Source organism: Microcoleus sp. PH2017_09_SFU_O_A (assembly GCF_020738625.1).
Lineage (GTDB): Bacteria > Cyanobacteriota > Cyanobacteriia > Cyanobacteriales > Microcoleaceae > Microcoleus.
Genome location: NZ_JAEQCF010000024.1, coordinates 1 through 51,473 on the forward strand (window position 1 = coordinate 1; position 51,473 = coordinate 51,473).

A 51,473-nucleotide genomic window follows, 5' to 3' on the forward strand; every position below is an offset into this window, starting at 1 on the left:
GACATCCAGGTAAGTGTCTTTTAAACCAGTAATTGCTGGTGCGGCGTAGGGGTCGATGATTTCTAAGTCTTGAATTGTCGGCTCTGCGTTGTAGAGCATGGCATTCAGGAAGCTAATCAAAACTTCTTTGTGCTGGGGCGATGCAAAGATTTTTTTGAAGCCAAAATCTGTTTTGGGATTGATGAAGTTCATAATTGGTAACGGGTAATTGGGAATTTGTAAACGGTGCTTAATTGTGGAATATTCATTATAATATTCCTTCCATTTCTAAGTCTTCAATAATCTGCAAACCTCGCGGATCGCCGACTCGCAACAGCGAAGATTTAGCATCGTCGCGCACGCCCATGTCTTCATCTTCTTCTAATGATTCAATTAAAGCGTCGATCGCCCCAGCGTACACTACATTATTCGGTAACTCGCGCGCCAGTTGCCCGATCGCCCAAGCGGAATTACTGCGAACGGCAGATACAGAGTCTCTTCGCAATGCTTGAATCAACGGTGGAATCCCCGCAATCACCACATAGTAACCAACTTTTGCCATTTGACCCAGAGAACTCGCCGCCCACAAACGTACCGCCGAAATATCAGTTCTCAGAGCATCAATTAAGGGCGATAAAGCGCGGTGATCTCTGCAATTTCCCAAGGCCCAAACTACCCCTTTGCGAACGTAACCGTTCCAATCGCGGTTGAGTTGCTCGATCAGCGGTTCCACAGCATCGGGACTTGGATTTCGCCCCAAAGCATAGGCCGCACTCACCCGCACCAAGGGACAACCGTCTCTTAACAAATTAATTAAATGCGAAATCGCGCGATCGTCCTGGAGTTCGCAAAAAGCCCGCGCCGCCATCATCCGGTGCTGAGGTTCCGGCGATTCCAGCAAAGGCAGCATTTCCTCTGGATCTGGTAGCGGGGGTTCGGATTCATCAAAATGATCCAAAGGGCTTTCCAGTTCCGTATCAAGATCGAGGGCGTTGGTGTAGTCGTTATTGTTCATAAAAAAACTTTACCGCAGAGAGGATGCTACGGGCGCAACTGATTCAGCGGTCAATATAAATTAGCATTTCCGGCAATAAAAGCATTCCGATTCAACTCTCAAGTCCTCCTATTGTTCGCAGTCAGGAAGAAGAGCTGGTGCATCTGGTTTTTGAAGAGGGCGAAGCATGACCGCATATAAGTTATTAGTTATAATTTTATATTGACTGCGGTCATGCTTCGCCCCTACAAACATATTTGCCTTGCACAAGCCGCTGCACCCCTGACTGCAAACAAATACCTCTGGTTTTTCAAAGAGATTTGATCATCCAGACAGAATGACTCTCATAGCCTAATTTTTGATAGAGATTCATCGCAGGCTGATTGCTCAGAAAAACTTGCAAACCAATTTGCCGATCGCCTCTTGAACGCGCCCAATTTTCTGCCTGAATAACTAAAGCTGCACCTAGTCCCTGACGGCGGTGTTCCGGTGCTATGTAGAGCAGAAAAATGTGACCGTGGCGTTCTCCAGTGGTTTGGTCGATCGCATTTCCCAACCACAAACATCCGACAACTGATGTGGGATTTGCCGGCTGCGAGGGGATCCCGGAAAAACTTTCTCCCTCGAACGGGCTGTTTTTCAGGCACTCTACCCACCAAAGCGGCGTCTGTTTAGAAAAATACTGCTCGACAGTTTGAGCCAAATGTCCCAATTCGCGATCGGGGTAAAGCTCTCGGTAAGTATGGTGCAGGAACTTTAGCAGTTTTGCGCGATCGAGTCCAGAACCCGATCGCAGCCTGTAGCCCGGTATCAACTGAGCAGACATCAGCGAATTTGGACAGGGAGAGAGGAATAATTGAGCCCCAAGAAAATAGGATTCAGAGATACCGCTTGATGGAGCGGGATCGGTTCCTCAATCGGTGCCGGGGCAGCCATGTCAGCCGGCAAAAAGATGCGAGCGCTGACTGCTACCAGAGCCACGAAAAATACTAATATTGCGATCAATGGAGCAATGTATTGACGAATGATAGTCATAACCGCAAAAAATGATTCTTGAGTAGATATTATCAAGTGTACCATACAAATCTTGTCAGTTATAATGGCTGACAGTGGAAAATTAGCTCAAAACCAGAGCGATCGCAAATACCAACAAACACCAAATAAAATATTATGAGTGCCTCGCCTGCTGTTTATGAAGCTCTGGCTAAGTCAATTGTTTTTTTGAATCAAAAGCCGAACGCGCAAAATCAAGTTTCGCGCTTCCTGGACACTAACGGCTACTATATCGATCGCATATTGGACGACAAAGAAACCGGATTTTACGCGATCGGCTTCGGTTCCTCTGACCCCACCAAACCGCCAGTCCTCGTATTTCGAGGTACCGACTTCATCGACGGCGACGCTATGTTTTCTGCCTCCCGCGACATAGGCTTACCAGAATTTGAAAAAAACAAAGATAGTATCAAAAACTGGCTCGCAGAAATCGGTCAAGATACTGCCAAAAACCCCAGCAAATTATTGCCCGATGTCGTCGGGCACAGTTGGGGCGGAGCGATCGCTCAAATTGTAGCCAGCGAATACACATCTCTGAGCGGCGATATCTTGACTTTCAACTCTCCCGGAGTCTCAGCGAGTATCGCCAGCAATTTTCGGAAAAATCTCAGTAGGGCAGGCAACAAAAATGTCAGTCACTACATTGTCAGCGGAGATATTGTCAGTTTGTTTGGCGAAGCATTTATCCAGGGAAAAGTATTTCTCCAAACTTTCACAGACCCGACTATTAATCCCTTAAGTGTTTTAGCCAAACATCGCAGAGAAAATTTGTTAACTGCTCCACCCGCAGATTTTTTCCAGAGGCAATTTTCCCTCGAAAACTTAAACAGTCCCGAATTTACTTATAGTAACAACGACTCAGATTTTAACGAGTTTATTGCTGCACTAAATTTTCCCCTAGCAAATGTGTCAGTGGCAATCAGAAACCGAGCCGGTGCAGAGAGTTTGAGAACAGCCTCAGAATTTTCGTTTGTGGACTTAATCAGACAAATGCAATTCGGTTTAGCTCCCCTGCAAGCAAATTATTTATTAGGCGACGCTCGCAACAATACTGCTAGCGGTGGCCCTGGAGAGGATACAATTATCGGCAACGCCGGTAACGACACTCTCAGAGGCAATCGAGATAATGACAGCCTCAGTGGCGACAGTGGTGACGACTTCTTGTACGGTGGCAGAAACAACGATTTTTTGGATGGTGGCGACGGAAACGACCTCATTTCCGGCGAATTTGGCAACGATTTTTTAATTGGCGGTGCAGGGCGCGATCGCTTTGTATTAGAATCAGGTGGCGGAGCAGATGTGATTGTCGATTTTAAAAAGGGTGAAGATTTAATTGGCCTATCACGGGGTCTAACTTACCCTCAAATTATTGTTACCCCAAGTGCTGACGGAGCTGTAATTACTATCCCGATTACTGGGGAAATTATTGCTACCGTCAGAGGCGTGTCCGCTAACGACCTCACGCGACCGGATTTCGTGCAGATTTAATGGATCAAAATAGTAGTTTGGGTAGCGCAACAACTGCAAGTTATTGCGCGTAAATCTTTTTTTGTGTGTTTTTTGCTATTGCGAAATCCGCTGCCACAAGCCGACTATTGGGTGATTTAGGAACGCGCAATAGGAGAAACAAATATTGTTTATTAACCTAATTTACTGTAAAATGAGTTGACTAGCTTAAAAAGCCAATCCCAATCAAACGACAGGAAATAACAAAAATATGCCATCCTCCCCCGCCGCTTACGAAACTATAGCCAAGCAGCTTGTTTACATAGATAACAACCCCCAGTTACAAACTGTAGTTCAAGCTGGTTTGACGGCTGTCGGCTACCGAATCGATCGCACTTTTGACGATCCCCTAACGGGATTTCACGCGATCGGCTTAATCTCCACCACCCCAGACAAACCGCCAGTTCTAGTATTTCGCGGCACCGACTCCCTCGTAGACGATCTTGCCAACGCAGACAAGCGAAGCGTCGGCTTCAACCAATTTGAAGCCAACAAACAAGCCTTAGGAACTTGGCTGACACAAATCGGTCAAGACACAACAAAAAACCCCCGCCGCTTGCCACCAGACCTTCTCGGGCACAGCTTGGGCGGCGCCATAACGCAACTAGCCGCCACAGAATTCACATCTGCGATCGGAGATATTGTTACCTTTAATTCTCCCGGAATTGCTCAAAGTATAGTCAATACATTTAAGCAGAAAGCGAGTGCAGGCAAAAATGTAACTCACTATATAGTTAGTGGCGATTTTGTTAGTTTGGGAGGAGAAGCTTTTCTTCCCGGAAAAGTAGTTCTTGAAACATTTACTAACCCGATTATTAACCCGCTACTTGTCTTGGACAAGCACACCCAAAGTGGTTTGTTAAGCTCTCCTCCTCCCGGTTTGACCAAGACAGAGATATCTGTAGACCAGTTGAACCGCCCGGATTTCAATTTTACAGATTCAGATTATTTAGAGCTGTTAGCAGGCTTAAACTTTGCGCTGCCACCCTTAGGAAAAGCCCTGGCTTCCCGCAGCAGTTTAGAGCAATTGAGAACCACTCCGGGAACCTCTTTTCTCGGAAACGTTCTTGCAATGAAAACTGCTCTCGACCTCTCCCAAATTAATAATTTAGTAGGCGACGATGCCAACAATACAACCTCAGGTTTGGCCGGGGACGATATTATAACTGGTAATGGGGGAAACGATACTCTCAGCGGCAATAAAGGTAACGATATTATCAGCGGTGGCCTCGGCAATGACCAACTATTCGGGGGCAAAGGAGATGACAATTTGAGCGGGGGAGACGGGGACGATACCCTCGTTGGCGGAGTGGGTGCGGATCTGTTAATTAGTGGTGCTGGACGGGACGTATTTGTGTTAGGAGCAGGGGCCGGTACAGATACACTTCTAGACTTTCAACAGGGTCAAGATTCAATTGGTTTGACCAGAGGTTTGAGCTTCAACCAACTGAGAATTACTCAAGCCGATATTTCAACAACCATCGAAATTGCCAGCAGTGGTGAAGTTCTTGCCAGTTTCTTCGGCGTACTAAGCAGTCCGCTAACAGCCAGGGATTTTATTTCGATTTAGTTGGCGACTATAGCAATCCTAAAGGTACGTAGTTGCGCTTCAGCGCTCTTAGCTTATATTATGAAGAGCGCACTTTGCCCAACTAAGTACCTAATTTTAGGATTGCTATATGGGGTAGGGATACAACATTGTTGTGTCCTATATTTTGTGGAGTAAATTATAGTATTCCTAAAATATTCATGAAGATTTGTAGGGGTAGTGTCCCGTGCCTACCCCTTATCTATCGGGGCAATCCAGGGTGGAGCAATTGTCAGGATAGGAGATATAAAACTATCAAAAGTATCGATCAAAGGTTGCGTTGCCTCCCTCTAAGGTACGTAGTTGCGCTTCAGCGCTCTTAGCTTATATTCACCAAGAGCGCGCTTTCATCGCAACTACGTACCTAATTACAGATACAATTTAATTAATCTGGATCGTCCAGTCCAGGCCGGGGCATAGATTCTAATTTTTTCTCATCTTCTAGTGGCAAAAAGAAAATCGTCAGCATACCGGGAATCACAGCCAGTGAACTAAACAAGAAATAATTTTGATAGCCCAATGCAGTCTGTAAATAACCGCTAAAAACGCCCGGAATCAGCACTCCTGCGGCCATGAAAGCCGTGGTAATCGCGTAGTGGGATGCTTCGTAATCAGGGCGGACAGTCCGCATTAAGAACACTGTATAGGCAGCTACACCAAGTCCGTAAGTAAATTGCTCGATCGAATTTACAGCATAGGCCCACTCAATCCCCGGTTGATTGATTGCCAACATCCAATACAGCAAGTTAGTTGAATTTTGCATAATCGCCGTCGGCCACATCCATTTTTTCAGTCCTTGTTTCGCAATCAAATAACCGCCCAGCAACCCTCCGATTAACAGAAAAATTATCCCGACAGTACCTGATAGCAAACCCATATCTGACGTAGAAACTGCTAATCCTCCCTTCTCAACTTTATCCATTAAAAATGGAGGAGCCATTTTAAAAGTCAGGGCATCTCCCAATCGAAAAATCAAGACATAAGTCACAATCCAACCAATTTTATCTTGCTGGAAATAGGTTTTAAATGACTCAAAAAAGCTAATTTTTTGTTGGGGTGCGCCTGTTTCCGCAGCAGAATTTCTAGGATAGGGAAGATACCACCGCTGAAACAGATAAATCAGCACAAAAATCAGCGCGCAAATGCCAAAGGCTGTCGCCCATCCGTAGTTAATCGGAGACACATTATAAGACGAACCGAAAAGTGACAGCGGAATCTCCTGATATGTTTTAGTATCGCCTGCATTTACCGGGATTAAATGCTGTTCTGCTAGTTTACCGGCCAAGAAAACCAAGACACCGCTACCGACAATCACGGCACCTCTATAAGCCGTGTTGCGAACACCGACAAATAGTGCTTGTTTGTCTTTATTGAGAGTGTTTAAATAAAATCCGTCAATGGCGATGTCGTGAGTAGCTGAAACAAAGGCGATCGCTGTAAAGACAACCAGCGATATAATAATAGCCAGGGGCGTCAACACACCAAAAGCTAGGAAAGCAAACAGAAAAGCACAAATGATTTCCGTTCTTAAAATCCACTTGCGTTTAGTGGAATACATATCAACAACGGGCCCCCACAAACCTTTTAATACCCAAGGAAAAGATAACAGACTTGTCAATCCGATTAGTTCGTTGCTGGTTCCCATCCCTTTCAAAAAAATCACCGACATTAAATTAACGACGGTGTACGGGAGACCCTGAGCGAAGTATAATACTGATACCCACAATCCATCGATCGGTTTTTTTTCCATTGCAGACATATTTTGCCTAACTACTGATTTGGTTTACTGAGTGCGATCGACAATTTCCGGTCAATTCAACCGCTGACATCACAGTATATGTTGTGCTGATGCCAGCACCAGCCATACAAACAGCGTATTTTAGCATCATTCTGGCTCACAAATATTTTCATCTTTTGAATAAGCCTGCAACAGATGTTGTCCGTTAAAATGAATCAGGTGAGTAGGCTCTTCTGCTACCCAAACATCAGTTTCCCAAGCAATATCAGATAAATATTCCGCCATTGCCTTTCGACTGAGGAAAGCTGTCACCATGACCAGAGGTATTGTGGAAGATTTGAAAAGATTCTCAAGTTCAGTTTTACGTTTTGGATTAATGGGCCCATGAGAAGTAACAGCTTCAATCAACACCAACCAGTTTTTTTCAGTGAAGTGAACAATTACATCTGGCATTTTACCATGAGCATCAATTGTAACTCCTAATGCAGTTAGCGATGCTTCGTTGAAATGAGCAAACTTTTCATCTGTATCTCCGACATAAAGCAGCGTACCAGCAGGAGTAAAGCGAGAAGCAAACTCACTCACAATCTTTGATATTAAGACGTTTTTGGGATTATTCACCGGACGTTATGTATGGTAAGGATTCACAACACTAAAACCTGCGCGACCAACTGATGATTTAACTCTTATTTAGAAAAATCAATGGAAACTTCCAGCATGAATTATATTTTCATGCGAGCATTGCCCATTTCGGTAAAATTCCATTCACTTATTTTAAAATTTATATCTATATTCACAAATTCCAGCGCTTCTTTTAATGAATTCGTCATTGTTTCATAAGCCGGACGATCGGCATATTCATAACTCATGAAGCAAACAGGGACATTTGGATAACCAACAATTGTAATATTTGATGGCACAGGTCTTCGCAAACCATCTTCAGCATTGCCTTGATGAATTAAAACTTTACCAGTTAGTTGATGTTTGGTACTTGGTTGTATGCTGGCAAGAAGACACGCTTGGAGACTGCGGAATTCGTCAAGCATCTCGAAGAAAGTCGAAAAAGCGGCAGATTGACCGAGTTCCTCTTCCATGAAATCCCAAGGCAGGCTGTTTGGCTTGCCAAAAAGTCGATACGTTATCCAGTGAATAAAGTGGGAATAGGGAGGCGTTCCTTCGTCAAGTTTAATTCCCTTATAAAAACAAGCAAAATGGTAGCCAGTCACAAGCGCCATTAGTGCAGTCAGGGTTTCTCCATTATTGCCTAAATACATTTTGGGTCGGGTACGCACGAGGTCAAATAAATCATAATAAGTTTTAATTACTGGTTGTTCGATCGCCGTCATATCAATACGCTATCTGTTGTTTTACTTATTATAGCTAAATGATAGCAAAGTTTCGCCCCTTCTGTCTTTTTTCGCCCAAATAGGCACTAATACGCTATCATATTAGCAGTTTACTGTCTTCCAATCACAGCAAAGGGGAGCCATGAGTCAAGAAAATTTTACCTTTCTACTTGATAGCGAAAAAAAAGAGGCGCTGAGGGCGATCGCCAATGTCACCGATCGCGATTTAACATATATTTTGAATGAAGCGATCGCTTCTTACCTGGAAATCTATCAATGGCTGCTTGATGAAATTAACAAAGGCGTTGCCGAGGCGGAAGCTGGAGACTTTGCCAGCGATGATGAAGTCCAAGCAATTTTTGCCAAGTTGACAAATGAAAATTAAGTGGCTGCGACAAGCTTTGCGAAATCTAGAACAAGCTCACGCATATATTGTCAAAGACGATCCAGAGGCAGCAAGGCAATTAATTTTAAGGATTCAGAGTGCTGTTGGTCAACTGGTAGAGTTTCCTTTTATGGGCAGAGTTGGTCGCGTAGAAGCTACTAGAGAACTTGTGATTTCCAATACATCTTATCTCATCATCTATCGAGTAAAAGAAGAAAGCGTAGAAATTCTCCGTATCCTTCACAGTTCAAGAAAGTATCCAGAAAATTAGGTGATGCGGCCGATCGCAAGTTCAGTCTATTTTCGTCCAAACTTTCACCGATGTGCCAAAATGTCAAGCGGACGCTCACACCAAAAGTCCGTAAAGGACAGTTAAACGCTCTCTCACACATTCCTCATGCGAAATACTAAAACACTCTTTTTGTCAAGCCTGTTCGCGATCGGCTTAACAATCAGTTTTCTGCTGACTCCCGGTTGGTTATCCAACTTGTTCCCGAATCGCGCAATCGCCATTATGCCTCCACTAACCCCAACCAGCGAATTTCGCGCCTTCTGGGTGGACGCATTCAACCCCGGTTTCAAAACGCCTCAAGAAGTAACCAAGTTGATTGCTGACGCACAGAGGGCTAATGCCAACGCGATCGTCGCCCAAGTCCGCCGCCGTGGCGATGCCTTTTACACGAGTGCGATCGAACCCCGCACCACCGATCCGAATGTTCCAGCAGGTTTCGATCCCCTCCAAGATTTGATTGACAAAGCCCACGCCGCAGGTATAGAAGTACACGCTTGGATGGTGACGCTACCAGTAGTTTCCGGTGGTAAACTTCCTGCAAATCATGTTTGGCAACAACATGGGCCCAATGCCCCAGGAAAGGACAATTGGGCGATGCTGATTTCGAGTGGCGAAGCGAAAGGTTTCCTCGATCCCGGTAATCCAGACGCCCTAGATTATACTGTTTCTGTCTATTTGGACTTGTTGAAGCGCTACGATGTGGACGGCGTACAGCTAGATTACGTGCGCTACGGCGGGCCGAATTGGGGCTACAATCCTACTTCGATCGCCCGTTTCAACCAACAAAACGGTCGATCGGGCAAACCGGCAGCCAGCGATCCTCTGTGGATGCAGTGGCGGCGCGATCAGGTGACAAATTTAGTGCGGAAGCTTTATGTAGAAGCCATGGCGATTAAACCGCGCGTTAAAATTACCGCAGCGACGATCGCCTGGGGAGACGGCCCAGCTAACGATGCAGGCTGGTATAAAACGCAGCCCTACAGAGAAGTATTGCAGGATTGGCGCGCTTGGCTGGAAGAAGGTATTCTCGACATGGCGATGCCGATGACTTACCAGCGCGAGTACAAGCCACAGCAAAAGATGGGTTACGACCACTGGATCGAGTACGCTAAAGACCACCAGTACAACCGCCAAATCGCGATCGGGCCTGGCAACTATCTCAACTACATCGAAGACACTCTAGGGCAGATTCGCCGCGCCGAAGCGCCTTCTGCGAAAGGAAATCGCGTTGCTGGTACGGTGCTTTATTCCTACGCTAGCACCAATATTTACAGTAACGTTGAATTGCGATCGGGCGGTAGTGGTGATTTGCCCCGTCAGCCTTGGAAATTCCTGTCGCAGAGTAATGATTGGTTTTATAATGCGCTGTCGCAGCCTAGTCAATACGTTGATGGTGCAACGGGTAAAACTGTTCAAACTCAGCCTGTGTGGGCCACTCCGGCGGGGATTCCTGATATGCCTTGGAAGTCGCGGCCGACTGCTGGGGCGATCGCCGGAAATTTGCAACAGTGCCAAGGAAGCTGCGACGGCGCGGGCTTGACATTGCAGGCAGTTAATGCTGGTGGCAAGGTGCGCCAACTGCGGGCGGATGGTAAAGGATGGTTTGGTGCGATCGAGCTTTCACCCGGTTCTTATCAGTTGAAAGTTGATGCAAGTCAAATTCAACAAACAGTTAATGTTGTCGCAGGTGAAGTCACAAAAGTGAATTTCGCCGCCTCTTAATCAGTCTGTAGGGTGCACAATGTGCACCTTACTTCGCTAGTTTGTAGCCACTTTTTAGGGTGTGCACTGCACACCTTACTAATTCATGAATTATCTATTTGTAACGATTAATTTATGTAATATAGCCTTTCTCAGAAAGATGAGGTATGACTGACAGCTTATATAACCGCTTAAATCAAGAGGGCCTTCTTCCCAACAACGTCCGCGAATCTTTGTGAGAAAGGCTATAAATTTAATAATTGCAGTCGGTTTTAACCGACTTAAGCTATGAGGCAGGGGTTTAAACCCCTGCCGGACTGGGAGAAAGCGCATTAAGCTGACCGCAGGAAAACAAGTTAAGCTGAAACCCGTGCACCTTACCCAAGCTACAATCAAAACTCGCTCCAAACTAACAGCAGTGCGATCGATCGACACAAAACTAGCTGATTCTGAATTGCGTTGTATCGTTGATATTTAGGTTACTGGGTGCATCTTGAACGATCGCAATCAACTCAAGGGGCTGTAAAAATCCTTTCTTGAAAACTCCCATATCTTGAGCGACACTCCCTCCTCGCAGGGAATTGGTGATGGGTTTGAGCTCATAGCTATTGCGAGGCCCGGACAGTTGAATCAGATCGTCACCGATTCTGAAGTCTATGATGCGAGCAAAATCTCCCGTGCCATCAATGCCATTGAAAAAGTTGAGCGCATCACCATCTGCAATGATGTTGCCATCATTATAGAAATTGTCCAGCACAAAAGTATCTCGACCTGCGCCGCCGATGAGCACATCGATCTCACCCCGTCCCAGATTGCCACTCTCGGCACCTTTAATTAAATCGTTCCCGTTACCCCCAACAATAACGTCATTTCCTCGATCGCCCGATAGCGAGTCGTTGCCGTTACCGCCGTTCAAAACATCATTACCGTTACCACCACTAGAATCGATGTTTGGCGATACACTGGAGTTCGCATTCAGGCGATCGTTGCCATCCCCCCCCGTGAATTGGATAAATCCGACACCGCTTGCCACGCCTAGATTGCTGACAGTCAAAACATCATCGCCACCTAAACCGTTAATTGCATTAAAACTTTCTATGCCTGTGGTTGTTAAGGTTACGGGGACGAGATTGGTGCGCTGCAATACAATGTTCGATCCCGATTGGGTGAGGTTAATATTATCCCCTTGCGCGATCGAACCGTTGAATAACAAATTATCGCTACCGCTGCCGCCTTGAATCAGATCGCTGCCGTCGCCATCCACCCATTGAAAGTTGTCATCGCCACTGCCGCCGATCATCGTATCGTTACCCTTGTCGCCAGCGAGGAAATCTGCCCCATCTCCACCGTCTAGCAAATCCGTATCGTTGCCACCTCGCAGGTTATCGTTGCCTAATTCTCCCCTTAAAGTATCGAATCCGTCTCCACCAATTAGGCGATCGTCCCCTGCCCGGCCCGAGATGTCGTCATTGCTAAAACTACCATCGATCAGATTGTTAAAAGCGTTGCCAGTCAAGACATCTTGATTGTTACCACCAATTAAGTTTTCAATACCGATGAAAGTTCCGCTACCTCCAAAAAAAGTTGCTTTGTTAGTCTCTAAAGACGCAATTATATTATTACCAAATCCTAGATAGGTCGCTGTATCATTTCCGTTTCCACCATCCAGAAGATCGTCCCCAAAGAAACCGCCAAACAGATTATCGTTTCCGTCCAATCCCCGCAGGGTATCGCTAGCAGCAGTACCGTTCAGATTGTCGTTGCCGTTGGTTCCATTAATTAAAGCCATGTTGGTTGCTCCTAGATATTAAGTGAATTATTGAGGCAAATCAAAACTGTTTGCTTTGGTTTGCTATGTCACAATCTTAGGAAATAAACTCGGTTCAACACATCTGAAAAACGTCTCGATCTGACATCAACGAAATGGATATTCTCGATCGCCCGCTTATCTGCCAAAAGTCGCGATCGCCCATTACTGCCGAGTGCGATGTTCGCGCTGCCTCTCCCGATCGGCTATAACTTTAGTCATAGTTCCCAGGGGTAGCATCAGCGAAAGTTAGAAAATTGCCGAGTTTTATAGACATTCAGTCTGACTTGCAGTATTTTTTGGGAATACTGAGAGCCACAACTACTGGAGGCCCCTGCCATGACTGCGATCGCATCCCTACTAAAAACCCAACCTCAACCATTTCGCTTTCTGCTGTACACCGAATGGATCATGTTAGGCAGTTGTGGAGTGATGGCTGCGATCGAAGCGTGGCAGCGTCAAAGCATTCCCGTACAGCACATTCTAATCCTGGTATCCCTGGGCTTGATGGGATGGCTCTTACCCTCTGGCAAAACTTCGTTTCGCTATGTCTATACGGCGATCGAAATGGGTCTGATCTTCTACGGAACAACCTTGGGATACCTGCATATCCTACCGACGCTGTATTTGATCGTGTTAATTCGCAGTTGTTTTTTATTTGAATCTCCCGGTCGGTGGATAGTGGCAGGTCTTTCGCTGGTAATGTATATGTTTCATCAAGTTCAGTATCTTCAAAGAGTGATACCCCTGATGTTGCCTAATGTCGAGCAACAACAAATTTGGATGCACCAGACGGCAGAATTGTTGATGTTTGGATTGGGGCTATTTTTCGTGTCGCAGTTGGTCAGTACCTTACTAGCAGAACGTAGAACTCAGGAACAACTATCGCAAGCCCACGCGCAGCTACGAGAATATGCCCTGCAAATAGAAGATTTAGCAGCGGTTCAGGAACGCAATCGCATTGCTAGAGAGATTCACGATTCGCTGGGTCACGCCTTGACTTCGCTCAACATTCAACTGCAAACCGCCATGAAACTCTGGCAGCATGACCCAACAGAGGCACAACCGTTTTTGGAACAAGCACACCGACTCGGTAAGGTGGCGATGAAAGAAGTTCGACAATCGGTAAATGCGCTGAGGGCTGACGCAGAAGCAGAAGAAACCTTGGAACAGGGGATTTCCTCGCTGATGGAAGACTTTCGCCAGAGTATGGGCATTACTGTTACCAGCAGCATTTGCGTGGAAGTTGTATTACCACCTCAAGTTGTCAAAACGCTGTATCGCATCGTGCAAGAAGCATTGACCAACATTTGCAAATACGCCCAAGCTACCGAGGTTCATCTGCAATTGCACACAACGGGCGATCGAGTGCACCTGACTGTTGAGGATAACGGGCGGGGGTTCAAATTAGAAAGTGGTACTGGCGGGTTTGGATTGCGAGGAATGCAAGAGCGAATTGCTTCTCTCAACGGAGAGTTTCACCTGGAAACATCACCCGCAGCGGGATGTAGAATCGATGTTAGCCTGCCGTTAAGTAGGTAGGCGAAAATAAATTACTTCATGTAACAAAATGTAAAATTAACGTAACCTCTTTTGGCGTTTTTTCTTTGTCTGTGCAATTAAGAACTATTATGGGATAAGAGATTTAGGAATTTCCCCATGATTCGTCTATTGCTAGTTGACGATCAGCAGCTTATCTGCCAAGGGCTCAAGGCTATGTTAAGCCTAGAATCAGATTTAGAAGTGATTGGAATTGCCCACAACGGTAAAGCTGCTCTAGAGCAAGTCGAAGCTCTCCAACCCGATGTTGTATTAATGGATTTAAAAATGCCCGTGATGGATGGTAGAGAAGCAACTCGCCTGATCTGCCAGTCATTTCCAAATACGAGTGTCTTGGTATTAACTACCTTTGATGACGATGGATACATTGTTGATGCGATGCGGGCCGGGGCCAAGGGCTATTTGTTGAAAGATATGCCATCGGAAGAGTTAGCACAGGCAATTCGTTTGGTGCAATCGGGTTATACTCAACTGGCTCCTGGCTTAATGGATAAGCTAATAACAGGATTTTGTGCAGCACCTACTAATTCAGAACCTACTAATCCAGCACCTACCGCTCAACCCTCGAAACTCGCTGCACTGACACAATTAACCCCGCGCGAACAAGAGGTATTGCAGTTGATTGGTAAAGGTTTAACTAACCGAGATATTGCCCAGCAGTTGTTTATTTCTGAGGGAACGGTGAAAACTCATGTTACTCATCTACTGAATCGGTTGAATTTACGAAATCGATCGCAATTGGCAATTTACGCCAATTCGGCGATCGAAACCTGAATCATTTGAATCATTTTATTGTTTTTTTATTAACCGCAGAGGGCGCAGAGGGCGCAGAGAGAGGGAATAGAGAGGCTGCACAATCCCGCTCGGATTACCGCTGCATACTTTACCTAATAAGCTACAATAAAATTATCCTGGATGGAATTGCGATATTTTTGGTGAAGCTATGCTAATAACAGAAGCCCCTTTTACGCTCCGCAAATGGACAGTTAAAGAATATCAGAAGCTGGGAGAGATGGGATTTTTTCACCCAGAGGAACGAGTCGAATTAGTTTCAGGAAATATTATCAGAATGAGTGCAAAAGGAACTGCTCACACCTCCGCTTTAGGGCGTACAGATAGATTGCTGCAAAACCTTTTTGGAAATCTGGCTTGGGTACGAATGCAAGATCCGATCGCCCTCGATGACAATTCCGAACCCGAACCGGATATCGCTGTAGTTAGAATCGATCCCTTTGACTACGCCACTCACCATCCGACGCCATCAGAAGTATATCTAATTATCGAAGTGGCAGACAGCAGCTTAGCTTACGATCGCGAAATTAAAGCCAAAATTTACGCGCGATCGGGAATTGTGGATTATTGGGTATTAAATGTGAATGACAGACAACTGCACGTTTTTCGAGAACCCGCTGATGATGGGTATCAAAGCGAAGTCATTCTTGAGGAAACTGCCAGTATTTCACCGCTGCAATTTCCCGCTTTTAATATTGCAATTGGGGAAATGCTGCCACCTATTATATCAAATTGACAACCGCTATCAAACTAATACAATAATTGCAGTCGGTTTTGATCCAATACGGTTCAGATAAAACGGCGGTTGAAATAACGGAAGACTCAGAATATCGCGTAATTTTAACCGCCTACTCTTCAACCCACGGAGGTGGGTTTTGTCTGTGTAGACGCGGTTTCAACCGCCGTCTTATTTTGAAATAACGGAAGACTCCGAAGATCGCGTAATTTTAACTGCCCACTCTTCAACCCACGGAGGTGGGTTTTGTCTGTGTAGACGCGGTTTCAACCGCCGTCTTAACCGCCGTCTTAACCGCCGTCTTATCTTATTAACCTAATCGCTTTCGAGAATGCTAGCCAGCAAAGCTTGCTGAGCGTGCATCCGATTTTCCGCTTGATCCCAAACGCGCGATCGCGAACCTTCAATCACCGCATCGGTAATCTCTTCATCCCGGTGTGCCGGCAAACAGTGCAGTACGATGGCATTGCGATCGGCCATCCCTACCAGTCGTTCATTTACCTGATAAGGTTCAAACAAAGGAATTCTGAGTTTAGCCTCCTCTTCCTGTCCCATACTTGCCCAAACATCAGTGTAAATCACTTGAGTATTCTTAGCAGCAGCTTCCGCATCAGCCGTCACAGTAACTTCGGTTTTGCCATTAGCAATCGCCTCAGCTTTTGCTACTATTTCAGGATTTGGCAGGAAATCTTTAGGACAAGCAATTCTGACATTCATCCCCATCATTGCACAGCCCAACATCAGCGAATTAGCCATGTTGTTGCCGTCACCAAAATAAGTCAGCGTCAGTCCTTCCAGCTTGCCAAAACACTCTTTGACTGTCATTAAATCCGCCAGCACTTGACATGGATGTTCGTCATCTGTTAGCGCATTAATTACAGGAATTTTGGCATAATTGGCAAAGGTTACTAAATCCTTTTGCTCGAAAGTCCGAATTGCCAAAATATCTAAATATCTGTCTAAAACTCTGGCGGTATCTACCAACGGTTCGCCACGGCTGACTTGTGTTACATTGGGATTGAGGTCGATTACTTGCCCTCCCAATTTATACATTGCCACCGTAAAACTCACCCGCGTTCGTGTCGAAGCTTTGGAAAATAACAAGCCGAGAACTTTGTTGCGTTTCAGCTTGACCATTCCCGATTTTAAACTGGTTGCGAGATCCAGTAAATAATTTAATTCGTCAATGCTTAAATCGGCCAGACTTAATAAATCTCGCCCTTTTAATGAGTCCATGCTTTCCCCTACACACAAATTTTCAACTGTTAATAAAAACGGTTCGTAGTGAGGACTTTAGTCCTCTGAATTAGAGGACTAAAGTCCTCACTACGAACCTTACTTTTTGCCAGCGATTGGACTCGCAACAGCGGGCTTTTGGCGAGTCCCTCTCCCAGGGTTTTAAACTGCTGGCAATTGCTCGATCGCGCGATCGATCGATTCGCAACCTTGCTCAACCGTTTCTACCACAGCCAACACACCCCGCAATTCCGCAGCACCGGGGAAGCCCTTAGCATACCAGGTTAAGTGCTTGCGCGCTTGAGAGACACCGCTTTCACCTTTGTATTCCCACAAAGCCCGCAGATGTTCCTTAGCACATTCGAGAAGTTCAATTGGTGTCGGAGGTATCTTTTCCACACCTGTTTTCAAGAAATAATCGACTTCTCCCACCAAGAATGGATAGCCCAAAGTTCCCCGCGAACACATCACTCCGTCGGCGCCAGTTTCTTCGAGACACCGCACCGCTGCTTCCACTGAAAAAATGTCTCCGTTACCAATGACGGGAATCGATAAAACTTCCTTAACACGGCGAATCCACTCCCATTTTGCCGGGCCGGTGTAACCTTGCGATCGCGTGCGGCCGTGCACGGTAATCATTTTTGCTCCCGCATCCTCCATCCGCTTGGCAAATTCCACAATATTAATTTCTTTGTCAGTCCAACCGATGCGAGTTTTCACTGTCACAGGAACATCTACAGCATCCACAACCGCCCGCACAATTGCCTCTGCTGTTTCGGGATCTCGCAGCAGCGAAGAACCGCCGCCGTTTTTAGTAATTTTGTTAACCGGACAGCCCATATTAATATCAACAGTATCAGCTCCTTCTGCCACAGCTTTCTGCGCCGCTTCTGCCAAGAAATTCGGCCGGCAGTCAAACAATTGAATGCTAATCGGGCGCTCGTTTGGATCGATTTCCATAATTCGCGGCAGTTGCTTCACGTAGTGCAAACCCGTAGCATTGACCATTTCGGTGTACATCATCGAATCCGGGGCATAGCGGCGCACCAGGCGGCGAAATACCAAATCGGTTACGCCGGATAAGGGCGATTGCAGAACACGACTTTTGACTTCAAAGTCGCCGATTTTTAGCGGAGTTGCTAATCTTTCTTTTAATTCTGGAGATAGAGTAAGCATAGTCGATCGCACTTTAATTATAATATCTGTATATTCCAATACGTTTCTGTTCGCGCTGTTTATTGCCCGGAGATCCCCCTCGCATCCCTTGATAGTCGGGGGACTTTGAAAATACTCTTGTCTCCCCCTGATAGTCGGGGGGCTAGGGGGAGCATTCTTAAGTGAAGCACTATTGCTGTATATTATACTACAATTTTGGTATTTGACAGTTGTTCATTATATTTTTAGCCGATGATTGAGTGACCGCAAAAAGTATATTTAACCAGACTGCAATGCCTATTTTAAAGGGACTTGCCAAAATTTAACTGTTGTCAAACTAAAATCCCAAGCCGAACCCTGACAACATTTAAATCTATCTGTCGCTTTCACTTTACTTTTGATGTATCTATGGGGCCTTGCCACTAATGGGCGTTCTACCTACTCAGACTGTTGGGCTAGTCACATTTTTATTCTCTAATTCTGCCAGACTCTTCTGCCTGTCGGAGGGTTTCGCCTTCAGACGACTAATGCTTAAATTTATTGGGATTCTGCAAAAGCCATACATAACATCGTTTTAAACTACAATTGGTTGATTCCCGACTAGCCCGATCGAACATTATAAGAATCGTAGAGAATTATATGGACGCCGCAGCACTCTGGCAACGCTATCAAGACTGGCTTTACTATCACTCTGGATTGGGACTTTATCTCGATATCAGCCGGATGGGATTCGACGACGATGCGGTAGCAGCACTCAAGCCCAAATTTGACAAAGCTTTCAAAGATATGACAGCTTTGGAAGCAGGCGCGATCGCCAATCCCGACGAAAACCGCATGGTGGGCCACTACTGGCTGCGAAACCCCGATTTAGCTCCCACTCCAGAATTAAAACAAGAAATAGTCGAAGGCATATCACAAGTCGAAGAATTTGTCAAGAAAGTTCAAAGTCGCGATATTAAACCGCCATTTGCTCCGCAATTTACCGATATAATCTCGATCGGCATTGGCGGTTCTGCCCTCGGGCCTCAATTCGTCGCCGAAGCCCTATCCCCAGACATTCCACCCCTAGCAATTCATTTTATTGACAACACAGATCCGGCTGGGATCGATCGCATCCTCAACAAAATCAAAGACAAACTCAGCAGCACCTTAGTAATTACTATCTCCAAATCCGGCGGCACCCCCGAACCCCGCAACGGCATGATCGAAGTTCAAAAAGCCTTCGCAGCCCAAAAACTCGACTTCGCCAAACAGGCAATTGCCATCACCGGCACAGACAGCCAACTCGACAAATTAGCCAAATCACAAGGCTGGATTGCCAGCTTCCCCATGTCAGACTGGGTGGGAGGACGCACTTCGGAACTCTCAGCCGTAGGACTTTTACCAGCAGCTTTGCAAGGCATCGACATTCGGGCGATGCTCGATGGCGCTAAAGTCATGGACGAAGCTACCAGAATTCCCGACATTAAAAACAATCCCGCAGCCCTTTTAGCCCTGTCCTGGTATTTTGCCTGCAACGGACGCGGCGAGAAAGACATGGTAGTTTTGCCATACAAAGATTCCCTGCTATTGTTCAGCCGCTATTTGCAGCAATTAGTCATGGAATCGATCGGCAAAGAAAAAGATTTAGACGGCAACACAGTTTATCAAGGAATCTCAGTCTACGGCAACAAAGGCAGCACCGACCAACACGCCTACGTCCAGCAACTCCGAGAAGGCGTGCCGAATTTCTTCCTAACATTTATCGAAGTTTTGGAAGACAGGCAAGGAATTTCTCCAGAAGTAGAACCGGGCGTCACCTCGGGAGATTATTTATCTGGTTTGTTGCAGGGAACTCGACAAGCTTTGTACGAAAATCATCGAGATTCAATCACCGTCACAATTACAAAAGTCAACCCTCGGACAGTAGGAGCATTAATCGCCCTCTACGAAAGAGCCGTAGGTTTTTACGGTTCCTTGGTGAATGTCAATGCCTATCACCAGCCAGGGGTTGAAGCCGGTAAAAAAGCGGCCGCTGCTGTGTTAGATTTGCAGCAACTGGTGCTGCAAGTTATCAAAGACGCTCCAACACCTCTATCTGTATCAGAAATAGCAAAAAAAGCAGGAAGGCCAGAGCAAATCGAGACAATTTACAAAACTCTGCGGCATTTGGCAGCCAACGGGCGCGGCGTAGCTTTGCAGGGAACATTAGCGCAACCTGGTACTTTAACTGCAACTTATCAGAGAGATGGGTCTAAAACCCCTTCTTGAGTGGCCGGCTTTTCGCCATTGTTCAGTAAAATAACAAATCCATCTTCACAAATGAATATGGTAAAATAAACACATCAGACAAGATTAAAAAACCAACCCCCTGCCGGTGGGAAAGTCTACGCCCAAAACATTTTGAGGAGACATGACTACGCACTTAAGCGTGTAAACGTAGTCAGCGAAAGGAACCTTAACAAAAGGGATATTTTGACAGAAATGTCTTAAGAATCCCGGTACCTTGATATTCGGGGAGTGTCAACAACAGAATTAAACAGTAGAATTAAAAATTAAAAGTGAAATTAATCACTTTTAATTTTTAATGTTTAATTTTTAATGTCCGCCCATGCCCTTGACGATTCTGGTTGCTGACGACGATTTCGCGACGCGCTTGTCGATTACCGATTATCTGGAAATTACGGGATACTCTGTAATCGCTGCTGAGAACGGCAAAGATGCTTTAGGCTTGGTAGAGGAATTTCAGCCACATTTGATTGTTACCGACATTACAATGCCCGAGATGGATGGCTACGAATTCGTGCGTCGAGTTCGGACTCGTCCCGCCTTCCGATTGCTACCGGTGATTTTTTTGACGGAACGCACGAGCACGCAGGAACGGATTCGCGGCTATCAGATGGGGTGCGACAATTTTCTGGCTAAGCCTTTTGAACTCCCGGAATTGGGCGCGGTAATTCGCTCTTTGCTCGATCGCTACGCTCTAATTGCTCAGGCACCGTCTCGTTCCCCCGAACCCGAACAGATGCCAACAGCGACAGGTATCATCGCCAATGACCAGCCTCAAACTGATTTTTTAACTCAAAAACCAGAAACGCGCGATTCTTTACGGGATAGCTCGTTCGCGCGGGTATATGGCAGTGGCGATGCTCCGAATTTGACGCAACGAGAGCAGGAAGTGCTAGATTTGCTGACAGAAGGTCTTTCTAATATTCAAATCGGCGATCGGCTCCACCTCAGTCCTCGCACCATCGAAAAGCACGTCAGCAGCTTGTTCAGAAAAACTGAAAGCAACAACCGGGCAGAACTGGTTCGCTTTGCGATGGAACACCATTTGGTCGGTAATTGGTAATTGTTCAGTTGACAGTTGACAGTTGACAATTGACAGCGACCTCTACCTAGAAGGAAGAGGATTTGAGTAATGAATAGTCTGATTTTAATTTCTCCCGAAAAAGCTTGGGGCTTTCAACCAATTCTTTCTGGTATGGCGGTTCTCAAGCGTAGTGAGGTATGCCTGCGTGCCCACGGAGCCCAGTGCGTACCTCATAGGGGAGATCGAAATGCTATAATTGGTAATTGTTAATTGGTAATTGGTAATTGGTAATTGTTAATTGTTAATTGTTAATTGTTCCTGACTGATAACGTATTCCAACAAACCCTCCGAAGCGTCCAGCAGTAAATCAATTACCCGATCGAATCCCTCCGGCCCACCGTAGTAAGGATCGGGAACTTCCTTCAAGTCGTGCGATCGGCAAAAATCGCACATCAAGCGCACTTTATCTTTATATTTTCCCGCAGTATCAACAGCAAGAATATTGCGATAATTGTCGCGATCCATCGCCAAAATCAAATCAAAATTTTCAAAATCTTTCCTGTTAAATTGGCGGGCTTCGCCTAACAATTCAATCTTGCGCTTCCTCGCCGCCAACGCCATGCGGTTGTCAGGGGGGCTGCCAATGTGATACCCGCCAGTTCCGGCTGAATCGCAGGTGATGCGATCGCTCAAACCAGCTTGTTTAATTAAGTGATTCATAATATTTTCTGCTGAGGGCGATCGGCAGATATTTCCGAGGCAGACAAACAATAATTTAGTCATTAGTTATTAGTCATTAGTTATTAGTTATTAGTTATTAGTCATTAGTCATTAGCGCTGTCCCCGCTCGCGAACGTTATTAGTCATTAGTCATTTGTTGCTCGCTTGGGGCTGCTAATAACCAATAACCAATAACATTAGTCAACAGTCAACTAATGACTAATGACTGATGACTAATGACTGATGACTAATGACTAGCCGAACCCAGGGAGATTCAGTCCGCCGGTCAGTTCTTCCATTTTCTCCCGCATCGTTGCCGTAGACTTAGTGTAGGCATCCTGCATCGCCACCGTGACGAGTTCAGAAACCACATCAGCACCTTCACCGATCGCATCCGGTGAGATTTCGACGCGGCGGGGTTCTTGGTTGCCGCTGAGAAAAACCTTAACCAAGCCGCCGCCGGCAGTTCCCTCAATTTCCATTACATCCAACTCTTCTTGGAGCTTTTTAGCTCCTTCTTGAACCTGCTGAGCTTTTTTGAAAGCTTCAGTCAGTTCTTTCATTTTGCCCAGGCCGAAGCCAAATCCTTGTCCTGATTTTGTCATAACTACTTTGTGATGATGTGTGCGCTGGCAGTCTGCCGTTTCCGTATTACTTCAATCATGCCTTAGAAGGGGAACTCTCCCAGTATTCTAACTTCTGGCTCCAACAACAGCGACCACCGCTGCTCGACTTGCTGTTGAACGTGGCGGATCACTTGAAAAATATCATTGGCCGTTGCTGACCCGCAGTTAAGAATAAAATTAGCATGGCGCTGAGCTACTTGCGCGCCACCGATCTGGTATCCCTTCAGTCCCGCTTGTTCGATTAACCAGCCTGCTGCCTTGGGGCTGGGGTTGCGGAAAACAGAGCCGCAGCTAGGCAGGTGGTAGGGTTGACTCGTCCGCCGCTGGCTGAAATTGTTATTAGTTTCTGCCATGACTTGCGATCGATCGAATCCCGGCTGCAACTGGAAAGTCGCTTCTGTTACCAGTCGATCGCCCCCTTGCAACACTGAAGTCCGGTAACGATAGCCCAAAGCTTCTGGTGTGAGAATTTCCACCTTACCATTAGGGGATAGCAGGCGAGCGTTGACTAGAATATCAGCAGCACAGCCCCTGTGAGCGCCTGCATTCATCACCACAGCGCCTCCCACAGTGCCCGGTATGCCAACTGCCCATTCCAGGCCTTTCCAGCCCCGCTTAGCCGCCAACCAAGCGAGGCGGGGGATTGACTCCCCCGCCCCGGCTGTAACTTGACCTGTTTCTGCATTAAAGTTTACCTGTTTCAGGTAGCGAGTGGCGACGACCAAACCGGACAAACCCCGATCGCTCACCAACAAATTAGAACCCGCGCCTAGGAGAGTCACCGGTATCCCTTCATCGTGCGCCCAGGCAAAACTCGCTTGCAAAGCCTCCAGACTGCGGGGAGCGACGTACCACTCAGCCGGGCCGCCGACTCGGAAAGAAGTCAGACCCGCCAAAGAAACTTGAGAATTAATTTTACAGTCAGTTCCCCGCAAAGAAATAGGAGAATACACTCGCCGATTTTCCTTCACACAGGAGTCATTCGATATAGTCACCATCTTGAAAATCCTTAAAAATACATTCGCTTGAAGAGGTGGTAGCAAATTCTGTTTGCGTAACTTATGCGACTGTTTTGAGAGAGTCGCCAGACAGCAGTGTCGGTACAACCTGCACCGCCATCATGTCGATCGACTTGGGGCGGGCGAGAGCTAATCCGGGCGATCGGCTTGTTGATAAAAAGCCATCACCTCTGGAATAATCTGATTCAGATTGCCAGCACCCAAAAACAGAGCCAAATCCCCCGGTTGCAGATTTTCGGTTAAAAACTTACTTACCGACTCCAGAGAAGATTGAAACTCAACCTCTCGGCCTTCTTTAGCAATCAAATCAGCAACCTGCTGCCCGCTAATCTCTCCTAAATTCGGTTCCCCAGCACTATAAATATCGCAAGCGACAACCAAATCTGCATCCCCAAAAGATTGAGCAAATTCTGGCAAAAATGTCAGAGTTCGGCTGTAACGGTGCGGTTGAAAAATAGCAACTACTCTTCGGGATTTGGAATTCTTTTCGTTACCTTCGATGCGTAAGCGAGCAGCGGCCAAGGTAACGCGAATTTCGCTGGGATGGTGGGCGTAGTCGTCCACAAACAGGATGTCATTGTGAAAACCCCGCACTTCAAAACGGCGGCGAGCGCCTTCAAAGCCAGCAATCGATGAAGCGATCGCCGAAAACTCCAACCCCAACAATCGACCAACTGCTACGGCTGCTAGTGAATTGCTAAGATTGTGTTTGCCCAACAACTTCAACTCCATTTCCCCCAGGAAAGCTCCTCGCTCCCAAATGCCAGCCTTGGTGCTGGCGGCGCCGTATTCCACATCGGAAACCGTGTAGTCAGCACCGCTGTCCGGATTCAAGCTGTAGCTGACATTCGGTGCAAGGCAGTCTTTGACGATTTCGTCGTCAATGCAGCCCACCAACGTTTGACAGTTTTTGGCAAACACTTTAAATGTGTCTATTACCTGTTCGAGGGTATCGTAATGGTCTGGATGATCCAGTTCCACATTCGTCACTATGCCAATTTTGGCTGCGAGCTTGACGAGGGAACCGTCGGATTCATCAGCCTCGGCGACCAAGTAGGGGCCTTCCCCTAAACGGGCATTCCCTTCCCAAGCATTTACCTCGCCTCCTACTACGATCGTCGGATCCAGACCCGCAGCCATCAGCATAAAGCCGATTAAGCTGCTAGTGGTAGTTTTGCCGTGAGTCCCTGCTACGGCTATGCTTTGGTAATCTTGAATTAACGCTGCCAACACATCCGATCGATGAAAAATCGGACATTCCAAATCTAGGGCAGCTCGATATTCGGCATTTGCCGGGTGAATTGCCGTCGAACATACTACTTGAGGCAATCCCACAATTGCTTGGGGGCCAGAACCCTTGCCGTTCAATTTGAGAGATTCGGCTGTCGCCACGGAAGTCCCTACCGTGCCAGCGACTGCCGAGGATACGGCCTTTTCGGCTGCCCCGCGATCGGGACTGCTACCGTTGAGGGCCGTTTGAAATATTTCAAAATTGCTGGCGTCTTGACGCCAAAAAATGTGAGCTCCCATTTCTTGCAAGCGCTCGGTTATGTGACTCGATTTAATATCGGAGCCGTACACAGGCAACTTGCGTTTCGCTAGAATGTAGGCAAGGGCTGACATCCCAATTCCACCAATGCCGATGAAATGAAATGGTCTCCCGCTGAAATCAACAGAACTCGGCATCTTCGCTCCTCACACACCACACCACGCCAATAACACGCGATATCATATCAAGAATTGTTTTTTCAGGATACAGTTCGCTAGAGATTTTGTACAAAATTCTCTGCGCGTCCCTAGAATTGTGGGACTTGTAGAGATGTTTGTCTTGTATCCTATATGACTTAGTACCGAGTAGTTTTCCGGAACAGTCACAGCTCGAAAATTGCAGGTCAGAGAGAATGGGGTCTGGGGTCGGGGCTAACTGACTAATTGTGGGCGGTTGCATATCTCCTGCATTCTTTCTCTTTCTACCCGCCTGCTGTGCTGGGATACGGCAGCAAAAGCCCCACAACCTTTGTACGAAGATTGAGGGTAAAACCCATCAGGATTTACAAACACTACCACGTATCACAAAAGTTCGCTCATTTTCTAGTTATTTATCTGCGGGTACGGTCATTTTTTCCTGAAAATCAGAGATTGACTCGATCGCCACCACAGTAGTTTCTCACATATCTGTATACATTTCCTCACTTAATAAAGGTACGTTGTTGGGCTTCAGCCCTCTTACGCTCTTTTATACATTACATCAAGGTACAGCCCAACAATTTAAATCACAGTCATACCTCACCTATTTGAGAATAAGTTATATACAAAATATACATTCGATCGCAACCGTCAAACAGTGACTGAGCTTAGTGGTAAAAGCGCACAAACATGAAATTTGGGCGATGTCTGTCTGTATTAATCCTAATTAATCCTAATTTTTGGGAATTATGGGGAAAATAGCGATTTTTGGGGGTACTTTTGACCCGGTGCACTGGGGTCACTTGTTGGTAGCCCAGGCGGCTGCGAGTCAATTTAATCTCGATCGAGTGATTTGGGTACCCGATCGCGCTCCTCCTCACAAGTGGCGATCGGATTTGGCAAGTTTTGAGCGGCGGCGCTCCATGCTCGCTCTGGCGCTCGGCGATCGCCCAGACTTCCTACTAGCTCCGTTGGAGGCAAATCCCTCGGGCAGTTCTTTTGCGATCGACACTTTGCTGTATTTGCAAAAAATGTATCCAGGCGATCGGCTGCACTGGATTATTGGCAGCGATGCTTTCAGAACTCTTCCCAAATGGCACCGATCGGCCGAAATCGGGCGGTTGTGCCACTGGTTGGTGGGCCCGCGTCCGAGTCAGGTAGATCCGCAGACAGCAGAAAGCGGGGACATAGGGGCAGCATCTGAGTGGGGCGATAGTTTGAGCGATGTGTCCATTGATGCTGACGACAGGATGCAGGTTGAGACAAATGCTGTTTGCTGCAAAGTTGCCGAACAGATGGCTCTGCTAGATGTGGAAATTTGTTGGGAGGTGCTGTCCATGCGCGCGATCGAGATTTCGTCGAGCCACATCCGCCGCTGCTGGGCCCAAAATCGCGAGCTGGGCGACTTAGTACCGGAAGTTGTCGGGAGTTATATTGCGGCCCATCAGCTTTACCAGCAACCAGCAGCCGAAAGCTGAATGCCTTGAGCCTTCCGATTTCTGCCTTCTCAAAAATTTCAGATTTTTTCGATACAGACGAAAAGTTAGAAAGGATCAGCCTTTGCGATATGATCTGGTGTCAGAAGTCAATTATTAAATTTTTCCAAAAATTCAGCCTGAGTTAAGGGCTGCCATCATTAGGAGGTACTAGGTGATTAGAGTCGCGATCAATGGTTTTGGACGTATTGGGCGCAGTTTTACGCGCTGCTTGCTGGGCCGAGAAAATAGCCAGCTTGAGCTGGTAGCAATTAATGACACTTCCGATCCGAAAACTAATGCTCACTTGCTGAGATACGATTCCATGATGGGAACGTTGAAGGGTGTGGACATCAGTACGGATGAAAATTCGATTATTCTCAATGGCAAGACAGTTAAATGCGTGAGCGATCGCAATCCGCTCAACCTGCCTTGGAAAGATTGGGGTATTGATCTGATTATTGAAGCAACCGGCGTCTTCGTTGACCAAGCTGGTGCCTCGAAGCATATCACTGCCGGCGCTAAAAAAGTGCTAATTACTGCTCCCGGTAAGGGGCCAGAAGTTGGCACCTATGTGATGGGAGTCAACCACCACAACTACAAGCACAGTGACTACACTGTCATCAGCAATGCTAGCTGTACTACTAACTGTCTAGCTCCCGTACTGAAAGTGCTTCACGAAAATTTTGGCATCGTCAAAGGCATGATGACCACTACCCACAGCTATACTGGCGACCAGCGCTTGCTGGATGCCAGCCACCGGGATTTGCGACGGGCGCGGGCTGCTGCGATGAATATTGTGCCTACTTCTACTGGTGCTGCTCAAGCTGTGGCTTTGGTGATTCCAGAATTGAAGGGTAAGTTAAATGGCATCGCCATGCGGGTTCCGACTCCTAATGTGTCGGTCGTTGATTTTGTGGCTCAGGTAGAGAAAAAGACTTTTACCGAGCAAGTAAATCAAGTTTTCAAAGAAGCAGCCGAAGGCCCGATGAAGGGGATTTTGGAGTACAACGATTTGCCTCTGGTTTCTTGCGACTATCGCGGAAACGATTCTTCTTCCATCCTAGATTCTAGCTTGACACTGGTGATGGACGGCGACATGGTAAAGGTGTTGGCTTGGTACGACAACGAGTGGGGCTACAGCCAGCGCGTAGTTGACTTGGCTGAATTGGTCGCCCAACGGTGGGAAGGCTAGTATCTGAAGAAGGCATTGGTCAGTAGGCAAAAGGTAAAAATAACGAATAAAGCAATATTGGTCTACTGTTTGATGCTATAACCCAGATCCCCCCTAACCCCCCTAAAAAAGGGGGGGACATGAGCCTTCTCTAAAAAAGGGGGGACAAGAGTCTTCTCAAAGTCTCCTTTTTAAGGGGGATTTAGGGGGATCTCGTCTCGGCTATAAGGGAGATTTCAGGACTTACGCACGGGTAGCCAGAAACCGGGTTTTTTCACCCAAATATTTGGTTCAAACCCTTAATATCGGTAAAAAACCCGGTTTCTTTAGTCCTCCGGCGTAAGTCCTGAAATTTGTTTGTAAATCGGACGTACGGTTGAAACCGCGTCTACACTACACAAACGATGTCCGCCGGACGCCGACGGAAAAATAACCGAATTGTAAGTGCCACGTCTTCAACCCACGGAGGTGGGTTTTGTCTATATAGACGCGGTTTCAACCGCCCGGTCTTCTCTGGTAACTCCTCGAAAAATCCCAAATATTAAAAATAATAAAAATTCTGACGGTAAAAGTTAAATAACGGGAAAAATAGCAATCGTTAAGCTAGAGTTTGGTTGTCAAAATTTATATGAAAAAAGCGTTAATTTGTGGTATATCAGGTCAAGATGGAGCTTATTTAGCTAAACTGCTGCTCGATCGAGGTTATGAAGTTTGCGGCACTTCGAGAGACGCCCAAATGTCTAGTTTCGGAAACCTGGCTCGTTTGGGCATCCGAGACAGAGTAAAACTAGAATCCATGTCTCTCAACGATTTTCGCAGCGTCTTGCAAGTATTAGCAAAAATTGCACCCGACGAAGTGTACAATCTAGCGGGTCAAAGTTCCGTCGCTCTGTCTTTTGAACAACCGGTAGAAACCCTCGAAAGTATTGCCACAGGTACATTAAATCTGTTAGAAGCAATTCGGTTTGCAGGCGGTAAAATTAAACTTTACAATGCCAGTTCTAGCGAATGTTTTGGGGATACCGGAGGTTGTGCAGCGGATGAAAACACGCCCTTTCGCCCCAGAAGTCCTTACGCAGTGGCGAAGGCTACAGCATTTTGGGAAGTAGCAAATTATCGGGAAGCGTACAATTTGTTTGCGTGTTCTGGTATTTTGTTCAATCACGAGTCGCCACTGCGCCCGGAGAGGTTCGTCACCCAAAAGATTGTATCTGTTGTGTGCCGAATTGCTGCGGGAAGTTCCGAAAAACTCCACTTAGGCAACATTTCAGTGCAGCGGGACTGGGGTTGGGCGCCGGAATATGTAGAGGCGATGTATTTGATGTTGCAGCAGTCTGAACCGGATGATTATGTAATTGCTACTGGTGTAAGTTATCCTTTGGAGGAGTTTGTGCAGACAGCGTTTATTGCTGCTGGTTTGGATTGGCGGGAACATTTGGTAACTGATGTGAGTCTCTACAGACCGACGGAGATTGGAGTTGGGAGGGGAAATCCGGGTAAGGCAAAAGAAAAGTTGGGATGGGAGGCGAAGTACAAGATGCCGGATGTAGTGCGGATGATGGTGGAGGCGAGGATGGTTTGAGGGAAAATTATGAGGTGAAAATATGGCGGCAGAATATGCAACGGCTAATGAGTGGTATAAGGCCAATCGCCGTGAATTGAAAAAATATCGGGGCCAGTGGATCGCTTATAGTAACGAAGGTGTAATTAGTGGCGATCGGGATTATGACAAAATGAAGGACGGGATTCCGGCTGATATACCTAAATTGGGTTTTGCGATCGATCGTATATTTGAAAGCGAGTTTGTTGAACCAGTCCGCTTCCCACGCTTCCACTGTTGTAAATAGAGAGTTGATGACGTTTAAAGCTGTGAAACGATGCAAGTAGTTATATTAGCCGGTGGTTTGGGGACACGTCTCCGAGAAGAAACAGAATTTCGTCCTAAGCCCCTAGTTGATGTGGGCGGACGACCGATTCTCTGGCATATTATGAAGACCTATGCCCACTACGGCTTCCTGGACTTTATTGTGTGTTTAGGCTACAAAGGCAACATGATTAAGGAGTATTTCCTGAATTATGAAGCGATGAATAATGATTTTACTATTTGCTTAGGCCGCCAAAATCAGATTACCTATCACGAAGAACACCAGGAGCAAGATTTTAAGGTGACACTGGCGGAAACAGGGCCTGACAGTATGACTGGGGGGCGGGTGAAACGTGTCGAGAAATACATTACTGATGATACCTTTATGGTGACATACGGTGATGGAGTTGCAGATATCGATATTGGGGCGCTGGTGGATTTTCACAAGTCTCATGGTAAGCTGGCAACTGTCACGACAGTGCGCCCGATATCGAGATATGGTATTTTAGATGTGGATAATCAAGGCAAAGTTCTGGAATTCACAGAAAAACCTCAAATAGATGGCTGGGCTAGTGCCGGATTTTTGATACTTCACCGCAGTATATTTGAGGCTTTGAGCGGGGATGATTGTTTTTTTGAGCAAGAGCCACTAGAGCGGTTAGCGGCTGAGGGAGAATTGATGGCCTACCGCCACGAAGGTTTCTTTTTTGCTATGGATACTTACCGCGAGTATAAGTATTTAAATGAACTGTGGGATAATGGAGAGGCTCCTTGGAAGGTGTGGGAATGAGTGAATTTTGGCGAGATCGATCGGTATTAGTGACAGGTTGCACAGGTCTTTTGGGTAACTGGTTAGTAGCTGAGTTGCTGGAAAGAGGAGCCTTGGTAACGGGATTAGTCCGTGACTTGATACCCCAATCTAGACTGTATGCTGGAGAATGGTATCGGCAAATTAATATTGTTCGCGGTTGTGTAGAAGATTTGCCAACCGTAGAACGAGCGATTAATGAGTACGAAGTAGATACTGTATTTCACTTAGCAGCTCAGACAATTGTAGGAGTTGCCAATAGAGAGCCGCTGGCAACTTTTGAAACGAATATTAAAGGCACTTGGAATATTCTCGAAGCTTGTCGCCGCGTTGGAGGTGTGAGTCGAATAGTCATCGCATCCAGCGATAAAGCCTATGGAGACCAGCTAGTTTTGCCTTACAGCGAAACTACTTCGCTGCAAGGAGAACACCCTTATGATGTTTCTAAAAGCTGTGCTGACTTAATCAGTCGGGCTTATTACGTCAGTTACGGTTTGCCTGTTTGTATTACTCGCTGTGGTAACTTTTACGGCGGTGGAGATTTGAATTTTAATCGCATTGTTCCGTCTACTATTCGATCGGCATTACGCGAAAAGCCAGTAGTGATCCGCAGTGATGGCACTTTTATTCGGGACTATTTCTATGCGAAGGATGGGGTTTTAGCTTATCTCCATTTGGCTGAGCAAATGGACAGGAAAGAAATTTTGGGAGAGGCATTTAATTTCAGCAACGAGCTCCAAATTTCTGTGCGGGGCATGGTAGATCATGTTTTGAGATTGATGGGTAAGAGTTATTTAGAGCCTGTCGTATTGAATCGGGCAAAGAATGAAATTAAGCATCAGTATCTTTCGGCAGATAAGGCGCGAAAAATGCTCGGTTGGGAATCTAAATATCCTCTAGAAGAAGGGTTAAAAGAAACCATAGAGTGGTATGAGCAATTTTTGATGGATGAAAATCCCTGTTTTATTAACGTGTGATTGATGATTCAATGGTATAGTGACCTATTGATTCCCGAACTCATACCTGTACTATCTTATTGATTTGCGATCGCCATGACCCAAGCCACACCGCGCCCAGTTAGTAGTTCCGAGCAAGAGCAAAGGCTTAGAGAGCAAGTTTTTGCTGCCGTTGAAGCATACCATCAGTTTAAGTTTGCCCACAAACAGTTTGTTCCTGGTCAAACTTATGTCCCAGTTTCAGGTAAAGTATTTGACGATCGCGAGTTAGTACAGCTAGTCGATGCGTCGCTAGATTTTTGGCTCACTACTGGGCGCTATGCGGCTGAGTTTGAAGAGCGGTTTGCTGAGTGGATGGGAGTCAAGCACTGCCTGTTAGTCAATTCTGGTTCTTCTGCAAACTTATTAGCTTTATCGGCGCTGACTTCACCAAAGTTAGGGGATAAACGGCTGCAACCAGGTGACGAAGTGATTACGGTTGCCGCTGGGTTTCCTACTACGGTTAATCCGATTTTTCAGAATCAGTTAGTGCCTGTATTTTTGGATGTAAGATTACCCACCTACGATATCGATACCGATCAGTTAGAGGATGCTTTTTCGCCCCGCACTCGCGCCATTATGGTTGCTCATACATTGGGTAATCCGTTTAATATTGAGGCGGTAATTGCCTTTGCACAGAAGCATGACCTTTGGGTGATTGAGGATAATTGCGATGCGGTGGGAAGCCTTTATCAAGGAAAAAAGACTGGTACGTTTGGGCATCTATCAACGGCGAGTTTTTATCCAGCGCATCACATGACTATGGGTGAGGGAGGCGCAGTGTTGACGAATGATACTCGCCTGAAGAAGATTGTCGAGTCTTTCCGGGACTGGGGTCGCGATTGCTGGTGCCCGCCGGGAGTGGATAATACTTGTGGCAAGCGGTTTGACTGGCAGTTGGGGGATTTGCCATTTGGGTATGACCACAAGTACACTTATTCTCATGTTGGCTACAATTTGAAAATGACGGATATGCAAGCTGCTGTCGGTTGTGCTCAGTTGGATAAATTACTGGAGTTTGTGGCAAAACGTCGGCATAATTTTGATTTTTTATATCAGCACTTGCAAGATTTACAAGATGTTTTGGTTTTGCCGGAAGCAGCCCAAGATTCTGAGCCAAGTTGGTTTGGGTTTCTGCTATCAGTTAGGGAGGATGCACCATTTACTCGGAATGCGCTTGTGCAGTATCTAGAGGAAAATCGCATTGGGACTAGATTGCTGTTTGGTGGAAATCTTGTCAGGCAACCTGCCTATAAAGGTCTAACCTATCGAGTTGTCGGGAACTTGAGCAATACTAATCAAGTCATGCAGAATGCGTTCTGGATTGGGCTATTTCCAGGGTTGACTGAGGTAATGTTAGGCTATGTGGTTTCCAAAATTAAGGACTTCTATCATCAGTCAGTTTGAGTCAAAATAGCTTCAATATCCTGAAGCAGTTACTAAGTAAATATTAGGATAGTTAAAATGGTTACAAGTGATATGAATGTTCTTGAAAGTCCTGCATCAAAACTGGCAATAGCAGTTTATAAAAAAGCTGTTAAAAAAGAATTCACTTTTCTTAAGAAAACTCAAAATTTTGATGATTTATTAGCTAAAAGCATTGTTTTTCAAGACAAGCAATGTTATTTAGTTCCGGTTTGCGAGCTGCATACAACCGATGAACAATTAATTAGTCAATTAGCTCAATGGCGAATTGACAATAGTGCGCTGTACCCTAGCCAGTCTCAAATCACTATAGAAGGAACCAAGCAATGGCTAAGAAATAGCTTACTCAATGTTGAAGATCGAATTTTGTTCTTAGTTCTTGATCCTTATGGCAACCGAATTGGTCATTTGGGTTTTGCTAATGGGATCAATGAAAAATACGAATTAGAGCTTGATAATGTTGTTCGAGGCATACAAGGCTCTCATCCTGGAATTATGAGTAATGCTGTTAAAGCTTTGTTTGATTGGGCTAAAGATACTCTGGGATGTCGTAGTTTTTACTTAAGAACTTTCAGTGATAATCACAAAGCGATCGCCTTTTACAAAAAATTAGGATTTAAAGAGGATAAGCTAATTCCTTTACGTCGCCACGAAGAAGGTGAGAGTGTTTATTATCGTGATTTCGATGGACTGGATCAAGCTGAACCTGATAAGTATTTTTTACGGATGGTTTATGCGCCTAAAATCATCATTGATGGTTCCAATATAATTTTGACAGCCGGATCTTCTATGTCTGCGAGAGAAGTTAGCTATGTTGTCGATGCTGTGCGTTATGGATGGAATCATAAATTCAAGGATTATATCAACAAATTCGAGAATTCTTTTGCTGAGTATTTGGGAGTAAAGTATGCTCTCAATACAAGTCATTGTACTCATGCTATGCACTTGGCTTTAGCTACTTTAGAGATTGGGCCTGGGGATGAAGTGATTGTTCCTGATATTACTTGGGTGGCAACGGCAGACGCTGTTTTATATGTAGGAGCAACACCTATTTTTGCCGATGTTGAGTTAGATAGTTGGTGTTTAGATCCGGTTTCCTTTGAATCAAAAATAACGGACAAAACTAAGGCTGTTATGCCTGTTCATCTTTATGGGCATCCAGCGCGAATGGACAAAATTATGGAGATTGCCCGTCGGCATAATTTGTATGTCGTTGAAGATGCAGCTCCGGCGATCGGTGCTGAATGTCAAGGGCAAAAAGTAGGAACCTTTGGTGATTTTGCTGCTTATAGTTTTCAAGGTGCTAAGTTATTGGTCACGGGTGAAGGGGGGATGTTGGTAACGAATAACGAGGAACTATACAAAAAAGCATGGGCACTTTGGAATATGGGGACTTTGCCAGGGACGTTTTGGGCGACGCAAAAAGGCTATAAATACAGAATGTCTAATATACAAGCAGCATTAGGGTTAGGTCAATTGGAACGAGTCGATGAGCTAATAGAAGCCAAGCGTCGCATTTTTTCTTGGTATGATGAGGGACTGAAAGATGTTCCCCATGTTAAGTTAAATTATGAAACGAATTGGGCAAGAAGTATTTACTGGATGAGTAGTATTTTTTTAGAAGAAACTGCTGGTGTTACTCGCGATCAATTGAGGGAAGAACTAAAAAAACGGAATGTTGATACTCGCCCCGTCTTTCCGGCAATTAGTCAGTACCCATTCTGGAATAAACCTCAGACTCCTCAACCTACGGCTTTAAGGGTCGGGAATCAAGCAATTAATTTGCCTAGTGGAGTATGTTTGAAGCGTGAGGAAGTTGATTATATTTGTCAGTGCCTTCAAGAAATCCTTGGACAAGGTTGATAATCTCTTTTTGTATTTTTGAAAAACAATGAGGACAAAAAATTAATGATGAAAGAAAATATAACAACAGGACTGTGCCACAATGCAAAGCATACTGATGAAGAGAAAAGACTTGTTGGAAGTTTGAGTGAAGCATTTAATTCATCAGCCTTACCATTAGCACTTAAACTTCAACAGTTTTCGCGTCATGTAAGAAGGCAGGATGTAGCTCGCATGATAGCGAGATATGAAATTTTTAAACTTAATTTACCTGTCAATGGTAGTATTGTAGAATGTGGCGTGTTTGCGGGAGGCGGGATAATAAATTGGCTACATTTTTCCTCAATCTTTGAGCCATACAATCATACTCGCAAAATCATAGGTTTTGACACCTTTTCTGGATTTCCGACTTTAGATGAAAAGGATTATAAACATGGTGCATCTGAACATTTGTATGAGGGAGCCTTAAAAATTAATAATTCAATGGTAGATGAAATTCAACATCTCGTTGCATTGCACGATGAAAATCGCCCTCTTAAACATATTCCAAAAGTAGAGCTAGTAGCGGGAGATGCCTGTGAAACAATCCCTAGTTATGTAGAATCTCATCCTCACTTACTGATTAGCTTGCTATATCTAGATTTTGACATTTATCAGCCTACAAAAGCAGCCTTAGAAAATTTATATCCCCGAATAGTTAAAGGGGGAATAGTTGCTTTTGATGAATTAAATTGTCCAGAATTTCCTGGGGAAACTACAGCCTTGCTAGAAACCTTAGATTTAACACAAGTTAAACTATGCCGTTTTCCCTTTGATCCTTACATTTCTTATTTCGTTAAAGAGTAATGTTACAACAAAACTTATGTCAGGAATTAGCCAATTCCATCCGCCGTCACACCTTGAAAATGGTGCATAGGGCAAATGCTTCTCATGTGGGCAGTTGTCTGTCTATGGCAGATATATTGGCTGTTTTGTATGGTCAAATCTTAAAGATTGACCCAGCTAATCCCAATTTACCAGAGCGCGATCGTTTTATTCTCAGTAAAGGTCATGCTACAGCCATTTTGTATGCGGTTCTCGCAGAACGAGGCTTTTTCCCTCTAGAATGGCTGGACACTTATTGTCAAGATGGTTCGCTACTAACAGGCCATGTTAGCTATGAAGTCCCAGGAGTGGAAGTTTCTACAGGTTCTTTAGGACACGGTTTACCCATCGGTTGTGGCATGGCTTTGGCTGGGAAACGAGAGGGTAAATCTTACAAGGTTTATGTCATACTCAGTGATGGTGAAATTGATGAGGGGTCAAATTGGGAATCCATTTTATTTGCACCTCACCATCATTTAGATAATCTTGTAGTGATTGTTGATTACAACAAAATTCAGAGCTTTGGTACAGTTAAAGAGGTTCTGGACTTAGACCCCTTAGTTGATAAGTGGAAAGCCTTCCGATGGTCAGTGCAAGAAGTTGATGGTCATAATCATCAGCAAATTGAAGATGTACTCAACAGCGTACCGTTTGAGCCTGGAAAGCCCAGCGTTATTATTGCTCATACCACAAAGGGTAAAGGTGTTAGTTTTATGGAAAATCAGTTACCTTGGCACTATAAATCCCCCAATACAGAACAATTGTCACAAGCTTTATCGGAATTAGAGATCCAACTATGAGAACAGCTTTTATTAAAACCCTGTGTGAACTAGCGGAACAAGATGAACGCATTTGGCTTCTGTGCGGTGATTTAGGCTATTCTGTGTTAGAAGGATTTTCTGGTCGCTTTCCCGACCGTTTTGTGAATGTGGGTGTGGCTGAACAGAACATGACGGGAATTGCTGCGGGTTTGGCTTTGTCGGGGAAAGTCGTCTTTATTTACTCGATCGCTAATTTTCCGGTGATGCGTTGTTTAGAACAAATTCGCAATGACGTTTGTTACCACAATTTGAATGTAAAAATTGTGACGGTGGGCGGGGGATTGACTTATGGATCTCTGGGTTATACTCATCATGGTGTAGAAGATATTGCTGTGATGCGGGTATTACCTAACATGACAGTAATTGCTCCTGGTGATCCGGTAGAAGCTCGATTGGCAACTCAAGCAATACTTAATACTCCGGGGCCTTGTTATTTGCGTTTAGGTAAGGCGGGTGAACCTGTAGTACATCAAATCGAGCCAGAGTTTCAAATCGGGAAAGCGATTAGCTTGCAGTTAGGCATTGATTTAACTTTGATCAGTACGGGTGGGATGTTACAGTCCGTTGTTTTGGCTGCTGAAAAATTGGCTAGTCAAGGATACTCAGTGCAAGTTTTGAGTATGCCAACGGTTTACCCTCTGGATGAGTCTGCTATTGTGCAAGCATCAAAAAAAACAGGTAAAATTCTTACAGTGGAAGAGCATGGTTTAGGTGGGTTAGGAAGTGCGGTAGCAGAAGTCTTAGCTCTGGGGGAAATACCTGTAAAATTCAAATCTTTGAGATTGCAGCGAGAAGCGATCAAAGTTGCTGGTAGTCAGGCTGTGTTACGAGCCAGTCAGGGGCTTTCTTTAGAGGAAATTGTTGAGGTGGCGATTAGTCTTTGAATTTTGATAAGCTGTTGTGCATTTAAATCATTTATCCCGATTCCCTGTTAATATTCAGGTATAAGAGTTTGGCCTTTTGTTCATACTCAATTTAAATGCTTAACACCTTAACATAGAACCCATATTTTTTAAATTCATCAGAGGGTATTATCGAATATAACTATGATTTTTCCCGGCGATCTGGTAGAGACGAGACTAGGAACTCCAGCAATTTTATAGTTTTCCATTTAGTTCATACCTGTTGTTTTATCTTTTTTCGATAACCCATTGATTATTTTTATAAGTTCATCGTAAATCAACTCCCAATCACAATCATAATTGCGGTGAACAGCCGGAGTGTGATCCCCTTCCCGATGATAACCAGGCACTAACAAGTAAGGGTTCCAATTTTCCCGATATAGTAAGAAGTTTTTAGTAGCGGCATCAGCGCAGTTGACATCCCCATGTACAACCCCCGTCTTATTGGCAATCGTATTCAAGAAAGTGAGTCCCGAACCAAAAGGTGCAACGTATGTATCCACAGCTTGAGCCCACACTACTTTTTCGTAAGTTTTACAGCCGATTGCATTATAAGTCTTAATTTTTGCATCTAGACGATCAATAATTTTCGCAACCTCTCCATTTTCAAGAGCTATCATCTCATCATCGCCTGGGCTATCAATTTCTGTTCGTGACCACCCATCAAATACCACTCCTAAATTAGGATTTTTTTGTGATACCATATTAATAATGTTTGCAATTCCTTCGACTTGAGATAACCAGAATCGGATATGAACACGAATTTGAAAGCACAGTAACGGAAAATGTTGTTTGGCAATTTCAATTTGTTGCGATAATTCTTGAGAGCATTTTTCAGCTGAGCTTCTAGTAATTCTTTTTACCAAATCCTCTTTTATTGAAAAGTCAGTTACTCGAACAGTAAAACAGTTATTGACAAGAACTGTTTGAAACAGGTTCTGAGGCTCTTCTACCTGAATTCTTTTACTTGGGATAATTTCTTTCTGCCAAACATCAGCTACATTAAAGTATTCCAAAGAGCCTACTATGAACTTATCTATTTTTGCCAGTATATTTCTTTCATGAAGGTATTGAATACCAGTTAAGTCATTCCATGTATAATGACCAATATTCCCGAAAAATCCCAAAACTAACCCGAGTTGCTTATGGGGGTTGCTCAAATAGGGTAGAACTTGCTTCCACTCACTGACCATATATCCTTTAAACTTATTCAAGAGAGCTCCTCCCTGGATCTTTGATACTAAATGGCTACTTTGAATAATTAGTTCTAGGCTAGGAAGATAGATATACATTTTATCTCCAATCCAGTCTCCGACTAGCAAGTAAAATACTTCCTGCCCTACAAATCGATAGAAATTAATAGGTGTTGGCCATATCTCCCCAACTACATAGGACTGATTTGATCGCAATATCTTACCACTGAAAATACAAGGAGTATAAATATAGCTAGTTTCTACAATACTTTGCTGAAATAGTTGTCCATTTTTCAGTTCCTTTTGAGGATAGTCTTCGAGAGGAGATATCCCAAAACTACTCATATAAATTTTTTCTAGGCTGCGCTGATCTTTGATAGTTAATTCTATTTTATCTAATGATAAACCTGTTTTTTTGAGATATTGTTTATCATCATTCGTCAAATTCCACAAATTGATAGTTTTATAGATACAAGTTCTACCGAAATAAACCTCAACTGCTTCCCGTCGAATCTCCTTTTGGCAATAATGACTGCTTTCGTCGAGTACGCTTTGTTGATTCAATCCCTTCCATAAATACTCGTACACATCTCCCAGGGTAGGTTCAACCGGTGGGGCTTTCTGGAAGCAGGCTACCGCCTCATCTAACAGACCTTTTTCTGCCTGGTGGATTCCTAACTGATGGTAGGCTGTAGTAAGGATTTCCTGCAAAGACGAATAAGCCTGTGCTTGGTTTGGTTCAATCTCTACAGCCTTTTGATAACACAAAAGGGCCTCATCCAAGCGATTCTGCTCTACAAACAGCATCCCTAAGTCAAAGTATCCCCATCCGTTTGGTTGAATCTCTAAGGCATTTTGGTAAGCAACGATCGCCTCATTCAGCTTGCCTTGTTTGGCTAGGGCAGATCCCAACAGTTGGTGTGGCCAAAACGAATACTCCAAGTTTAGCTCTATTGCCCGCTGGTAACTTGCTGCGGCTTCCTCCCACCTGCACAGATAAGTGAAGGCGGCTCCTAAATGATAATGAGCCAATGCCAGTTCTGGGTTAGCTTCCAGGATTTGGCAGTAGAGGTCTACTGCTTGCTCCCACTGTCTTTGTCGGCTCAATTCAGCCCATAAATATTCTATAATCTCTACTGACTCTGGATTTAGTTCAACCGCGCGACGGTAAGATGCGATCGCCCCTGCCACATCCCCCTGGTTTGCCAAAACTTTCCCCAATTGCTGGTGCGACAAAAAAGATTTTGGATTGAGTTCTATCGCACGATGGTAAGCCGCGATAGCCTCTTGCACCTGTTCCTGCCTCACTAAAGCTTGGGCCAACTGCAACCAGGTTTCCCAATTATCAGATTGAAGTTGCAAAAGATTGTGATAGCCTTCCACATTGTCGGGATTGAGTTCGATCATGTGGCGGTATGCCCCAATCGCTTCTGCTAAATCCGACTGAGCTCGCTGTCGCAGTGCATTTGCCAAAGCATTATGAATCCAATCAGCATCAGGGTTCAGTTCGCTTGCATGGCGGTAAGCCTCGATCGCATCTTCTACTTTTCCCTCTTGCAGAAGTTGATTGCCTTTGTCGAATTCGGTCACAGCCTTTTGCTCCTTCATTTTTGCTAAATTACTTTTCCGCTATAAAATTATTTCAGAACCAATGGGGCTGCTTACTCCAGCACCAGCATTGTTTATAATACATCATCTTGGCAACCGAGCCTCAGGTGGCTTGAGATCTGGTATAGTCGGGACGGTAAGGGTTTTATCCCTGTGCCACCGGTGCATAAGCGCGATCGCGAGTAAGGTAAAGTTGTAGTGTAAAGAATTTTCTGGACTAGGCTTTAGCTTGTTTGGGGCGAGACTGGCGGAAACATCCTGCGACTGCTCAGAGTCTTTGATAGACAGAGGGAGATTGTACTCTGATTAGTATAAAATCAGTGGAGATAGCGATAAATTAAACATAAGGAGGATATTAAAGTATGGAATTAGAACCTACAGGTGAAAGATATCTGCCGAATTGCATGAAGGGTCAGATCAAGTATGAACATTTGCACAGATATGCTCTGTCCATTGAGTTAGCTCGCGACAAACAAGTGCTGGATATAGCTTCAGGAGAGGGATACGGCTCTGCAAGTTTATCAAAATTTGCTTGCTCAGTTGTGGGAGTTGATATTGACTCCAAATCTGTAGAATATGCCAATCAAAAGTACGGAGATCGTCCCAATTTAGAGTTTGTAGTAGGAGCTTGTGAAGCGATTCCCCTTCCCAGTCAATCTGTAGATATTGTTACATCGTTTGAAACTATCGAGCATCACAATAAACATGAAGAAATGATGCAAGAAATCAAAAGGGTTCTCAAGCCCGGGGGGCTAGTGATAATTTCTTCTCCCAATCGGCTGACTTATTCAGATTTGCCTGAATATTCTAACCCATTTCACGTCAAAGAGCTGTACGACTATCAATTTATTAGCTTGCTGAATCGCCACTTTAAGCACGTTAAAATTTACGGTCAAAGGTTGGCAACAGGATCTTTTGTTTTCCCTTTGAAGGAGCCAAGTCAACCTAGCTTCAAGGCTTATACCTTTGATGATAGTGAAGTGAATCAGAAGGTTTGCTCCTTAGAAGCGCCAATTTATTTTATCGCTATATGTTCAGATGAAGTGATAGATGTGCAGCCAGCTATAGATTCTATATATATTGACAAACCCGACGACTTATTTAAAGAAAATCAGGTAGCATTGGCAGAATCTCAGTCTCAACTGCATCAAACCAAAGCACTGCTGAGTCAATACCAGTCTCAACTGCATCAGACTGAGGTAATATTAATGCAATGCCAGTCTCAACTGCAAGATACCGAAGCAGTGTTAGAAGAATCTCAATCCCAACTGCAAGATATCGAGGCAGTGTTAGAAGAATCTCAATCCCAACTGCATCAGACTCAGACAGAATTGGCACAATCTCAATCCCAACTGCATCAGACTCAGACAGAATTGGCACAATCTCAATCCCAACTGCATCAGGCTCAGACAGAATTGGCACAATCTCAGTCTCAACTGCACGAGACTCAGGCGGTGTTGGAGCAATCTCAGTCTCAACTGCAAGATACGGAGTCCGTGTTAGAACAATCTCAATCTCAACTGCACGAGACTCAGGTAGAATTGGAACAATCTCAATCCCAACTCCACGAGACTCACACAAAATTGGCACAATCTCTATCTCAACTGCAAGATACGGAGTCCGTGTTAGAACAATCTCTATCCCAACTACAAGATACGGAGTCCGTGTTAGAACAATCTCAATATCAACTGCATCAGACTCAGACAGAATGGGAACAATCTCAATATCAACTGCATCAGACTCAGACAGAATGGGAACAATCTCAATCTCAACTGCACAAGACTCAGACAGAATTGGCACAATCTCAATCCCAACTGCACGAGACCCAGGCAGAAGTGAAACAATCTCAATCTCAACAGGCTCAAACAGAAGCAGAACTAGCACAGGCTGAAATAAAATTAAAACAATCTCAGTCTCAACAGGCTCAAACTGCTTCTGAACTAGCACAGGCTAAAGCTCAACTGCACGAGACTGATGGTGTCTTAGAACAATCTCAGTCTCAACTGCATCAGACTCAGGAAGTATTGGAGCGATTGCTGTTTCAACAAAGTCTAGCCGCCACTCAGACCGACGAGGGACAGATCCCGATGCAGTACAAACTCTTGTTGTGGGATGCCTGGTATGCTTACCGCAAAGGTGATATGGCTGCTGTGGCTCAGTGCTTGCAGCAATCTTTGAAATGTACGCCTTTATCGCGCACAGAAACATTGGTAAACTGGTTAGAAAGTTTTGCGAAGTTCTCGTCTGAGAAAGGTTATGAATTTGATAGCTACTCTCTGACTAGCTCAGTGGAGTGGAAACAACTAATGCGTAGTGTAACGACTCTAAAAGCTGTTGTTGCCAGTTGATAAAACATATGTTCAGCAAGACACAGGAGTCAAATTTGTAATGAAGAATTTATGCTTAGATTCTCAAGTGGAAATCATCTCTGTTCACGTACACAAAACAGCGGGAGGAACGTTTGGGAGAGCTTTAAAACAGGTTTACGGCGAGATGCAAGTTTTTTCTGACTATCAAGAAGAAAAAGTAGAAAAAATTCTGCCGAAATTGTCTGTTAAACCGCAAATAAAGGTTATTCACGGTCATTTTGCTGCACGAAAATACAAGCGATACTTCTCATCAGCCAAAAGAATAATTTGGTTGAGAAATCCAATTATTCAATTCATTTCTGGCTATTTTTTTTGGAAGTCGCAACCGCAAAAAGATGTTTTTTTTAGTAAAGAACATAAATATATGGTTGAAAATAACATCAGTCTGTTAGAATTTGCAGATATCAACGCTAAAAAAGGGATAAATCCCTTAGCTGATTTCTATTGTCGAGATGTAGATTTAACTGATTTTTACTTTGTTGGTGTTCAAGAATTTTTTCAAGATGATTTAGCGGAACTGAAGCATATCCTAGGTTGGCCTGATTTTAAAATGGAGGTTTTCAATCAAAATAAGTATCCTAATTATCGGGATAATTTACAAAAAGCATTGGCTGACAAAAATATCCTGAAAAAGCTAACAGAAATAACTAGCAAAGACATGGAAATTTATCAAGCCGCATTAGATATGAGGGCTAAACGTAAAGGCTTGTCAAGTTCATTTCAACAGTACGATATAGCTTTGAGTGCATCTCGGCAGAAGCTGTCACAAGTTCAGGCAAAACTGGAGCGAAATCGCTCTATAATTGCTAACACAGTCACCGTTTCCAGTTAAGATCAGATATTCATTCCTAACAAAAGCTAAACCAAAAACAAAAACAATGACTGAACAAGCTTTAATTGAAATTTTAGATGTGGCTGCCTTGTCCATAGAAGATTCCGGATTGCTATGGGGCTATAATATAGATAGCCCGCGCAATAATCTCCAGTTTGAAACGGACAAAATTTTTGTTTATGGCTGGATATTAGGAAAAAAAAATCCAGCAGTTGCCATTAAAGTAACTAGCGGTGGCCAAATAATTCAGCAAATTGCTACTAATAATCCTCGCCCGGATGTAGCTAAAATTCATTCAAAGGTAGCAGGTTCGGAAAACTGCGGTTTTTCGGCTGAAGTAGGAGTAAGCGAACTGCCAGAGGAATGTGAATTAGTTCTTGAAGCTGTGTTTTCAGATCAAAGCAGTGTGCCGATCGCAGTGGTGAGATTTAGGCAAAAGCTTCCGCGCTTAAAGCAGATTCAGGCAGATTTAAAGCGTTCTCGGGTTCGACTAGAACAGATTCAGTCAGAGTTAGAGCAACATCAGCCTTTTCTGCACCAAACTCAAAAGCAATCACAACAATTAAACTCCGAAAAATACCATACTGGGAAGCAATTGCAGGCAATCGCCACAATGAATTTATCCGCAGAATTGGCGAACCATCCGCTGAAAACAAATTCTTCGGCCAAACCGGAGGCTGTTGCCAGCAAAAGCACTAACGCTGCTATCTTGACTTATGGGTCTGGCATGAGCGATCGGCAATGGCTCGATACACTGCTTCAAAGCCTGGATCGCAGCGTCGTAGACGGCATTGAAATGCCGGGATTTCCACCAGAAGAACTTCAGCGTCAGTTTGTCGGGATGTCGGGGCAGCAGGCTCTTAACGAAGCGTTTAATTTCTATTCTGAAATCAAGCGGCATTTGGGGAAAGTGGGGCTGAAATTAGAGCGAGATAGTCGTATTCTCGATTTTGGCTCTGGATGGGGACGGATAATTCGGTTTTTCCTCAAAGATGTCGGTGCCGAGAATTTATATGGGATTGATGTGGATTCAGAAATGACCGATCTCTGTATCAACACAGTCAGACACGGAAACTACAGCGCCATCAAACCACTACCTCCTTTGGAGTTTTCTGAGGGCTCTTTCGATATTGTTTACGCCTATTCAGTTTTTTCTCATTTGGCAGAACCTGTCCACATCAAGTGGGTGGAAGAGTTTTCGAGGATACTAAAACCAGGAGGCATCTTCGTCGCCACGACTCAGGCGCGCAGTTTTATTGAACTTTGTCGTACGCTCAGAAACCAGAGCAATACTTCTAATAATTGGCATCATGCCTTGGCACACTCATTTGTGAATACTGAAGCAGCTCTGGCAGATTACGACAGCGGGAAGTTTTTATACAGTGCAACGGGGGGCGGAGGCCCTCGGGACGCCTCTTTTTACGGAGAAGCCGTAATCCCCCAGAAGTACGTTGAGCGAGAGTGGACTAAATATCTAGATTTCTGCGATTTCACCTACGATCCAGCGATCATCCCGCAGTCGCTGATCGTCATGCAAAAACCTATCGGCGATCGCTGATACTAAATTAGGCTCACAGTGTCCTACACTGTGAGCCCATTAGCCCAATGCTTACGAATTCATCGCCGCCTTAGTCTTTACATAAACCGCTCTAATCCATGCCAGTGGATAAAGAGTTCAAAGAAACCAGGCCAATTCAATGGAGAAGGTGCAACGGTATTAGGCGACCAATGACATTGAACTTTTGAGAAAAAATTTCTGAGCAAGCTTGCTGATTCTTGAGGGCCGATTGCTGCCAAAGACTCAAAAGTATTTTTTCCATGAAACCGATAGTAATAGAGGTCTTCTTCAAGAAAAAATGGTTCTGTATAAATTATGGAACGCAACAGAAAATCCCAGTCATGGCAATACCGATAATCGTTAAACTCACCCACCTGATTAAAAAGCGCTTTTGTAAAAACAAAATTACCTGTAGAAATACTTACATTTGCTGATAAGCAAGCAAATCCAACAGAAGGAAACGGCTTAAGATCAATCTTTCTTTGGTAATCAAAGTAATTCTTAGCTACAGCATGAGAGTTGGTGACAATCCTATCATCTTCATCTATATACTGCACGCGGCTAAATACAAATTCATGCCCTCCTTTCTGCATTGCATTAATCGTAGCTTTGATTCGTTCTGAATGATACACATCATCTGAATTCAAAAGTGCAATAATCTCTCCCTTTGCTTGGGTTATGCCATAATTGATTGCAGCATGAGCTCCCTGATTCTTAGTAAAACCGTGAAATTGTGCGGGGTGAGAAAATCTAGACCCCCAACTTTCACTCTCAATTAACCGCTGTATCTCCGAAGCTGAAGCATCCGGTGAACAATCGTCAACAATGACAACTTCTATATTTTCATAGCTCTGAGCTGCAACTGACTCCAAACACCTCTCAATAAACTTTTCGTGTTTGTAACAGGGAATAACTACGGATACTAGGGGATTTTCTGAAATCTTTTTCATTACTCAAATTCCTCATACTACTCTCTAATTTACAAACTCTCCCAAATCTTTTTAATTTACATCGAAAGAAAAAAGATTGATTCCAGGAATCTGTTTAAGAAAATTGGATATTGGTGCAATCACTTGTTCTTGCTTCTCGATTTTTTCCTCCAAGTGATTCAGCAATTCCCAACGCAGCTCCTCGCTTCCTTCAATAGGAAGGGTTCGGATCTGATTGATCCTTGTTTTTATATCAGACTGCAAATTACGGAATTGACCTTTTTTATCTACAGCTATTCCTAAGTTTTGAAGCGTGTTATGACCTGGTTGTAAGCGAATCAATGATAATGGAATATAACTTCCATCTTGCAGAACAGCACGCAAATTTATAGATTGTTCAGCTCCTACACTCTCTAATTTTAACCTGGCTGAAAAGCCGGTTCGCGCGGCACCTGACAAGGAATAAGCGTCAGCTATATCCTGACGCTGTATATCAACAGCAATTCGCTGAATAATCTGATTGTTAGATATCAATTCTATGCTAACAGCAGGAGAAATGGCAGGCAAGATCCACCCTGTTATAACAATAGAATTGATATCACACTGCATTTCAGGTTTCGGGGATTCCAAGTTCCACGATAATTCAGAATCTTGTTGATGATGAAAAATCTCGGAGATGATAACAAGTCTTTGGATAATTATGTACAATGCCTGAAGTGAGCGCTCTTGAGCTGTAGTTTTTTCGTCTAATTCATCAAGCAGTTGATTGAGATAGTCTGCGGTTTTATTAGGAAAATAGCGTAGCAGATTAAGACTCGTTCTCCAACCATGTGTCCCGTTAAGTGCTTTACTGGTAACTAACAAGTGGCTATGCCCATATTTCTGATCTGGTTCTAGGTGGGCTCCTTCCGCCCATTCATTCCAAGCGTTAATGAAAACAATTCGTTCATCGCCTGAATTCCTTTGTGTGGTTTTTTCGATCGCACCGCGCAGCCAAAACTCGTAAGTATCTGGGTTGGAATTAATAAAAGCATGAGCAGTATTTCCTCTTCTAGCCGTGTTATCCCATGACGGCATAGCTCCAGGAAATATTTTAAAGTCTGGAAGGCTTGTCGCTACGGCATTGATAGCACCGTCTTGATAATCCATCAGCTTTCCGGTGAAATCTGGGTGCATTCCCACAAGTTCAGAGGGTGAGATTTCGCGAGCAGGTACTCCATGCGGTGGAAACTGCAATGCAGAATCAAAACCTATGCTCACCGGGTCTACATAACCAGAAAAACAGGTAATGGCGAGGCAAAGGTGAACTTCTCCGACACCATTTGCTCTAAAAACCTCTCTCCACTGCTCTGTGAGCTGTAGAGGATCTGGCAAAATATCACTCCGATACACAATAAGTAATGGTTCGCCATTGATGCGAATATATCGCTCGTCAAGCAAAACGTGAATTAAACTTTCGGCAAAAGCTTTATTTTGCTCTGGCGAATGTGCTTGGGCGATCAGGATCTCATGTTCAGCTCCATCCCACCGCCTGGTCCAGTTTTCATTCGCCCAACAAACGCAGAATGGAAAATCAGGTTTCTTTGTTCGCAACACTTCATCAAGAGGAAGGTGAAGCAAGCGCTTACCTGCGAACCAATAATAATAATAACAAAAACCAAATATCCCATATTTTTTAGCTAGTGCTGCCTGCGCTTCTCTAACTTCAGGAATCCGTAAGTCATAGAAGCCTAGATCCGTTGGAAGCTGAGGTTGATGATGCCCCTCAAATAGAGGTTGAGCTTTGGTTACTTTAGTCCACTCCGTAAAGCCTTTGCCCCACCATAAATCATTCTCAGGTATTGGATGGAACTGTGGCAGATAGAAAGCAATCAAACGTACATCTCCGTTCAATGGTTTAGCTTTCCGATGTTCGGCGACAACAATACGACTACTGGGAATGGGTTCGGGGCTTTTAACCGGACTCAATATCTCTACTCGCGACTGATTTTCAATACGACTACTGGGGACTGGTTCGGGGCTTTTAACCGGACTCAATATCTATCTCTACTCGCGACTGGTTTTTAATTGGCTTTTTTTTTTCCAGCACCTTGTCTAACCGCGCTGCAATAGCCCGATCGCCCGGCCGAACCTGCAACGCCATCTGATAGAAGACGATCGCCCCATCAACCCAACCATGCCGCACCAAAGCATCAGCCAACCCAACATAAAGGTCAGCATCATTCGGTGCAATCTCCAGCGCCTTGTGATACAACTGCAAGTCATCAGCATTTTCCTGAATCGCGCGCTGGTACAAACGCATCGCATCCTGCAAATCCCACTGCGATCGCATCCTCAAAGCATCAGCCAACTTCTGCGAAATCCACGGCAAATCCGGCTGAATTTCCACCGCACAGCGATAAGCAACGATCGACTCATCCCACCGTTCCAGCTTCTCAAAAGCCGTCCCCATGTTGTAATAAGTCCACGGAAAATCGCGATTCAACTCCGCCGCGCGACGGTAAACTGCGATCGCCTCATCCCATCTTTCCATTTCTAGCAGCGCATCGCCCAACTTGCTATGAGACCAGAAGAAACTCGGATTCAGTTCGTTAGCGCGCCGGTACGCAACCACCGCCTCATCCCAGCGTTCCAAATTCACCAGCGCTTCTGCTAAATTGTTGTGGGCCCAGAAATGATCGGGATTTAGTTCGATCGACCTTTGGTAAGCAGAAATAGCCTCTTCCCAGCGTTCCAGCTTAATCAGCGCATCTGCTAAATAGTTGTGCGACCAACTGAAATCTGGATTTAATTCTGTTGCTTTAGTGTAAGCATTTACAGCTTCTTCCCAGCGTTCCAACTTCAGCAGCACATCTGCTAAATTGTTGTGAGACCAGCTAAAATCTGGATTTAATTCGATCGCCTTGCGATAAGCATTTATAGCTTCTTCCCACCGTTCCAACTTAACCAGCGACTCAGCTAAATTGTTGTGCGACCAAGAAAGTTCGGGATTAGTTTTAATTGCATTGGTGTAAGCATCTACTGCCGCTTCCCACTGTTCTTGACCCTTCAGAAGTTCGCCCAATTCGTGATAAGCTGCGCCAGCATTTGGGTTTAACTCAACCGCGCGTCGGTAACAGTCAATTCCTTGCTCTACCTTACCTTGCTCGATCAAAGTTTTGGCTAAATTTTCCAAATCCTCAGCCGTGCCCGACTTCGGATCGATCGCAAATGCTCGATACCAGGCTTCGGCTGCCGCCTCCGACTTGCCTAACTGCGCCAAAAGTTTCCCAAAATTTCGTAAAGCACCGGCAAAATCCGGTTTTATGGCGATCGCCTTTTCGTAAGCAGAAACCGCTTGCTGCCACTGTTCTTGCTGCGCGCAAATGCTGCCATAATTAGCGTAGGCTTCGGCAAAATTCGGGTTAATTTCGATTGCCTTGACATAGCAACTTTTAGCTTCATCAATTTTGCCACCTGCTTGCAGGGCGTTGCCGAGCATTTTATAAAGTGGCGCTTCCGGCTTAATTTGTAAAGCTTTTTTGCAAGCAGAAATTGCCTGTTCCAATTTTCCCTGAGCAAAATAGCCTTCTGCGAGTATTTTGTATGCTTCTGGATCTTCTATATTAATTATAGAATTAACTGGTTGCTGTACTGGTGGCTTGACTACCGGCTTGGCTGGGGTTGCTGCGGGTTGCGGTTTAACTGCTGCACCGTTAGTCGCCGTCGCACCCGCCAAAGTTTGCTCTCCCTCGCTGCCGTTTCTAGCATTAGCTGCGTTCAGTTCAATAGCTTTACGATAATATACTGTCGCTTCCTGTAACTTGCCTTCTTTTTTCAGCGCTTCGCCTAAGTTTTGGTAAGCTTGAGGTAGATTAGGATTTAATTTTATGGCGCGATCGTAACAGCCGATCGCCTCCGGGAACTTTTCTTGCCGAAAGAAAGCATCACCCATACTTAAATGTTCTGCCGGAGATGCTTTTTCCGGTTCCAAACAGAATGCGCGATACCAGCATTCTTGAGCTTCTGCCGCTTTGCCAATTTGTCCGAATACTTTGGCTAAATTCCGGTATACTCCGGCGAAATTAGGCTTAAGCGCGATCGCCTTTTGGTAAAACTCGATCGCCTCCGACCATTTTTCCTGCTGCGCGCCAATGCTGCCTAAATTCGCGTATACTTCCGCAAAATTCGGTGCAATTTCAATAGCTTTAGCGTACCAGTGCCGCGCCTCTTCCATTCTGCCTTGAGCTTGCAGCGCATTGCCCAAAGTTTTGTAAGCCGGTGCAAAATTGGGGTCAATCTTTAAAGCTTGCTCGCAGGAGGCGATCGCTTCTGCTAATTTCCGTTGGGATAAGTATATTTCTCCCTGTTGGTTAAATTGAACCGCTGTTGATTCTGTATTGACTGTTGATGGCATAGGGGCGGTGGCGACTGAGGCAGCAATTAAATAGGGTAGTCGAAACGTTAAATAATTATACTTGCGTTTGACACTAACAGTAGCAGGCTTGTTCCCCTAAGTCTTATTTTTTTTCACTCGGGGTACTGGGGAGAAACTCAGCGGTTGAAACCGGGCGGTTGAAACCGGGCGGTTGAAACCGCGTCTATACAAACAAAACCCGCCGGACGCCGGTTGAAGAGCAGAACGAGTAGCACCAAAATCGATCGCACTCAGGATGCCTGCACTACAAGACTTGTTGAAGAAATATCTTATAATAAGGTTCAGAAGACGGTTCCAAACCGCGTCTATACAAGCTTGCACGCGATCGAGCGAGGAGTTGAAGAGTGGCGGTTAAAATTACGTTATCCTCTCTTAGGAATAGAAATTAAATAATTTACACTCTTGAAAGTGGGGTGGGCGGGACGCCCGCCCTTTCTGGACGGGCGGGACGCCCATCCCACAATAATTAAAATTGTAAGTTATTTAATTCGCGATCCTTAGTCCCCGGAGGCGGACATCGTTTGTGTAGAAGCGGTTTCAACCGTACATCCGATCCGATCTCAAATTGCGGTAATTTTGATGTTGTTAGAGCCGCCACCTCAACTTGTCGGAGAAAAGCGCCTCACCTTTCGCGACCTCGATTGGCAGGCCTTCAAGCAAATTCAAAGTTTGCTGGCGGATCGCACCCGCGCCCGCTTTACCTACGATAACGGAGTGTTAGAAATTACCCAGTCCCTCGAAGGACACGAACGCTCTGCTCGCTTGATTGAACTTTTTATTAGAATCCTGATCGTTGAGATGGGGATGAAAATGAAGACGATGGGCTCGACTACCCTCGATCGCGAAGACCTACTCAAGAGCGCCGAACCCGACAATGGGTACTATATCCAGAATTATGCCTTAGTTGCCGATCGCCCGGTTAATTTGAATGTCGATCCTGCCCCGGATTTAGTCGTGGAAGTGGATATTACTCATACGGATCTCAATAAAAATACACTCTATGCGAGTATGGGAGTGCCTGAGTTTTGGCGGTTTAACGGGCGGGTATGGCGAATTCTGCAATTAGTCGATGGGGCTTATGTCGAGCGCTATCCACCAATCACCGGACATAACAGGACAACCAGTACCTAAAGGTGAAGAGATAGCCAGCCTCAGTTACAACTACGTTTTGAGGGTGATGACACCT

At 44.9% G+C, this 51,473-nt stretch carries 46 protein-coding genes; 27 read left to right on the forward strand and 19 right to left on the reverse strand.

All coding sequences use genetic code 11. The features are described from left to right. From JGK16_RS11595 to JGK16_RS11610, 4 genes are all read right to left on the reverse strand, one after another. Positions 1-192, reverse strand: a 192-nt coding sequence (locus tag JGK16_RS11595; protein WP_293178980.1) for a PD-(D/E)XK nuclease family transposase, incomplete at its 3' end; no start/stop codon positions are given. Positions 193-247: 55 nt separating this feature from the next. Next, on the reverse strand, positions 248-994 hold the full coding sequence (locus JGK16_RS11600) for a HEAT repeat domain-containing protein (protein WP_293150888.1): 747 nt from the start codon (positions 992-994) through the stop codon (positions 248-250). 289 nt (positions 995-1,283) lie between these two features. Continuing rightward, on the reverse strand, positions 1,284-1,799 hold the full coding sequence (locus JGK16_RS11605; RefSeq protein WP_293178977.1) for a GNAT family N-acetyltransferase: 516 nt from the start codon (positions 1,797-1,799) through the stop codon (positions 1,284-1,286). Next, on the reverse strand, positions 1,799-2,008 hold the full coding sequence (locus JGK16_RS11610) for a hypothetical protein (RefSeq protein WP_293178989.1): 210 nt from the start codon (positions 2,006-2,008) through the stop codon (positions 1,799-1,801). The genes JGK16_RS11605 and JGK16_RS11610 overlap by 1 nt, the downstream gene beginning before the upstream one ends. 135 nt (positions 2,009-2,143) lie before the next feature. Here JGK16_RS11610 and JGK16_RS11615 point away from each other — a divergent pair, with 135 nt between their 5' ends. Next, entirely contained in the window at positions 2,144-3,514 is a 1,371-nt protein-coding gene (locus JGK16_RS11615; RefSeq protein ID WP_293178974.1) for a calcium-binding protein, read from the forward strand. 229 nt (positions 3,515-3,743) lie between these two features. Further along, complete coding sequence (locus JGK16_RS11620) at positions 3,744-5,102, forward strand: calcium-binding protein (protein WP_293178971.1); 1,359 nt, start codon at positions 3,744-3,746, stop codon at positions 5,100-5,102. A gap of 403 nt (positions 5,103-5,505) precedes the next feature. Here JGK16_RS11620 and JGK16_RS11625 read toward each other — a convergent pair whose 3' ends face one another. From JGK16_RS11625 to JGK16_RS11640, 4 genes are all read right to left on the reverse strand, one after another. After that, complete coding sequence (locus JGK16_RS11625) at positions 5,506-6,879, reverse strand: MFS transporter (protein WP_293190596.1); 1,374 nt, start codon at positions 6,877-6,879, stop codon at positions 5,506-5,508. 7 nt (positions 6,880-6,886) lie between these two features. Next, positions 6,887-7,009, reverse strand: coding sequence for a hypothetical protein (locus tag JGK16_RS11630; protein WP_293203094.1), 123 nt, complete (start codon positions 7,007-7,009; stop codon positions 6,887-6,889). Next, the gene (locus JGK16_RS11635) at positions 7,006-7,479 is read right to left on the reverse strand and encodes a BsuBI/PstI family type II restriction endonuclease (RefSeq protein ID WP_293190595.1); all 474 of its coding nucleotides are present in this window, start codon (positions 7,477-7,479) and stop codon (positions 7,006-7,008) included. Before JGK16_RS11635 ends, JGK16_RS11630 begins: the two co-directional genes overlap by 4 nt. Positions 7,480-7,580: 101 nt before the next feature. Then, complete coding sequence (locus JGK16_RS11640; protein ID WP_293190594.1) at positions 7,581-8,204, reverse strand: hypothetical protein; 624 nt, start codon at positions 8,202-8,204, stop codon at positions 7,581-7,583. A gap of 142 nt (positions 8,205-8,346) precedes the next feature. Between JGK16_RS11640 and JGK16_RS11645 the strand changes: the two genes are divergently transcribed. From JGK16_RS11645 to JGK16_RS11655, 3 genes are all read left to right on the forward strand, one after another. Beyond that, positions 8,347-8,589 (forward strand): CopG family transcriptional regulator, encoded by a 243-nt coding sequence (locus JGK16_RS11645; protein ID WP_293190593.1) that lies wholly within the window; start codon positions 8,347-8,349, stop codon positions 8,587-8,589. Continuing rightward, a complete protein-coding gene (locus JGK16_RS11650) occupies positions 8,579-8,860 on the forward strand; it encodes a type II toxin-antitoxin system RelE/ParE family toxin (RefSeq protein ID WP_293190592.1) in 282 nt (93 codons plus the stop codon). Before JGK16_RS11645 ends, JGK16_RS11650 begins: the two co-directional genes overlap by 11 nt. A gap of 243 nt (positions 8,861-9,103) precedes the next feature. Then, positions 9,104-10,603: a family 10 glycosylhydrolase gene (locus JGK16_RS11655; protein WP_293190591.1), complete on the forward strand. Its 1,500-nt coding sequence runs from the start codon at positions 9,104-9,106 to the stop codon at positions 10,601-10,603. A 418-nt stretch (positions 10,604-11,021) separates the two neighbouring features. Here JGK16_RS11655 and JGK16_RS11660 read toward each other — a convergent pair whose 3' ends face one another. Then, positions 11,022-12,371: a calcium-binding protein gene (locus JGK16_RS11660; protein ID WP_293178953.1), complete on the reverse strand. Its 1,350-nt coding sequence runs from the start codon at positions 12,369-12,371 to the stop codon at positions 11,022-11,024. Positions 12,372-12,728: 357 nt separating this feature from the next. Here JGK16_RS11660 and JGK16_RS11665 point away from each other — a divergent pair, with 357 nt between their 5' ends. The 3 genes from JGK16_RS11665 (at position 12,729) to JGK16_RS11675 (ending at position 15,477) form a co-directional block, all read left to right on the forward strand. After that, on the forward strand, positions 12,729-13,931 hold the full coding sequence (locus tag JGK16_RS11665; RefSeq protein ID WP_293178950.1) for a sensor histidine kinase: 1,203 nt from the start codon (positions 12,729-12,731) through the stop codon (positions 13,929-13,931). Between the two features lie 117 nt (positions 13,932-14,048). Continuing rightward, a complete protein-coding gene (locus JGK16_RS11670; protein ID WP_293178947.1) occupies positions 14,049-14,723 on the forward strand; it encodes a response regulator transcription factor in 675 nt (224 codons plus the stop codon). A gap of 169 nt (positions 14,724-14,892) precedes the next feature. Then, positions 14,893-15,477: a Uma2 family endonuclease gene (locus tag JGK16_RS11675; protein ID WP_293178944.1), complete on the forward strand. Its 585-nt coding sequence runs from the start codon at positions 14,893-14,895 to the stop codon at positions 15,475-15,477. Positions 15,478-15,792: 315 nt separating this feature from the next. On the opposite strand, the gene argF is transcribed toward JGK16_RS11675, so the two are convergent. Together argF and dusB are read right to left on the reverse strand one after the other, a co-directional pair. Further along, positions 15,793-16,713: an ornithine carbamoyltransferase gene (argF, locus tag JGK16_RS11680; RefSeq protein ID WP_293178941.1), complete on the reverse strand. Its 921-nt coding sequence runs from the start codon at positions 16,711-16,713 to the stop codon at positions 15,793-15,795. A gap of 162 nt (positions 16,714-16,875) precedes the next feature. After that, positions 16,876-17,889 carry a tRNA dihydrouridine synthase DusB gene (dusB, locus tag JGK16_RS11685; protein WP_293178986.1) on the reverse strand — a complete coding sequence of 338 codons (1,014 nt, stop codon included), beginning with the start codon at positions 17,887-17,889 and terminating at the stop codon, positions 16,876-16,878. A 618-nt stretch (positions 17,890-18,507) separates the two neighbouring features. Between dusB and JGK16_RS11690 the strand changes: the two genes are divergently transcribed. The 3 genes from JGK16_RS11690 (at position 18,508) to JGK16_RS11700 (ending at position 21,430) form a co-directional block, all read left to right on the forward strand. Further along, positions 18,508-20,118: a glucose-6-phosphate isomerase gene (locus JGK16_RS11690; protein WP_293190590.1), complete on the forward strand. Its 1,611-nt coding sequence runs from the start codon at positions 18,508-18,510 to the stop codon at positions 20,116-20,118. Between the two features lie 340 nt (positions 20,119-20,458). Next, positions 20,459-21,199 carry a response regulator transcription factor gene (locus JGK16_RS11695; RefSeq protein ID WP_293178935.1) on the forward strand — a complete coding sequence of 247 codons (741 nt, stop codon included), beginning with the start codon at positions 20,459-20,461 and terminating at the stop codon, positions 21,197-21,199. Positions 21,200-21,268: 69 nt separating this feature from the next. Then, positions 21,269-21,430 (forward strand): hypothetical protein, encoded by a 162-nt coding sequence (locus JGK16_RS11700; RefSeq protein WP_293190589.1) that lies wholly within the window; start codon positions 21,269-21,271, stop codon positions 21,428-21,430. Positions 21,431-21,454: 24 nt separating this feature from the next. On the opposite strand, the gene JGK16_RS11705 is transcribed toward JGK16_RS11700, so the two are convergent. From JGK16_RS11705 to murB, 3 genes are all read right to left on the reverse strand, one after another. Continuing rightward, complete coding sequence (locus JGK16_RS11705) at positions 21,455-21,943, reverse strand: low molecular weight protein-tyrosine-phosphatase (RefSeq protein ID WP_293178929.1); 489 nt, start codon at positions 21,941-21,943, stop codon at positions 21,455-21,457. 191 nt (positions 21,944-22,134) lie between these two features. Beyond that, on the reverse strand, positions 22,135-22,485 hold the full coding sequence (locus JGK16_RS11710) for a YbaB/EbfC family nucleoid-associated protein (RefSeq protein WP_293178926.1): 351 nt from the start codon (positions 22,483-22,485) through the stop codon (positions 22,135-22,137). Between the two features lie 62 nt (positions 22,486-22,547). Continuing rightward, a complete protein-coding gene (gene murB, locus JGK16_RS11715) occupies positions 22,548-23,504 on the reverse strand; it encodes a UDP-N-acetylmuramate dehydrogenase (protein ID WP_293178923.1) in 957 nt (318 codons plus the stop codon). A gap of 35 nt (positions 23,505-23,539) precedes the next feature. On the opposite strand from murB, the gene JGK16_RS11720 reads away from it, so the two are divergent. Further along, positions 23,540-23,704 carry a hypothetical protein gene (locus JGK16_RS11720; RefSeq protein ID WP_293154224.1) on the forward strand — a complete coding sequence of 55 codons (165 nt, stop codon included), beginning with the start codon at positions 23,540-23,542 and terminating at the stop codon, positions 23,702-23,704. On the opposite strand, the gene murC is transcribed toward JGK16_RS11720, so the two are convergent. Next, complete coding sequence (murC, locus tag JGK16_RS11725; protein WP_293190588.1) at positions 23,655-25,211, reverse strand: UDP-N-acetylmuramate--L-alanine ligase; 1,557 nt, start codon at positions 25,209-25,211, stop codon at positions 23,655-23,657. The genes JGK16_RS11720 and murC overlap by 50 nt on opposite strands. A 749-nt stretch (positions 25,212-25,960) precedes the next feature. Here murC and nadD point away from each other — a divergent pair. The 11 genes from nadD to JGK16_RS11780 all read left to right on the forward strand — a co-directional run bounded on the left by nadD (position 25,961) and on the right by JGK16_RS11780 (position 37,363). Continuing rightward, entirely contained in the window at positions 25,961-26,689 is a 729-nt protein-coding gene (nadD, locus tag JGK16_RS11730) for a nicotinate (nicotinamide) nucleotide adenylyltransferase (protein ID WP_293178918.1), read from the forward strand. A 172-nt stretch (positions 26,690-26,861) separates the two neighbouring features. Then, positions 26,862-27,881 (forward strand): type I glyceraldehyde-3-phosphate dehydrogenase, encoded by a 1,020-nt coding sequence (locus tag JGK16_RS11735; RefSeq protein WP_293178915.1) that lies wholly within the window; start codon positions 26,862-26,864, stop codon positions 27,879-27,881. Between the two features lie 607 nt (positions 27,882-28,488). Beyond that, complete coding sequence (locus JGK16_RS11740) at positions 28,489-29,442, forward strand: GDP-mannose 4,6-dehydratase (protein ID WP_293190587.1); 954 nt, start codon at positions 28,489-28,491, stop codon at positions 29,440-29,442. A gap of 22 nt (positions 29,443-29,464) precedes the next feature. Beyond that, positions 29,465-29,707 carry a DUF5678 domain-containing protein gene (locus JGK16_RS11745; protein ID WP_293190586.1) on the forward strand — a complete coding sequence of 81 codons (243 nt, stop codon included), beginning with the start codon at positions 29,465-29,467 and terminating at the stop codon, positions 29,705-29,707. Positions 29,708-29,737: 30 nt separating this feature from the next. Then, positions 29,738-30,514, forward strand: coding sequence for a glucose-1-phosphate cytidylyltransferase (rfbF, locus tag JGK16_RS11750; RefSeq protein WP_293190585.1), 777 nt, complete (start codon positions 29,738-29,740; stop codon positions 30,512-30,514). Beyond that, positions 30,511-31,509, forward strand: coding sequence for a GDP-mannose 4,6-dehydratase (locus JGK16_RS11755; protein WP_293190584.1), 999 nt, complete (start codon positions 30,511-30,513; stop codon positions 31,507-31,509). Before rfbF ends, JGK16_RS11755 begins: the two co-directional genes overlap by 4 nt. A 75-nt stretch (positions 31,510-31,584) precedes the next feature. Then, the gene (gene rfbH / locus JGK16_RS11760; protein ID WP_293190583.1) at positions 31,585-32,934 is read left to right on the forward strand and encodes a lipopolysaccharide biosynthesis protein RfbH; all 1,350 of its coding nucleotides are present in this window, start codon (positions 31,585-31,587) and stop codon (positions 32,932-32,934) included. Between the two features lie 57 nt (positions 32,935-32,991). Beyond that, complete coding sequence (locus JGK16_RS11765; protein WP_293203096.1) at positions 32,992-34,815, forward strand: GNAT family N-acetyltransferase; 1,824 nt, start codon at positions 32,992-32,994, stop codon at positions 34,813-34,815. A gap of 45 nt (positions 34,816-34,860) precedes the next feature. After that, the gene (locus tag JGK16_RS11770) at positions 34,861-35,640 is read left to right on the forward strand and encodes a TylF/MycF/NovP-related O-methyltransferase (protein ID WP_293190581.1); all 780 of its coding nucleotides are present in this window, start codon (positions 34,861-34,863) and stop codon (positions 35,638-35,640) included. Then, entirely contained in the window at positions 35,640-36,458 is an 819-nt protein-coding gene (locus JGK16_RS11775; protein ID WP_293190580.1) for a transketolase, read from the forward strand. Before JGK16_RS11770 ends, JGK16_RS11775 begins: the two co-directional genes overlap by 1 nt. Further along, complete coding sequence (locus JGK16_RS11780) at positions 36,455-37,363, forward strand: transketolase C-terminal domain-containing protein (RefSeq protein ID WP_293190579.1); 909 nt, start codon at positions 36,455-36,457, stop codon at positions 37,361-37,363. The genes JGK16_RS11775 and JGK16_RS11780 overlap by 4 nt, the downstream gene beginning before the upstream one ends. A 227-nt stretch (positions 37,364-37,590) precedes the next feature. Here the strand turns inward: JGK16_RS11780 and JGK16_RS11785 are convergent, their stop codons facing one another. Then, a complete protein-coding gene (locus tag JGK16_RS11785; RefSeq protein WP_293190578.1) occupies positions 37,591-40,182 on the reverse strand; it encodes a tetratricopeptide repeat protein in 2,592 nt (863 codons plus the stop codon). Positions 40,183-40,544: 362 nt separating this feature from the next. Here JGK16_RS11785 and JGK16_RS11790 point away from each other — a divergent pair, with 362 nt between their 5' ends. The 3 genes from JGK16_RS11790 to JGK16_RS11800 are packed head-to-tail and all read left to right on the forward strand — an operon-like array spanning position 40,545 to position 44,941. Beyond that, the gene (locus JGK16_RS11790; protein WP_293190577.1) at positions 40,545-42,530 is read left to right on the forward strand and encodes a methyltransferase domain-containing protein; all 1,986 of its coding nucleotides are present in this window, start codon (positions 40,545-40,547) and stop codon (positions 42,528-42,530) included. Beyond that, positions 42,517-43,383 (forward strand): sulfotransferase family 2 domain-containing protein, encoded by an 867-nt coding sequence (locus JGK16_RS11795; protein ID WP_293203098.1) that lies wholly within the window; start codon positions 42,517-42,519, stop codon positions 43,381-43,383. Before JGK16_RS11790 ends, JGK16_RS11795 begins: the two co-directional genes overlap by 14 nt. Positions 43,384-43,429: 46 nt before the next feature. Further along, positions 43,430-44,941 (forward strand): class I SAM-dependent methyltransferase, encoded by a 1,512-nt coding sequence (locus JGK16_RS11800; protein WP_293190575.1) that lies wholly within the window; start codon positions 43,430-43,432, stop codon positions 44,939-44,941. Positions 44,942-45,018: 77 nt separating this feature from the next. Here the strand turns inward: JGK16_RS11800 and JGK16_RS11805 are convergent, their stop codons facing one another. The 3 genes from JGK16_RS11805 to JGK16_RS11815 all read right to left on the reverse strand — a co-directional run bounded on the left by JGK16_RS11805 (position 45,019) and on the right by JGK16_RS11815 (position 50,266). Then, on the reverse strand, positions 45,019-45,891 hold the full coding sequence (locus JGK16_RS11805; protein ID WP_293190574.1) for a glycosyltransferase: 873 nt from the start codon (positions 45,889-45,891) through the stop codon (positions 45,019-45,021). Positions 45,892-45,942: 51 nt separating this feature from the next. Further along, positions 45,943-47,763: a glycoside hydrolase family 99-like domain-containing protein gene (locus JGK16_RS11810; protein WP_293190573.1), complete on the reverse strand. Its 1,821-nt coding sequence runs from the start codon at positions 47,761-47,763 to the stop codon at positions 45,943-45,945. A 130-nt stretch (positions 47,764-47,893) separates the two neighbouring features. After that, the gene (locus JGK16_RS11815) at positions 47,894-50,266 is read right to left on the reverse strand and encodes a tetratricopeptide repeat protein (RefSeq protein ID WP_293203101.1); all 2,373 of its coding nucleotides are present in this window, start codon (positions 50,264-50,266) and stop codon (positions 47,894-47,896) included. Between the two features lie 600 nt (positions 50,267-50,866). Between JGK16_RS11815 and JGK16_RS11820 the strand changes: the two genes are divergently transcribed. Next, on the forward strand, positions 50,867-51,418 hold the full coding sequence (locus JGK16_RS11820; protein WP_293190571.1) for a Uma2 family endonuclease: 552 nt from the start codon (positions 50,867-50,869) through the stop codon (positions 51,416-51,418). The last annotated feature ends 55 nt before the right edge of the window (positions 51,419-51,473 follow it).

Coding starts and splice junctions, on each gene's coding strand:
- JGK16_RS11600 (WP_293150888.1), bottom strand. CDS start 994: ATGAACAATAACGACTACACCAACGCCCTCGATCTTGATACGGAACTG.
- JGK16_RS11605 (WP_293178977.1), bottom strand. CDS start 1,799: ATGTCTGCTCAGTTGATACCGGGCTACAGGCTGCGATCGGGTTCTGGA.
- JGK16_RS11610 (WP_293178989.1), bottom strand. CDS start 2,008: ATGACTATCATTCGTCAATACATTGCTCCATTGATCGCAATATTAGTA.
- JGK16_RS11615 (WP_293178974.1), top strand. CDS start 2,144: ATGAGTGCCTCGCCTGCTGTTTATGAAGCTCTGGCTAAGTCAATTGTT.
- JGK16_RS11620 (WP_293178971.1), top strand. CDS start 3,744: ATGCCATCCTCCCCCGCCGCTTACGAAACTATAGCCAAGCAGCTTGTT.
- JGK16_RS11625 (WP_293190596.1), bottom strand. CDS start 6,879: ATGTCTGCAATGGAAAAAAAACCGATCGATGGATTGTGGGTATCAGTA.
- JGK16_RS11630 (WP_293203094.1), bottom strand. CDS start 7,009: ATGATGCTAAAATACGCTGTTTGTATGGCTGGTGCTGGCATCAGCACA.
- JGK16_RS11640 (WP_293190594.1), bottom strand. CDS start 8,204: ATGACGGCGATCGAACAACCAGTAATTAAAACTTATTATGATTTATTT.
- JGK16_RS11645 (WP_293190593.1), top strand. CDS start 8,347: ATGAGTCAAGAAAATTTTACCTTTCTACTTGATAGCGAAAAAAAAGAG.
- JGK16_RS11650 (WP_293190592.1), top strand. CDS start 8,579: ATGAAAATTAAGTGGCTGCGACAAGCTTTGCGAAATCTAGAACAAGCT.
- JGK16_RS11655 (WP_293190591.1), top strand. CDS start 9,104: ATGCCTCCACTAACCCCAACCAGCGAATTTCGCGCCTTCTGGGTGGAC.
- JGK16_RS11660 (WP_293178953.1), bottom strand. CDS start 12,371: ATGGCTTTAATTAATGGAACCAACGGCAACGACAATCTGAACGGTACT.
- JGK16_RS11665 (WP_293178950.1), top strand. CDS start 12,729: ATGACTGCGATCGCATCCCTACTAAAAACCCAACCTCAACCATTTCGC.
- JGK16_RS11670 (WP_293178947.1), top strand. CDS start 14,049: ATGATTCGTCTATTGCTAGTTGACGATCAGCAGCTTATCTGCCAAGGG.
- JGK16_RS11675 (WP_293178944.1), top strand. CDS start 14,893: ATGCTAATAACAGAAGCCCCTTTTACGCTCCGCAAATGGACAGTTAAA.
- argF (WP_293178941.1), bottom strand. CDS start 16,713: ATGGACTCATTAAAAGGGCGAGATTTATTAAGTCTGGCCGATTTAAGC.
- dusB (WP_293178986.1), bottom strand. CDS start 17,889: ATGCTTACTCTATCTCCAGAATTAAAAGAAAGATTAGCAACTCCGCTA.
- JGK16_RS11690 (WP_293190590.1), top strand. CDS start 18,508: ATGGACGCCGCAGCACTCTGGCAACGCTATCAAGACTGGCTTTACTAT.
- JGK16_RS11695 (WP_293178935.1), top strand. CDS start 20,459: ATGCCCTTGACGATTCTGGTTGCTGACGACGATTTCGCGACGCGCTTG.
- JGK16_RS11700 (WP_293190589.1), top strand. CDS start 21,269: ATGAATAGTCTGATTTTAATTTCTCCCGAAAAAGCTTGGGGCTTTCAA.
- JGK16_RS11705 (WP_293178929.1), bottom strand. CDS start 21,943: ATGACTAAATTATTGTTTGTCTGCCTCGGAAATATCTGCCGATCGCCC.
- JGK16_RS11710 (WP_293178926.1), bottom strand. CDS start 22,485: ATGACAAAATCAGGACAAGGATTTGGCTTCGGCCTGGGCAAAATGAAA.
- murB (WP_293178923.1), bottom strand. CDS start 23,504: ATGGTGACTATATCGAATGACTCCTGTGTGAAGGAAAATCGGCGAGTG.
- murC (WP_293190588.1), bottom strand. CDS start 25,211: ATGCCGAGTTCTGTTGATTTCAGCGGGAGACCATTTCATTTCATCGGC.
- nadD (WP_293178918.1), top strand. CDS start 25,961: ATGGGGAAAATAGCGATTTTTGGGGGTACTTTTGACCCGGTGCACTGG.
- JGK16_RS11740 (WP_293190587.1), top strand. CDS start 28,489: ATGAAAAAAGCGTTAATTTGTGGTATATCAGGTCAAGATGGAGCTTAT.
- JGK16_RS11745 (WP_293190586.1), top strand. CDS start 29,465: ATGGCGGCAGAATATGCAACGGCTAATGAGTGGTATAAGGCCAATCGC.
- rfbF (WP_293190585.1), top strand. CDS start 29,738: ATGCAAGTAGTTATATTAGCCGGTGGTTTGGGGACACGTCTCCGAGAA.
- JGK16_RS11755 (WP_293190584.1), top strand. CDS start 30,511: ATGAGTGAATTTTGGCGAGATCGATCGGTATTAGTGACAGGTTGCACA.
- rfbH (WP_293190583.1), top strand. CDS start 31,585: ATGACCCAAGCCACACCGCGCCCAGTTAGTAGTTCCGAGCAAGAGCAA.
- JGK16_RS11765 (WP_293203096.1), top strand. CDS start 32,992: ATGGTTACAAGTGATATGAATGTTCTTGAAAGTCCTGCATCAAAACTG.
- JGK16_RS11770 (WP_293190581.1), top strand. CDS start 34,861: ATGATGAAAGAAAATATAACAACAGGACTGTGCCACAATGCAAAGCAT.
- JGK16_RS11775 (WP_293190580.1), top strand. CDS start 35,640: ATGTTACAACAAAACTTATGTCAGGAATTAGCCAATTCCATCCGCCGT.
- JGK16_RS11780 (WP_293190579.1), top strand. CDS start 36,455: ATGAGAACAGCTTTTATTAAAACCCTGTGTGAACTAGCGGAACAAGAT.
- JGK16_RS11785 (WP_293190578.1), bottom strand. CDS start 40,182: ATGAAGGAGCAAAAGGCTGTGACCGAATTCGACAAAGGCAATCAACTT.
- JGK16_RS11790 (WP_293190577.1), top strand. CDS start 40,545: ATGGAATTAGAACCTACAGGTGAAAGATATCTGCCGAATTGCATGAAG.
- JGK16_RS11800 (WP_293190575.1), top strand. CDS start 43,430: ATGACTGAACAAGCTTTAATTGAAATTTTAGATGTGGCTGCCTTGTCC.
- JGK16_RS11805 (WP_293190574.1), bottom strand. CDS start 45,891: ATGAAAAAGATTTCAGAAAATCCCCTAGTATCCGTAGTTATTCCCTGT.
- JGK16_RS11815 (WP_293203101.1), bottom strand. CDS start 50,266: ATGCCATCAACAGTCAATACAGAATCAACAGCGGTTCAATTTAACCAA.
- JGK16_RS11820 (WP_293190571.1), top strand. CDS start 50,867: ATGTTGTTAGAGCCGCCACCTCAACTTGTCGGAGAAAAGCGCCTCACC.